46 protein-coding genes and 1 tRNA gene (2 of these 47 only partly in view) are annotated in these 57,671 nt (G+C 59.6%); 21 read left to right on the top strand and 26 right to left on the bottom strand.

Going from position 1 to position 57,671, the window contains the following annotated elements; translation table 11 throughout:
- On the bottom strand, window positions 1–339 hold the 5' end (the start) of the coding sequence (locus tag CLV84_RS05230; protein WP_170067581.1) for a YihY/virulence factor BrkB family protein. 585 nt of this gene lie to the left of the window's left edge; only the first 339 of its 924 coding nucleotides appear in the window; its start codon is at window positions 337–339; its stop codon lies off the left edge, out of view.
- Between the two features lie 86 nt (window positions 340–425).
- On the opposite strand from CLV84_RS05230, the gene scpA reads away from it, so the two are divergent.
- Window positions 426–2,480 (top strand): methylmalonyl-CoA mutase, encoded by a 2,055-nt coding sequence (gene scpA / locus CLV84_RS05235; protein ID WP_104418675.1) that lies wholly within the window; start codon window positions 426–428, stop codon window positions 2,478–2,480.
- A 71-nt stretch (window positions 2,481–2,551) separates the two neighbouring features.
- Here scpA and CLV84_RS05240 read toward each other — a convergent pair whose 3' ends face one another.
- The 3 genes from CLV84_RS05240 to CLV84_RS05250 are packed head-to-tail and all read right to left on the bottom strand — an operon-like array spanning window position 2,552 to window position 4,701.
- Window positions 2,552–2,809 carry a hypothetical protein gene (locus tag CLV84_RS05240; RefSeq protein WP_104418676.1) on the bottom strand — a complete coding sequence of 86 codons (258 nt, stop codon included), beginning with the start codon at window positions 2,807–2,809 and terminating at the stop codon, window positions 2,552–2,554.
- A gap of 14 nt (window positions 2,810–2,823) precedes the next feature.
- Window positions 2,824–3,672 (bottom strand): HAD-IIA family hydrolase, encoded by an 849-nt coding sequence (locus tag CLV84_RS05245; protein ID WP_104418677.1) that lies wholly within the window; start codon window positions 3,670–3,672, stop codon window positions 2,824–2,826.
- A gap of 6 nt (window positions 3,673–3,678) precedes the next feature.
- Window positions 3,679–4,701, bottom strand: coding sequence for a hypothetical protein (locus CLV84_RS05250; protein WP_245911384.1), 1,023 nt, complete (start codon window positions 4,699–4,701; stop codon window positions 3,679–3,681).
- Between the two features lie 84 nt (window positions 4,702–4,785).
- On the opposite strand from CLV84_RS05250, the gene CLV84_RS05255 reads away from it, so the two are divergent.
- Window positions 4,786–5,151 carry a hypothetical protein gene (locus CLV84_RS05255; RefSeq protein ID WP_104418679.1) on the top strand — a complete coding sequence of 122 codons (366 nt, stop codon included), beginning with the start codon at window positions 4,786–4,788 and terminating at the stop codon, window positions 5,149–5,151.
- On the opposite strand, the gene CLV84_RS05260 is transcribed toward CLV84_RS05255, so the two are convergent.
- Window positions 5,152–6,489 carry a glutamine synthetase family protein gene (locus CLV84_RS05260; RefSeq protein ID WP_104418680.1) on the bottom strand — a complete coding sequence of 446 codons (1,338 nt, stop codon included), beginning with the start codon at window positions 6,487–6,489 and terminating at the stop codon, window positions 5,152–5,154.
- A gap of 101 nt (window positions 6,490–6,590) precedes the next feature.
- On the opposite strand from CLV84_RS05260, the gene CLV84_RS05265 reads away from it, so the two are divergent.
- The gene (locus CLV84_RS05265) at window positions 6,591–7,289 is read left to right on the top strand and encodes a TVP38/TMEM64 family protein (protein ID WP_104418681.1); all 699 of its coding nucleotides are present in this window, start codon (window positions 6,591–6,593) and stop codon (window positions 7,287–7,289) included.
- A 195-nt stretch (window positions 7,290–7,484) separates the two neighbouring features.
- Here the strand turns inward: CLV84_RS05265 and dnaX are convergent, their stop codons facing one another.
- The 3 genes from dnaX to CLV84_RS05280 form a co-directional block, all read right to left on the bottom strand.
- Window positions 7,485–9,212 carry a DNA polymerase III subunit gamma/tau gene (gene dnaX, locus CLV84_RS05270; protein ID WP_104418682.1) on the bottom strand — a complete coding sequence of 576 codons (1,728 nt, stop codon included), beginning with the start codon at window positions 9,210–9,212 and terminating at the stop codon, window positions 7,485–7,487.
- Window positions 9,213–9,336: 124 nt separating this feature from the next.
- Window positions 9,337–9,657 carry a hypothetical protein gene (locus CLV84_RS05275; protein WP_104418683.1) on the bottom strand — a complete coding sequence of 107 codons (321 nt, stop codon included), beginning with the start codon at window positions 9,655–9,657 and terminating at the stop codon, window positions 9,337–9,339.
- Window positions 9,654–10,160, bottom strand: coding sequence for a SixA phosphatase family protein (locus tag CLV84_RS05280; RefSeq protein WP_104418684.1), 507 nt, complete (start codon window positions 10,158–10,160; stop codon window positions 9,654–9,656). Before CLV84_RS05280 ends, CLV84_RS05275 begins: the two co-directional genes overlap by 4 nt.
- An 89-nt stretch (window positions 10,161–10,249) precedes the next feature.
- On the opposite strand from CLV84_RS05280, the gene CLV84_RS05285 reads away from it, so the two are divergent.
- From CLV84_RS05285 to CLV84_RS05300, 4 genes are all read left to right on the top strand, one after another.
- On the top strand, window positions 10,250–10,939 hold the full coding sequence (locus CLV84_RS05285) for a response regulator transcription factor (protein WP_104418685.1): 690 nt from the start codon (window positions 10,250–10,252) through the stop codon (window positions 10,937–10,939).
- The gene (locus tag CLV84_RS05290) at window positions 10,929–11,990 is read left to right on the top strand and encodes a sensor histidine kinase (RefSeq protein ID WP_104418686.1); all 1,062 of its coding nucleotides are present in this window, start codon (window positions 10,929–10,931) and stop codon (window positions 11,988–11,990) included. The genes CLV84_RS05285 and CLV84_RS05290 overlap by 11 nt, the downstream gene beginning before the upstream one ends.
- A 138-nt stretch (window positions 11,991–12,128) precedes the next feature.
- Window positions 12,129–12,524 (top strand): BlaI/MecI/CopY family transcriptional regulator, encoded by a 396-nt coding sequence (locus CLV84_RS05295; protein ID WP_104418687.1) that lies wholly within the window; start codon window positions 12,129–12,131, stop codon window positions 12,522–12,524.
- Complete coding sequence (locus tag CLV84_RS05300) at window positions 12,511–14,475, top strand: M56 family metallopeptidase (protein ID WP_104418688.1); 1,965 nt, start codon at window positions 12,511–12,513, stop codon at window positions 14,473–14,475. Before CLV84_RS05295 ends, CLV84_RS05300 begins: the two co-directional genes overlap by 14 nt.
- 9 nt (window positions 14,476–14,484) lie before the next feature.
- Here the strand turns inward: CLV84_RS05300 and CLV84_RS05305 are convergent, their stop codons facing one another.
- The 6 genes from CLV84_RS05305 to CLV84_RS05330 form a co-directional block, all read right to left on the bottom strand.
- Window positions 14,485–15,249: a menaquinone biosynthetic enzyme MqnA/MqnD family protein gene (locus CLV84_RS05305; protein ID WP_104418689.1), complete on the bottom strand. Its 765-nt coding sequence runs from the start codon at window positions 15,247–15,249 to the stop codon at window positions 14,485–14,487.
- A complete protein-coding gene (locus tag CLV84_RS05310) occupies window positions 15,243–15,884 on the bottom strand; it encodes a histidine phosphatase family protein (protein WP_104418690.1) in 642 nt (213 codons plus the stop codon). Before CLV84_RS05310 ends, CLV84_RS05305 begins: the two co-directional genes overlap by 7 nt.
- Before the next feature lie 39 nt (window positions 15,885–15,923).
- Window positions 15,924–17,114, bottom strand: coding sequence for an aminofutalosine synthase MqnE (gene mqnE, locus CLV84_RS05315; protein WP_104418691.1), 1,191 nt, complete (start codon window positions 17,112–17,114; stop codon window positions 15,924–15,926).
- Window positions 17,115–17,185: 71 nt separating this feature from the next.
- Complete coding sequence (locus CLV84_RS05320; RefSeq protein ID WP_104418692.1) at window positions 17,186–17,830, bottom strand: hypothetical protein; 645 nt, start codon at window positions 17,828–17,830, stop codon at window positions 17,186–17,188.
- Between the two features lie 88 nt (window positions 17,831–17,918).
- Window positions 17,919–22,940 (bottom strand): putative type IX secretion system sortase PorU2, encoded by a 5,022-nt coding sequence (gene porU2, locus CLV84_RS05325; protein WP_146088721.1) that lies wholly within the window; start codon window positions 22,938–22,940, stop codon window positions 17,919–17,921.
- Between the two features lie 122 nt (window positions 22,941–23,062).
- A complete protein-coding gene (locus CLV84_RS05330) occupies window positions 23,063–24,727 on the bottom strand; it encodes an ArnT family glycosyltransferase (RefSeq protein WP_104418694.1) in 1,665 nt (554 codons plus the stop codon).
- A gap of 118 nt (window positions 24,728–24,845) precedes the next feature.
- On the opposite strand from CLV84_RS05330, the gene CLV84_RS05335 reads away from it, so the two are divergent.
- Window positions 24,846–25,343, top strand: a complete 498-nt coding sequence (locus tag CLV84_RS05335; protein WP_104418695.1) for a hypothetical protein — start codon at window positions 24,846–24,848, stop codon at window positions 25,341–25,343.
- A 68-nt stretch (window positions 25,344–25,411) separates the two neighbouring features.
- Here CLV84_RS05335 and CLV84_RS05340 read toward each other — a convergent pair whose 3' ends face one another.
- Window positions 25,412–26,143 carry a T9SS type A sorting domain-containing protein gene (locus tag CLV84_RS05340; protein WP_104418696.1) on the bottom strand — a complete coding sequence of 244 codons (732 nt, stop codon included), beginning with the start codon at window positions 26,141–26,143 and terminating at the stop codon, window positions 25,412–25,414.
- Between the two features lie 1,156 nt (window positions 26,144–27,299).
- Complete coding sequence (gene aspS / locus CLV84_RS05345) at window positions 27,300–29,060, bottom strand: aspartate--tRNA ligase (protein ID WP_104418697.1); 1,761 nt, start codon at window positions 29,058–29,060, stop codon at window positions 27,300–27,302.
- A 280-nt stretch (window positions 29,061–29,340) separates the two neighbouring features.
- Between aspS and CLV84_RS05350 the strand changes: the two genes are divergently transcribed.
- Complete coding sequence (locus tag CLV84_RS05350; RefSeq protein WP_104418698.1) at window positions 29,341–32,409, top strand: HYR-like domain-containing protein; 3,069 nt, start codon at window positions 29,341–29,343, stop codon at window positions 32,407–32,409.
- Window positions 32,410–32,422: 13 nt separating this feature from the next.
- Here CLV84_RS05350 and CLV84_RS05355 read toward each other — a convergent pair whose 3' ends face one another.
- A complete protein-coding gene (locus tag CLV84_RS05355; protein WP_104418699.1) occupies window positions 32,423–33,751 on the bottom strand; it encodes a polysaccharide deacetylase family protein in 1,329 nt (442 codons plus the stop codon).
- Window positions 33,752–34,003: 252 nt separating this feature from the next.
- On the opposite strand from CLV84_RS05355, the gene CLV84_RS05360 reads away from it, so the two are divergent.
- The gene (locus CLV84_RS05360; RefSeq protein ID WP_146088723.1) at window positions 34,004–34,918 is read left to right on the top strand and encodes a hypothetical protein; all 915 of its coding nucleotides are present in this window, start codon (window positions 34,004–34,006) and stop codon (window positions 34,916–34,918) included.
- Here the strand turns inward: CLV84_RS05360 and CLV84_RS05365 are convergent.
- The gene (locus CLV84_RS05365; protein WP_104418701.1) at window positions 34,915–36,330 is read right to left on the bottom strand and encodes an ArnT family glycosyltransferase; all 1,416 of its coding nucleotides are present in this window, start codon (window positions 36,328–36,330) and stop codon (window positions 34,915–34,917) included. The genes CLV84_RS05360 and CLV84_RS05365 overlap by 4 nt on opposite strands.
- A 47-nt stretch (window positions 36,331–36,377) precedes the next feature.
- Window positions 36,378–37,841 carry an ArnT family glycosyltransferase gene (locus CLV84_RS05370; protein ID WP_170067582.1) on the bottom strand — a complete coding sequence of 488 codons (1,464 nt, stop codon included), beginning with the start codon at window positions 37,839–37,841 and terminating at the stop codon, window positions 36,378–36,380.
- Between the two features lie 158 nt (window positions 37,842–37,999).
- Here CLV84_RS05370 and proB point away from each other — a divergent pair, with 158 nt between their 5' ends.
- From proB to CLV84_RS05395, 5 genes are all read left to right on the top strand, one after another.
- Window positions 38,000–38,788, top strand: a complete 789-nt coding sequence (gene proB / locus CLV84_RS05375; protein ID WP_104418703.1) for a glutamate 5-kinase — start codon at window positions 38,000–38,002, stop codon at window positions 38,786–38,788.
- 29 nt (window positions 38,789–38,817) lie between these two features.
- Window positions 38,818–40,311, top strand: coding sequence for a right-handed parallel beta-helix repeat-containing protein (locus CLV84_RS05380; protein WP_104418704.1), 1,494 nt, complete (start codon window positions 38,818–38,820; stop codon window positions 40,309–40,311).
- A 71-nt stretch (window positions 40,312–40,382) separates the two neighbouring features.
- Complete coding sequence (locus CLV84_RS05385) at window positions 40,383–41,129, top strand: MlaE family ABC transporter permease (protein ID WP_245911386.1); 747 nt, start codon at window positions 40,383–40,385, stop codon at window positions 41,127–41,129.
- A 10-nt stretch (window positions 41,130–41,139) separates the two neighbouring features.
- Window positions 41,140–41,916: an ABC transporter ATP-binding protein gene (locus tag CLV84_RS05390; protein WP_104418706.1), complete on the top strand. Its 777-nt coding sequence runs from the start codon at window positions 41,140–41,142 to the stop codon at window positions 41,914–41,916.
- A gap of 301 nt (window positions 41,917–42,217) precedes the next feature.
- Window positions 42,218–43,267 carry an isoaspartyl peptidase/L-asparaginase family protein gene (locus tag CLV84_RS05395; protein ID WP_104418707.1) on the top strand — a complete coding sequence of 350 codons (1,050 nt, stop codon included), beginning with the start codon at window positions 42,218–42,220 and terminating at the stop codon, window positions 43,265–43,267.
- 392 nt (window positions 43,268–43,659) lie between these two features.
- On the opposite strand, the gene CLV84_RS05400 is transcribed toward CLV84_RS05395, so the two are convergent.
- Window positions 43,660–44,289 carry an NAD(P)H-dependent oxidoreductase gene (locus CLV84_RS05400; protein WP_104419511.1) on the bottom strand — a complete coding sequence of 210 codons (630 nt, stop codon included), beginning with the start codon at window positions 44,287–44,289 and terminating at the stop codon, window positions 43,660–43,662.
- A 143-nt stretch (window positions 44,290–44,432) separates the two neighbouring features.
- Between CLV84_RS05400 and CLV84_RS05405 the strand changes: the two genes are divergently transcribed.
- From CLV84_RS05405 to CLV84_RS05420, 4 genes are all read left to right on the top strand, one after another.
- A tRNA-Leu gene (locus CLV84_RS05405) sits at window positions 44,433–44,517 on the top strand.
- 75 nt (window positions 44,518–44,592) lie between these two features.
- A complete protein-coding gene (locus CLV84_RS05410) occupies window positions 44,593–45,354 on the top strand; it encodes a geranylgeranylglyceryl/heptaprenylglyceryl phosphate synthase (protein WP_104418708.1) in 762 nt (253 codons plus the stop codon).
- Window positions 45,355–45,668: 314 nt separating this feature from the next.
- Window positions 45,669–46,988: an NAD(P)/FAD-dependent oxidoreductase gene (locus tag CLV84_RS05415; RefSeq protein ID WP_104418709.1), complete on the top strand. Its 1,320-nt coding sequence runs from the start codon at window positions 45,669–45,671 to the stop codon at window positions 46,986–46,988.
- A gap of 176 nt (window positions 46,989–47,164) precedes the next feature.
- Window positions 47,165–48,340, top strand: a complete 1,176-nt coding sequence (locus CLV84_RS05420; RefSeq protein WP_104418710.1) for a fasciclin domain-containing protein — start codon at window positions 47,165–47,167, stop codon at window positions 48,338–48,340.
- Window positions 48,341–48,488: 148 nt separating this feature from the next.
- On the opposite strand, the gene CLV84_RS05425 is transcribed toward CLV84_RS05420, so the two are convergent.
- From CLV84_RS05425 to CLV84_RS05455, 6 genes are all read right to left on the bottom strand, one after another.
- Window positions 48,489–50,135 (bottom strand): M28 family metallopeptidase, encoded by a 1,647-nt coding sequence (locus tag CLV84_RS05425; RefSeq protein ID WP_104418711.1) that lies wholly within the window; start codon window positions 50,133–50,135, stop codon window positions 48,489–48,491.
- A 653-nt stretch (window positions 50,136–50,788) separates the two neighbouring features.
- Window positions 50,789–51,322 carry a GNAT family N-acetyltransferase gene (locus CLV84_RS05435; protein WP_104418713.1) on the bottom strand — a complete coding sequence of 178 codons (534 nt, stop codon included), beginning with the start codon at window positions 51,320–51,322 and terminating at the stop codon, window positions 50,789–50,791.
- The gene (locus CLV84_RS05440) at window positions 51,322–52,077 is read right to left on the bottom strand and encodes a DUF4292 domain-containing protein (RefSeq protein WP_170067583.1); all 756 of its coding nucleotides are present in this window, start codon (window positions 52,075–52,077) and stop codon (window positions 51,322–51,324) included. The genes CLV84_RS05435 and CLV84_RS05440 overlap by 1 nt, the downstream gene beginning before the upstream one ends.
- 19 nt (window positions 52,078–52,096) lie before the next feature.
- Complete coding sequence (locus tag CLV84_RS05445; protein ID WP_104418715.1) at window positions 52,097–53,644, bottom strand: tetratricopeptide repeat protein; 1,548 nt, start codon at window positions 53,642–53,644, stop codon at window positions 52,097–52,099.
- 308 nt (window positions 53,645–53,952) lie between these two features.
- Window positions 53,953–55,383, bottom strand: a complete 1,431-nt coding sequence (gene pyk / locus CLV84_RS05450) for a pyruvate kinase (protein WP_104418716.1) — start codon at window positions 55,381–55,383, stop codon at window positions 53,953–53,955.
- 262 nt (window positions 55,384–55,645) lie between these two features.
- Window positions 55,646–56,470 (bottom strand): hypothetical protein, encoded by an 825-nt coding sequence (locus tag CLV84_RS05455; RefSeq protein ID WP_104418717.1) that lies wholly within the window; start codon window positions 56,468–56,470, stop codon window positions 55,646–55,648.
- A gap of 346 nt (window positions 56,471–56,816) precedes the next feature.
- Between CLV84_RS05455 and CLV84_RS05460 the strand changes: the two genes are divergently transcribed.
- On the top strand, window positions 56,817–57,236 hold the full coding sequence (locus CLV84_RS05460) for a hypothetical protein (RefSeq protein WP_146088724.1): 420 nt from the start codon (window positions 56,817–56,819) through the stop codon (window positions 57,234–57,236).
- A gap of 64 nt (window positions 57,237–57,300) precedes the next feature.
- Window positions 57,301–57,671, top strand: the 5' portion of a protein-coding gene (locus CLV84_RS05465; RefSeq protein ID WP_104418719.1) for an alpha/beta hydrolase-fold protein. Its footprint extends 778 nt past the window's final position; 371 of the gene's 1,149 nt are visible here — the first part of the coding sequence; it begins with the start codon at window positions 57,301–57,303; its stop codon lies beyond the right edge, outside the window.

Consider the following 57,671-nt stretch of genomic DNA (forward strand, 5'->3'; position numbering starts at 1 on the left):
AAACACCGTCGAAGCCGTAAACAGCAGCGTCGCTACACTGAGGACGGTAGCCCACAGGCTGTCTCCCGTGGAATAGGCATTGCTCACGATGTCCTGCAGAGTAGTAGCGGCATCCGGGCCGAGCAGTCCCTCCAGTTCCCCGTACAGCCTTCCGGTGACCGCATCTTCCCCCATGAAATAGCTGGCAATCGCAATGGCCACCACGAGGAGGGGGGCGAAACTGAATACGGTATAGTAAGCCAGGGCCGCGCCCAGGGTGAAGGCGTCGTCCTGGCCGTAATTATTGAAGAGTTCCTGGGTAAAGGAAACGGTACGTTGAAAGAAGTTCTGTTTGGGCACGGATTGCGGCTTTGCTCTTACAATACCGATACCCACAACAGTGTTCGCCCCGGCGATTTACGTATTTTGCCCACCACCCCGACTGTATGCAACGACCTCCTTATTCCGAGCGGCCCGACCACGGCCTGGGCCGGACCGCGGATTTACCCGCCGATCATCGGCCATTGACCTCCGTAGCCGGTTACCCGCCTTACCTGCGTGGTCCTTACGCCAGCATGTACGTGGGCCGACCGTGGACCATCCGTCAGTACGCCGGCTTTAGCACCGCCGCGGAATCCAACGCCTTCTACCGCCGTAACCTGGCTGCCGGGCAGCGCGGCTTGTCGGTTGCCTTCGATCTGGCTACCCACCGGGGGTACGACAGCGACCACGAACGCGTCCGGGGCGACGTAGGTAAGGCCGGCGTTGCGATCGATACGGTGGCGGATATGGAGCGGCTGTTCGACCAAATTCCCCTGGATAAAATGTCGGTCAGCATGACCATGAACGGGGCCGTCCTCCCGGTTATGGCCTTCTTTATCGTGGCGGCGGAGCGGCAGGAGGTAGCCCCCGAAAAACTGAGTGGTACGATCCAGAACGACATTCTCAAGGAGTTCATGGTGCGGAATACGTACATCTACCCGCCGGAGCCGAGTATGCGCATCGTTTCGGACATTTTCGCTTACACCGCCGCTCACATGCCACGCTTCAACAGCATCAGCATCAGCGGCTACCACATGCACGAAGCGGGCGCAACCGCCGCGGTGGAACTGGCCTATACCCTGGCTGACGGGCTGGCATACGTAAGAGCCGGTGTAGCGGCGGGGCTGGATGTCGACGATTTTGCCCCCCGGCTGAGCTTCTTCTGGGGCATCGGCATGAAGCATTTTACCGAGATCGCGAAGCTCCGGGCGGGCCGCCAGCTATGGGCGGAACTGATGGCGGAGTTCAAGCCGAAAAATCCGAAGAGTTCGATGTTGCGCACTCACTGCCAGACCAGTGGCTACAGTCTCACGGAGCAGGATCCCTACAACAACGTTGCTCGTACCTGCATCGAAGCGATGGCGGCGGTCTTCGGTGGCACCCAGAGTCTGCACACCAATGCCCTGGACGAGGCGATCGCCCTCCCCACCGATTACAGCGCCAAGATCGCGCGGGACACCCAGCTGTACCTGCAGCACGAGTTGGGAATTACCCAGGCGGTAGACCCCTGGGGCGGTAGTTTCGACGTGGAGCGGGAGACCCGGCGGCTGGTAAAGGAAGCAAGGGAACTCATGCAAGAGGTCGCGGAAGCCGGCGGAATGGTTCGGGCCATTGAAACGGGCTTGCCGAAATTGCGTATTGAAGAAGCCTCCGCCCGCAAGCAGGCTGCCATCGACTCCGGCAAGGAACAGATCGTGGCGGTCAACATCTTCCGCAACGACGAGGCGGCTGATTTCGAACTCCTGGAAGTCGATAACGACCGCGTTCGTCAGGAGCAACTGGACACCATCGCACGAACGAAACGGGAGCGCGATGCGACGGAAGTACAGGCTGCCATCACCTCCCTAACGGAAGCGGCGAAGGGAGATGGGAACCTGTTATCGGCCGCCGTGGTCGCCGCCCGCGCCGGCGCCACGCTCGGGGAGATCAGCACGGCGCTCGAAGAAGTGTTCGGGCGCTACCGGGCCAGCCACCAACTCATCAGCGGGGTATATGCCGGGCATTCGGCTCCGGATCGATTGCGCCAGGTCCGGGAGCTTTCCGACCGATTCTCCCGGGCCAACGGCCGCCGCCCGCGAATCCTGATTGCCAAACTCGGTCAGGACGGCCACGACCGGGGGGCCAAGGTGATCGCCTCCGGCTTCGCGGATTTGGGTTTCGACGTAGACGTCGGTCCGCTCTTCCAGACACCGGACGAGGCGGTACGGCAGGCGGTGGAGAACGACGTCCACTTACTGGGTATCAGCTCGCTGGCGGCGGGGCACAAAACCCTGGTTCCGGAAGTGGTCCGGCAACTGGCCGCGGCGGACGCGGCGGACATCAAGGTGATCGTTGGTGGGGTCATTCCTCCTGCCGATTACCAATATCTCTACGACCACGGCGTGGTGGGGATATTCGGACCGGGCACGAATATCACCGTGGCGGCGGAGGAGATTTTGGAGATGATGCTGGCCGAGTAGACATCGGATGTGTCAGGTGCCAAAAAGTGTGCCAAAATGGCAAAAAACCTGACACATCCGATGTCTCCCCGCTACTCCAAGCTCCGGATCCGATAAAATTCCAACAACCGCTTGGAATCCCGGTGCGGATAAAACCGGGGCTCTACGCCCCATTCGTTTACGTAGATTCCCGGTTCCTCCCGCTCATCCACGAATTTCCCTATCAGCTCGGGATCCACCCCGGCCGGCAGCCGTTCGAGAATCCGTGCCTTCGCCGCGGGCCATTCCGCTCCCAATTCACTGCGGATCAGCCGAATCAGCTCGCGATCTTCTTCCGTATAGTTTGCCATGATCAATTTGCTTTTTACTCCCCGATGGATTTACACACGAAATCCGGGATGATGCCCGACGCGTTGATTTCCGTTTCCGCGCTCTCGGGGCGGGTATTCCCGCTCAGTACCAACGCCGTGGACACCCCATAGGTGTTGCCGCCCAGGATATCCGTGTGTAACGTATCGCCAACCATTAAAATATCCCGCGGGCACACGGACGGGAATTCCTGCGCCACGCTGTCCAATGCCATCTGAAACATCTGGCTCGCCGGCTTACCAAACTTGACGAATTTCCGCCCCAGTACGTACTCCGCCAGCCGGGCGATGCTCCCCGTCGCCAGGGCTACATCGTTGGCCGTGGTAGGGTAGAGGAGGTCGGTGTTGGCCACCACTACGGGCACCTGGCACTTCCGCAAAATATTGATCAGTAAATTGATGTCGACGTTCATGTCGTAGCCTTCGTCGTCGAGAAAGGCTACCGCTCCGATTTCATCCAACCGCATAATATCGACCGCCGAAATAGGTATAGCCTCCAGCCCCGCACCGATGATGTATTCGGCCGAAGCCGCCGTGCCGAGGTAAGCAACTTTTCCCCGCTTCACTTTCTGCTCCAGAAAGTGCCGGGTGGTAGCTCCGCTGGTGATGATCTTATCCTCGCCGATGCAGTGGAGTCCATATTCGGCCATGCGGTCGGCGGCGGCCTGCGGACTTCTGGCGGCATTGTTGGTCAACACCCGTACGTGTTTTCCCGCCTCCATCAGCCGTTCGACGGTCTGAATCGCATTCGGGATCGGGCCGCGGTGGTTGCGTAATACACCGTAGCTGTCAAAGAAGATAACCGGAAATTTAGCGGCCACTTCGTCAAAGGGGATAATCTTCATGTCCAATCAGAGTCTAAGCGTATGTAAAATCTTTTCCACGGAAAACTTTTCGTCCAGCGTCGGAAGGTGCGTCGTTAGCACGTCCCGAGAGAGCTGCTCGGCAAACGAGGGGAGGAAGAAGTAGCGCCCCAGCCGCAACACGTAGTTCAGGAGAAAGAAGCGGTAAGCCTCCTTGATGAAGAGCACTTCGGGGCGCGTAAGCGGGAAAATCTCGTGGTACGACCGCAGAAACAGCATAAACCGGTCTTCGAGCAGTCGGTCGACCTCGTAGGTGAAGGCACTTTTGTCGCCAACCTCGCTCACCACCCGGCTCAGGAAGTAGAAATCCACTACGCGGGTAGATACCCGGAACCAGTCGTAATCCCACCGGCTGGCCAGCCGCCCGTTCCGGTCCACGCTGAAGTTGCCGATGTTCCAGTCCACGAAGACCGGGATTTTCTGAAAGCCGTACACGTTAATTCGGAAGGTATTTTCCAGGAAGCGCCGGCACTGTTCCTCGATGAGTTCGTAATGGTCGGGATAATCGGTGCGGGCCGTCGTCACCAGGGCAGTGACATCCGTCGTCATGTCCCGGTCACTGCGTGGCAGGGTGTTGGTTACCAGGGTGCAATCGCGGTGAAAGTAGGCCATCTCCCGTCCGAGTTGACTCACCTGGTCTTCGGTCAGCTTCCGCGGCGGATTTTCCTGAATCTGGATCGGTCGGTAGAAAATGATCCAGGCATCCTGCTCCGCGTCGATGTGGCGGTGAAAGAAAAGCTGGTTTCCCTTCATCAGTCCCCGGCTCAGGAAGTTGGCGTAGCGGACGGGAAGGTTATTAGCCAGTACGTTGATGATCGTATGGTCCTCGGCAAAGCCCTCGAAGGAGCCGAAGTAGGTAACCTTGGCAATCAGTACGTTGCCGTCTTCCATCACCAGCTTGAACACGTGGTTGGTGGATACGCGGGCGCTGATATCCTCGATGCTCCGAATCGATCGGGTGTGGTCGTAGGCGCGCCAAGCGTAGCGCAGTATGTTTTGGTGATTGATCATGATCTGGGGTGAAGGTAGGTTTTAAGCCCTGCGTTTTGCAAACCTGAGAATCGGCTACCGGTTTGCTAAGGTAAAGTCGACACCATGAGAGAAAACCCACTACCCCTTCTGCTCCTGTTCGTGGTCATCGGCGTCCTCCCGATTATGGTACGGGGCCAGGACGGTGGCGAGCCCCCCACGGAAGCCGAGCTTCGCCGGTCGGAACTGCTACGGATCAAAAAGCTGACCGCCCGCGGCCCCCACCGGAAGAACCCCCTGGCCGCTGGCCGCCTACTGGTCCTCAATGCCGCCAGTTCCCAAGCCGAGCGGATCCTGCGCCGCCGTATCCCGAACGCCGAACGCCGTTCCCGCAGATCGACCTTTACCTCGCTCGGTTACCGCGAACCCGTCGGCCCGCCACCCCGCCAACGGAAAGAAAGGGGAACCAACGCCGACGCTGCAGATAACTGATCAGATCTGCTCGAAGTAGCGACGCGTTTCCCAGTCGGTGACCACCTCCAGAAAACGATTCCACTCTAGTTGGCGCGATCGCACGAAGTGGCCGCAAAACGACTCGCCCAATAGTTCCGACACCCGCTCGCTCCGGCGCATCGCCTCCGTCGCCTCCCCGAGGTGCTTCGGCAGCGGTTGGCCGACTGCCTGCTCGTAGGAGCTGCCCCGCACCATGGGGAGTTCCAATTCTAGCTCGTGTTCGATGCCGTAAAGCCCCGCCGCCAGCGCCGCGGCGATCGCCAGGTAAGGGTTCGCATCCGCCCCAGGTACCCGCGTCTCCAGTCGGGTGGCGGTCGCGTCCCCGGGAATGTACCGCAGGGCCACCGTACGGTTTTCCGTCCCCCAGTTCGCGCGGGTAGCGGCCCAGGACCCTTCGATGTAGCGCTTGTAACTGTTTACGGTGGGAGCGAACAGCGGCATGATTTCGGGTAGGAATAGTAGCTGTCCGGCGACATACTGTTTGAGGGTCGTACTCATCCCGTCCGCCGCCCCGGAATCGTGAAAGGCGTTTGTGCCGTCGCGCCACAGCGATTGATGCAGGTGGCCCCCGCAGCCCGGCAGCGTGACGGATGGCTTGGCCATGAAACTGCTCACCAGGCCGTGGCGGTAGCTGATTTCCTTCACGCCGAGTTTGAGCAGGACGGCCCGGTCGGCCGCCTCGAGGGTTTCCCGATGACTGACGGCCGCCTCCAGTACCCCCGGCCCCGTCTCCGTATGCAGCCCCTCGAGCTGAACGTCAAAGCTTCGCAACTGGTCATAGAGGTCCCGGTGGAATGCTGCATACTGGCTGGTCCGCAGTCCGGAATAGCCAAACATCCCCGGCGTGAGGGGGCGGGGCGACCGGTGGTCCTTTTCCGCCAGGGATTCCGGGGTTTCCCGGTACGTAAACCACTCGTACTCCGGACCGAAACGGGCGGTGAAGCCTAATGCACTGGCTTGGTCTATCACGCGGAGCAGCAAAGACCGCGGGCAGGCAGTGCCGGCCAGGCCGTTATCGTCGCGGAAATCTCCCAAGAAAAACGGAATCCCCTCTTCCCAGGGTACGCTGCGAAGCGTATGGGTATCGATGCGGGCGGAAGCATCGGCGAAGCCGGGGTCGGGTAATGGCTCGGGGTACACCGCGTCGGCAATGTCCCACCCGAAGATGACATTGCAAAAACCGAAGCCTTTGTCCACCGCGTTCAATAATTTCTCAGCCGACAGGTATTTAGCGCGTAGCACCCCGTCCAGGTCGGTCACCCCAACCTTCACGCGTTGGGTAGGATCTTGACGGAGTTGGTCCAGGCTGAGCTTCATCCGGGCAAAGATAGGTAACCCGACCGGCGAACAATCGACCTCGCCCACCGGCTTTCTTCACCAAAAGACGGCCCGAACGTGGCCCCCACTATATTTCTATTATGAGCAAGGAAAAAACGAGCAAACTTCAGATCATTATCTATTCGGTTTCCGCTTTGGTCCTGGTCGGATCAGTAGCTTCCTATTTCATCTTTCCGGGCTTCCAATCGGGCGTGCAGGAAGCTTACGACGTTGTGAGCAGTGGCAACAACCAGCGCATCACCGAATACGTAATGCAGTTCGGATTTTGGGGCCCCCTGGTTGTAATCCTGATCATGACCGTGCAAATGTTCCTTATCGTAGTGCCCAGCTGGTTGCTGATGATCATCGCGGTACTGGCCTACGGCCCGTGGTGGGGCGGCCTCCTTTCCGTAGTCGCGGTCACGGTAGCCAGTACCATCGGCTATTCCATCGGTATGGGGCTCAGCGAAGCAAGCCTCTCCAAGCTCGTCGGCAACAAATCCCAGGCGAAACTCTCGGAAACCGTTACCAAATATGGGAGCGGCGCCGTCGTGCTGTTCCGCTTAGCCCCGTTCCTCAGTAACGACGCCATCAGTTTCGTAGCCGGCATGCTAAAAATGGGCTATGTCCGGTTCATTCTGGCCACGCTGGCCGGCATCATCCCCCTCACCGTCCTCATCGCCTTCTTCAGCCAGGATATCGAGCAGCTCAAAAATATCCTAGTCTGGGTAGGCGGTATCGGGCTCGGACTGTATCTCATCTACCTGGCCTACCAGTACTTTACCAACAAAAGAGACTAATCGCCGCAAGCGACTAAAGGGCGAAGCCCACTAAAAGACTAAAGAACTAAAAGACTATCAAACTACCCGCCGCAGGCGACTAAATGACTAACCGCCGCAGGCGACTAAAACGGCGAAGCCGACTAACAGACTAACCCCCAAAGGCGACTAACAGACTAACAGACTAACGAACTAACAGACTAACGAACCAACAGACTATTCCTCCGGTCGCAAATCAAACCGCCGCCGCAGCTCATCCAATGCCGGATTTTTCTCCCGCATTTGCAGGTATTTATCCTTTGCCGAAAGCCGTTTCTTAACCTTGGCCTGTACGGGTTTCAAACTCTCGTCGTGCTCGAGGATCATCACCAGGTTCGGCCGTTCGAAGGTCTTGCGCAGGTGGGTGATGAGGCTGTCGTCGTCTCGCAGCGAGGCGATGGCCCGGGCCGATCCCACTTTCACGACGACTTCCTCTTCGCCGTGTAGCACGGGTAGGGCCTGCTTCAGGAAGACGGCCAGGGGGGTGCCCTGTTGCTCGGCCAGGAATACGTCCCAGGCGCCCCGCAGGTGCTCGGCATCCAGTTCGGGCAGTTCCTCGGGGGCTGCCGCGTGGTCGATTTCCTCCTCGGCCTCGGCAATCAGGCTGCTCATATCGACGCTGGCGAAGGAAGCGGATCCCAGTACCGGCGCGGGTGCCTTGAGGGGGGGACTTTCGGGAGTTAGCTCGCGGGGCTCGCTCGCGTCAGGACTTTTTTTTTCGGCGGCGGGCGCGGGTGCAATGGGCTCGGAAACCGGTAAAGCCGACGCGGTAGGGGCCCCAGCGCTCACCACCAGGGCCTCGTTGCGGAAGGCCCGACGAATGCTCACCATGCGGAGCAGGGACATTTCGACGTGCAGTCGCTTGTTGCGGGCCAGCTTATAGTTCAGGTCGCAGTCGTTGGCCAGGTCCAGTACGGTCAGCAACAGGTCGGCGGGGGCAAGACCGGCTTGCTGCCGGTATCGCTCCCGTAGCCGATCGCCTACCTCGAGCAGTTGCAGCGTAGCCGCATCCTTGCAAACGAGGAGGTCGCGGACGTGGGCCGCGAGTCCGTTGAGGAAAAGATCCTCGTCGAAGCCCCCCTTCAGCACCTCGTCGAAAAGCAACAGCATTCCCGAGCGATCCTCAGTGAGGATGTAGTCAACCGCCCGGAAGAAGTAGTCGTAATCGAGTACGTTCAGGTTCTCGATGACGGCCTCGTACGTAATGGTTTTTCCACTGAAACTCACGATCCGGTCGAAAATGGACAACGCGTCCCGCAGTGCCCCGTCGGCCTTCTGCGCGATGATGTGCAGGGCGTCTTCGTCCGCTACGATGCCCTCCTGCGCGCAAATCCCCTGCAGGTGCTCGATGATATCGTTGGGCTGAATGCGCTTGAAGTCGAAGATCTGGCAGCGGGACAGGATCGTCGGGATAATCTTGTGCTTCTCCGTCGTGGCCAGGATGAAGATGGCGTAGGGGGGAGGCTCCTCCAGCGTTTTTAGGAAGGCGTTGAAGGCCTGCTGCGACAGCATGTGGACCTCATCGATGATAAACACCTTGTATTCGCCATGCTGCGGCTGAAAGCGTACCTGCTCCGTCAGCGCCCGAATGTGGTCCACCGAGTTGTTACTCGCCGCGTCCAGCTCGGTGATGTTCAGGCTGGCGTTGTTGTTGAAGGCTACGCAGCTCGGACAAACGTTGCAAGGCTCGTAGTCCGCCGTGCGGTTTTCACAGTTCAGCACCTTGGCGAGAATGCGCGCGGAGGTCGTCTTACCTACCCCCCGCGGCCCGCAGAAGAGAAAAGCGTGGGCCAGATGGTCGGTCTGCAGGGCATTCTTCAGCGTCTGGGAAACGTGCCGTTGCCCTACCACCTCATCGAAGCGGACGGGACGGTATTTCCGGGCGGAGACTACGAAGTTGCTCATCGGGGCGAAGATACGATTTTGCCCCGGGTGGACCCCATTATACCCACCACAAAAGCAGGGTGCCCTACCGCGAAAGCGATGCGCTCTACCGCCCGCCAAGCGCGTCTCTATTTACGTGTAGCCGCTACTCCACCATTTCCCGGGAAACGATCACCCCGGCCTTGGTATAAACCGAGTCAATCCAGATGGGCTCGGAACGGATAATCCACATCACGCTATCAAATTCCTCCGGAGTGAAGCCGTGATCGGCCAGTATGGACTCATAATAGACCGTCTGCATCGAATCGCGTATGATCACCGGCACCTCGGTCACCAAGGATTCGGCGAGCTGCAATTCAGCGATCGTCTGCGCAAGTCGATCGACGTCGACGGGCGGGGGACCGGGGATGACATTCGCGCAGCCCGCAGTTAATACTAAAGGGAGCAGGAGGGTCCGCAGCCTCATTGGTCGTCTTTAGGGTAGTAATACGCCGTTCGCCGGGTATCCGCCAGGGTCCACTTCGACCACTTTTTCGTTTTAAGCTCGCAGCCTATAATCCCCGCCGTGGGTACGTTGCCGATAAAGTCATTGTTTTGCATGGCGTTGGCCGCTTCCGTGAATCCCGGGTTGTGACCGAAAACGAGTACGGTATCCCAGCCTTTCGGTAAGTCCTGGACCACTTTCTGGATGGTTTTCGGGCCGGCGTGGTACAGCTTTTTTTCCTTGATGACCTGCGACTTGCTTAGCCCGAAGGCCTCGATGAAGGCCTTGGCGGTGTGGCGGGCACGCTTGGCGCTGGAGGTGACGACGCCATCGACTTTGAGTCCGGACTTTGCCAGTCGAGCGGCCATGTACGGAGCATCTTTTTTACCCCTGGAATTCAGCGGGCGGTCGTGATCGGTCAGGCTGGGGTCCGCCCAACTGCTTTTCGCGTGGCGCACGAGGTATATTGTCTTTACTTTACTCATTCATCTATCGCTTTACCTGCTGTTAACACGGACTTAAAGTGGAAGCCACACGCTTAGCCTAATTTTGCAGCTTATATAATAACGTTCCAATGACTGCAACAGCGGCGAAGATACTCCTGGTCGACGATGAACCCGATATTCTGGAAATTCTGGAATTCAATCTCCTGAAGGAAGGATTTGAGGTCGCCACGGCCGGTAACGGAGAGGAAGGATTAGCCGTAGCCCGCAAATTTCAGCCGGATTTGATCGTGCTCGACATTATGATGCCGATCATGGATGGCGTCGAGGTATGCCGCCAGCTCCGCGCGGATTCCAAATTCGATAATACCATCATCACCTTTTTGACGGCCCGGGAGGAAGATTATAGTCAGATCGCCGCCCTGGATACGGGAGGCGACGATTACATCACCAAGCCTATCCGGCCGCGGGTCCTGATCAGCCGGGTGAAGGCGCTGCTCCGTCGCAACGCCCGCCAGGAAGACGAAGCGGACAGCAGTTCCATTTCGATCGGCGACCTGGAGATCGACCTCGAACAGATCGTCGTCCGCCGCGGCGAGGAACGCATCGATCTGGCGAAGAAGGAATTCGATCTGCTGACCCTTCTGGCCGGCAAACCGGGCAAAGTCTTCAGCCGCGAGGAAATATTTAACAAAGTCTGGGGCACCGATGTCATCGTGGGCAACCGCACCATCGACGTTCACATTCGAAAACTAAGGGAAAAACTTGGCGACCACTATATCAAAACCATCAAGGGTATCGGCTACAAGTTTGAGTTCTAAGAGCTTAAAGAATAGCACCCCCCGGGAAATCGCCATCCGTACGGCCTTCTTTATCGCCGTTGCCTTCGAAGGCGCGCTCCTGCTTTTTCTCGCACTGCCCTTCGTCCCCTTCAGTTGGTGGCTGATCCTGCTGTGCGGTCCGGCGATCTTCGTGATCAGTTACCTCATCGTACTCGCTACCCTCGACCGCTACATCTACCGCAAGATCAAGCTAATCTACAAGACGATCCACAGCCAGAAGGTCAGTACCGACATCAAAAAGGAAGGGGTCGACCTCGACCAGCCCATCATCGACGACGTCGAGCAGGAAGTAGCCGACTGGGCGGAAAGCCAACAGGAGCAGCTCGATCAGTACGAGCGCTTCGCCGAGTATCGCCGCCGCTACGTGGGCGATATCAGCCACGAGCTTAAAACCCCCATTTTTAATATCCAGGGGTATCTCCATACCCTTATGGACCACGGCTACGACGATAATAAGATCACCCGCTCCTTCATTAAGAAGGCGGCCAAAAACGTGGAACGGCTGCAAACCATCGTCGAAGACCTCAGCGCCATCAGCCGCCTGGAAAGTGGTGACCTCATGTTCGACCCCGAGCCGTTCAATATCAAGGAGCTCGCCCAGGAAGTCATCGAAGAGCTCGACCTCAAAAGCCGCCAGTCCGGTATCACCCTCGGCTTCAAGAGCGGTGCCGACATCGGCTTCATGGTGAGTGCCGACCGGGAAAGCATCCGCCAGGTACTCGTCAACCTTGTTTCCAACTCCATTAAGTACGGCAATCAGGGCGGCGCCACCCGCTTCGGATTCTACGACATGGAATCCTACATCCTCTGCGAAGTGGCGGATAACGGCATCGGTATCCCCGAAAAGCACCTCCCCCACGTCTTCGATCGCTTTTACCGGGTGGACAAAAGCCGCAGCCGCCAGAAGGGGGGCAGCGGTCTTGGTCTCTCCATCGTCAAGCACATCATGGAAGCCCACCAGCAAACCATCAACGTACGCAGTACGCCCGGAATGGGTTCCACTTTCGGAATCACCCTGGCAAAAGCGTAACCATCACGGATCCCGCCGGTATGCCCCGCCGCGATCCCTCCCGTAGTTTACTTCCCGCTCGGCCGCACGCACATAAAGTCGACGGAGAAGTTGCAACTACGAAGCAGTTCGTATATATTTGTACGAAACAGTTCGTACATGATCGCGCCTACCGAATCCGAATTAAGCATCCTGGGTGTCCTCTGGGAAGCCGGCCCCCTCACCGTCCGGGAGGTCAACGACGTCCTCAACCGCCAATCCTCCGGTAACGGGGAGAAGCCCATCGGCTACACGACCACCCTGAAGATCATGCAGCTCATGGCGGAAAAGGGCCTGGTCGACCGCGACGTGAGCAATCGAAGTCACGTATACAGCGCGGCGGTGGCGCAGGAGCGAACGCAGCGGAACCTGCTGAGTCGTTTCGTCGACCGGGCCTTCGGCGGTTCGCGTAGCGAGCTCATTCTGCGGGCACTCGGCGATGGAAATGCGACTACCGACGAGCTGCAAGAGATAAAAAAGCTGATCGAAAAACTGGAGCAAGATGGTACTGAGTGATATCGCCGCGCTCGGCACCACCATCCTGCACTCCCTCTGGCAGGCCACCCTGCTCGCCGGGCTTCTTTGGCTGGTTAGTCGGAACCAACGGCTGACCGCCCGTGCCCGTTACGGTCTGGCCTACGCGACGCTGCTGGTTCAGTGTAGTTTATCCGTCATTACCTTACTGTATTACCGCGCTCCGAACCCCCACCTCGAAGCAACGGTGAAACAAGCGGTGATCGATTTCGTAGCTGCCGCTCCGCCCGGAGCCGTCACCCGGCACCTGTTGTATACCCCTGATTTCTGGATGGGTGCCCTGGTTTCCTGTTGGTTGCTCGGTATGCTGGTCGGTACCCTGCGGCTATCCGTTTCACTCTGGCAGAGCAGGCGCATGCAGTCTCGGGCGGTGACGCCGGTCACCGAAGGTTTCGCCTGCCAGGTGCGCACGCTCGCGCTGCGAATGGGCTATTCCGGCCGCTTACGCCTGTGGGCGAGCCGCCTGGTCGATACCCCGATGCTGGTCGGACACCTAAAACCCGTGCTGCTGTTTCCGGTCGCGATGGTCAACCGGCTCTCCACCGAGGAAAGCGAAACCGTTATCCTGCACGAGCTGGCCCACCTTTACCGCTACGATCACTGGTTCAATCTGTTGCAGTGCCTCATCGAGGTGGTTTTCTACTACCACCCCGCCGTACACTGGATCGGCGCCCGCATCCGGGAAGAACGGGAACACTGCTGTGACGATCTGGTGCTCGAACACGGGCCGGGGCGGCTGCCGTACGCCCGCGCGCTGCTCTATTTCAGCGCCGCCCATTCCGAGTCTCCGGCCACGCTCTCCCTTACCGACGGCGGAGGCCTGCTGTCCCGGGTCCGCCGCTTTGTCAATCACCAAGAAATAAGTTATAAAATGAAAAGCCGACTCCTCCTTCTGCCGCTGTTAGCCGTAATCGTCCTGGTGGCCACCGCGGCCTATGTACCCGCTGAAACCCCTGCCAGTGCGGAATCCCTTTCCGGAAATTTCTCCGCACCCGCGCCCGGCGCCCAACACGCGGCAACCGCCGTGGATACGCTCCCCCAAGGCACCCACCAGGTGACGAAGATTTCCGACGGTAAAACCACCCGGCTACGCGTCGAAGACGGAAAAATCACGGAACTGGAACTGGACGGAGAACGCATCCCCGAGCAAGCGTTTCCACAGTACGAGGAACAGGCCGAGGAACTGCTCGGTATTCAGCGGCCGTACCGGATGTCGCGCAATGACACGGTAATCCTATACGAGCCCCTGCATCATCGATTTTCCGATTCCGTCCTGATTTACCGAAGCCTCTCCGCGCTCGACGGGATCGACCTGAATTTCGATTTTGATTTTCCCACGGAAGCCCTACAGGACCGGTTTTTAAAGCTGCAACTCAACCTCGATTCGCTCGGAAAGCACTTTGAATCCCTACAGTTTGACGGCCTGGACGGGGAGATCTTCCTTGATAAGGATCTGGAGCTCATGGACAGCGTCTACACCCGCTCGCTGGACGGGCTGCACATCTTCCGACACCGCCTCGAGAACATCGACCGGATAGACGATCTGGACGAGCTACGGGAACGGGAAAAAGTACTGCAAAAAGCCCTTGAGCAGCTGGAAGAACGGAAGCAGCAGCTCCGTGATCGACAAGATGTTCGCGGGGAAGCCATGCTGGACCAGGTTCGTGCCGCCCGCAACCAGGTACTGGCGCACGCCCGACACACCCGGGAGGCTTTACAACAGCGGCGGCACGCCCCTCTTGGCCTGCAAGTCCATTCCGATGACGGAGCCATTGCCTGGCGACCGCTCGAAGGAGGAGCATCGATCGACGCTTCCGCCGTTCCGCTACCCAACTCTCGTATGCTTCCCTGTCCGCCAACCGCTCCCTCCGCAACTAGCAGTCCGGCGAGGATTTACACCTACGAATACGGCCCCGGTAGCTCCCTCGAGTGAGCCGGAGCACTAGACCGATACGCTGGCGGTAATGTAGCTGAGAAACCGCCGCAGCGCCTGCCGCTTACCCACATCCAAATGATAATCGATATGGTGGGTGTAGTAGTGGGTCAGGTCAAAATCGGGGGTAGGGGAAGGCAGCAGCAGCTGCAGTTGGGGTAAATGATCCAGCCCCTCCCGGAGGGCGGCGTTGAACTCCGCTATGAATTTCGGGGATAGGTCCGGCGAGGTAGTCACCCAGGCAGCAAACACGAAGGGCAGCCCGGTATGCTCTTTCCAGGCCGAGCCGAGGTCGTAAACGTAGCGGAACCGTTTGTCCAGTCCGATTGTCCGGTCGCCGATCACCAGCCCTCCGATCGTACCGTTGATGTGCTCGATGTACCCTTCGCGGGCATCCAGCAAGGTCACGGGGTGCCGCCAGTATTCCTCGAGCAACAGCCGGGCGAGCAGCACGGAGGTGCGGCTGTGGTGGTCGAGGTAAACGTGGGTCATTTCCCGCAGGGGAACGTCGCCGTAAATGCAAACGGTGGCCACCGCGCCGTCCGCGCCGATACAGTAATCGCTGATGATCTCGTACTCGGGAAGCTCCGGTAGCACGGCCACCGGCACCAGGCCGATCTCGGCTTCACCGGCCACCAGGCGGCGGGCGCATTCGCTCGGAATGGCGAGGTCCATGTCCATACGGTCGCTGATCGGACTACGCAGCAGCCCGTACAACAAGGGTTTGGTGTTGAGGTAGCTGACGGCCACCATGCGGGGTTTGGTTCCTACCATCGCTCTTTATTCACTGGCTCGGGCAGGTGATCTCGATCGTTCTGGAGATGAAACTCGAAGGTGCCGTCTTCCCGTTGTTCCGCCACCCAGAGGCCGAGGTTGTTGTGCCGCAATTCGTTCATGCGTCCCAGGGGGCGTCCCATCATGAGGGTGACCAGTCCGCACATGGCCCGGCCGTGGCTGCAGATCAGCACCTTGGATTCGGGGCGTTGGCGGAGGTGATCGATGAAGGACTGGAGGCGTTCCCCCATTTCCCGGGCGCTTTCCCCGCCGCCGATTCGTCCGTCGAGCTCGCCGGTAGCCCAGCCATCCTTGATTTGTTGGTACTCGGCGATGCTTTCGGGGGTGCCAAGCTTGCCCTCGTGGCTGCCCCAGCACATCTCGTTGATCGTTACGTGCTTTTCCCAGGGTAAGCCCCCGTCGATAAAGTGGGATACGGTTTCCCAGGTACGCTTCAGGCCGCTAGTGATAACCAGTTCGAAGGGCTCCGCACGGTAGCGCTCGTAAAAGTGACGGGCCTGGGCGCGGCCCGTATCGTTAAGACTGGAATCTACCCCGCTACCCTGTACGATGCCGCGAAGGTTAAAGTCGGTTTCTCCGTGACGGACGATGTAAATGGTTTTGGGATTTTTCATGGCAGTAGCTGCTTGTACGGTGAGAAAGTTCGGGGGAGCTTACACTACGGGTAGGGAAGTATAGCCCCGGTACGCCTTATCGTCGGCAAACTCCGCGTCCGTATAATCTTTAATGACGCCGTATAGCGTATCGCGTTCGATGGGCCGGCGACCGACGGAGCGGATCATTTTTACCAGGTCCTCGGTACTCATGGCCGGGTGTTTTTCTCCCCCGGCCATGGAATAGATCCGGGTGGTGTCGTCGATCGTACCATCGATGTCATTGACCCCGAAGGCGAGGCTCAGTTGGGCGGTGGTGCGACCGATCATGGGCCAGTAGGCTTTCACGTGGTCGAAGTTGTCGAGGTAAATGCGGCCGATCGCGTAGTTGCGCAGGTCTTCGATCACGCTGACCTCCGGGAGGTGGCTCAGCTCGTTGTTCTCGTTGCGGAACTTGAGCGGGATGTAGGTCTGGAAGCCACCGGTTTTATCCTGCAGCGCCCGCAGTTTTTCCAGGTGATCGACCCGGTGGTGGTATTCCTCGATGTGGCCGTAGAGCATGGTGGCGTTGGAGCGACCGCCCAGTTCGTGCCAGATTTCATGGATGCGCAGCCACTCCTCGCCGCTACATTTCCCTCCGGCGATCTGGTCACGGATCTCCGGAGCGAATATTTCGGCACCGCCGCCGGGCATACTTTGCAGGCCGGCCTCCTGCATCAGCCGCATGCCCTCTTCGTAGCTGATCTTGGCTTTCTTGAAGATGTAGTGGTACTCCACCGGCGTCAGGGCCTTGATGTGGAGGTCGGGCCGGTGGGCGTGGATCCGCTGGAAAAGCTCGGTGTAGAAGGGCACGTCGTACTGCGGCAGCACCCCCCCGACGATGTGTACTTCGGTCACGGGCTGGCCGTCGTACTTGCGTACGATGTCCAGCATGTCCTCGATGGTGTACTCCCAGCCGTCTTCCCGCTTTTTGATCCGGCGACTGTAGCTACAGAACGTACAGGTGTAGAGGCAGACGTTGGTCGGCTCGATGTGAAAATTGCGGTTGAAGTAGGTGTTGTCGCCGTGCTTCTGCTCGCGGACGTGATTCGCCAGCGTACCGAGAAAACCCAGGGGGGCTTCCTCGTAAAGCAACAGCCCTTCTGCCTCCGTAATGCGCTCGCCCTGCGCTACTTTTTGGGCGACGGCGCGCAGGTGCGGAGCCAATCGGGAATCACGAAGCAGGGTCTGGAGGGGGGCGGGAGAAATCATCCGGTGGGGTTAGCGATTCTAGGTACAACAACCGCAACAACTTTCAGTTTTTTCTGAAAGAAATAATTCGGCTATTTAACGTCCTCCAGTATGCGGACCACGGCACCGGGGTCGATTTGCCAGTGGAGGCGATAGACGACTGTGCGGTGCTTCCCCGTCTCCAGGTCGAGGCGCCGTCGTTGGTGGCGGTCCGTAATTTGTAGAACGTACGTGCGGTTGTCATCGGTCCGCAGTTCCAATTGCTCCCCGGAAAGTGCCAGGATAACGCCCGAGATGCTGAACAGCTCCGGGGCCTCCGCAGTGATCGTCGACCGGGGATCGGCCGGAGGATGCTTTTCCGCCGGCGAGCGGTTGCTGCGGGCCAGCGGGATATCGGTGTAGCGGAGTTTCCGGTCCTGCTTGTCGGCCGATAGCGCCTTAAGCGCCTCGCAGCTATCGGCAAGGGGGTCGATCAGCAACGCTACCAGTTGGCGGCGATCGTCTTCCTTCCGTACGGACAACTGGAGTTCGGCACGGATTTGCCGAGGGTGGGCATTAACCACCGTTTCCACGCAGCGGTCGGCTTGAATGCCGGGATAGACCAGTTCTTCGGCACTGATGCAGTTGCAGACTTCCCGAGCTAGTTGTTGGATAAAGGACTGGCCGGTTGTTCGCTGTCCCAGTCCGGTAAGGACGAGGAGCAGCATAGAAGACCGAACCGAGCGGGAGAGTCGCATATGGTCTAAGGTAGGGAGATCCTGATTTTTCGATGGTTGGGAATACGGGTATGGAGAAAATGGTCCGCCCTTGGGGATCGCTATTGAATTAGCGCAGGATGACCACCTTCCCTAAGCCATTCTTGAAGTACTGATCGGTGACAGCGTGAGTGGCCCGGAATTCCTGGTTGCCGGAGTCCTGGTGGGATTGAAGCGGACTACCGGTTTCATCCGCGGTGATCACCCGGTAGAGGTAGACACCGTTGGCTAGTTGGTCGCCGTATTCATCGGTGCCGTCCCAGCTGTAAGCGGTCTGGTGGGTGCCGATCTTGATGGTTTCGTGGGCTAGCAGGTCGATATCCCGTACTACCCGGCCGGAGACCGTCATGATCTGGATGCGAAAAACCTCCGGTGCTTCGCTGCCCGTGAGGGTATACACGAAGCGGGTCTGGGTCGTAAACGGATTCGGGTAGGTGAGTACGTTGGTAATCAGTTGTTCGTTGAGCACTTCGAATTCTTGCTCGTAGTCGAACAGGCCGGATTTGTTATTCGAGCGGTCCTTGGCCTGTACCTTGATGCGGTAGGTGCCATCCACCGGCAGTTCGGGGCGGAAGTAAATTTCGGCCATATTATCGCCGGTACCGGGGGCGGGGACGTACTCGACGCGCTCGTCCGACATGCGGATTCTTTCACCGCTGTTGCCCTGTCCGGGGTAGACCAGTTCGATTTCGTAGGCGGAGGAGTCGTCTAGGCGGCGGAAGGTGTTTTCGTCCCGCAGCTGAATAAGTATTTCGGGTTTGGAGCTCACCAATTCCCCGTTGTTGATCCTGCGCCCGTCGAAATAGACCTTGAGATCCGGATCCACCAGGTCGGTACTGATGCCTAGATCGGTAGTGAGGAAATTATTAAAGAGAATTTCCTCGGGTTGATCCGCACTGGGGTTGAGCAGCAGCTGTACCCGCAAGCCGGAATTAATCGAGGTGGTGGGCAGGGAAAACTGTACCGTGTCCCGTCCGTTACCGGCCAGCGGGGGGCGCCTCCGGAAAATGCGCGTTACCCGGTTGGTTTCATCCAGCACGCTCAGTTCGATGAGCAGGCTATCCATCGGAATGGGAGAGAGGTTTTCGTAGCCGATTTCCATCTTCGCCACTTCACCCTGAGCGAGGGTGTCGGGTACGGAGTAGGCGACTGCGGGGCTGATCGCTACGTCACCGGGGCGTTGGTAATCGATGTACAGTTCATCCAGGGTAGCGGAAGTCCGCAGCACCTCGTCGAAAAAGGACAGTTCAGCTTTTAGGTGCTGGTAGGTCGTTGCATCGTAGTCGGACAGACTTAGGGTGAATTCCAATTGGTCACGAATGGAAAGCGGTTGATCCTGAAGGAGGTCCCATTCGCCGGTGGCTAACTGGCCAAAAAGTTTAAGGTGGCAGCTGTCCTGTTGTTGTATGTTATCCGGTCGAAATTGCAGGCGCATCTCCTTCCAGCTTAGGGCGGGGCCTACTTCCGGCGTGGTGTAGGTTCCGTTGTCCCAGTTCTCACGGATCGCTACGCGCACGTGGGTCTCTGCGTCCTGACTGTCGCCGACCGCTTCGCCGAGCGCGCCTATTCCTTTTTGAAACATGAAGGTGTAGGGCACGGAACCCAGGGTTTCGAGCAGGCGGATTTGCTCGGCACCTTCCGCTTCCAGCACGCCGTAGATGGTACGACCGAAAGCTGTTGAATCGGCTAGCCAGTCGGACGTATGATATTCGATATCCTCGCCCCGTTGCGCACTGTAGACGAAGACGTACTGGCCATCCTGTACGTACTCTTCCAAAAACTGCATCATGCCGGAACGACCTGCGGCGGTTCGGGTATCGAAAGACCAGGGATCTGCTACTCCGCGGGCTGAATTGTAGGAGCCGTCACCTGGCGAACTAAACCATTTCCTGTTATTCGTACTGTCAACTACAATTATCTGTATTCCGGCCCGGATCTTCCATGGAAATGGAGATACAAATCGATTGTCATTTTTTCTAAACTCAGGCATACTTCCGGATTTATAGATGCCGTTGGAGATCTCTATATAATTTACATTTTGTTTGAAAGCCCATACCGGATTTTTTTCAAATACCTGAATGTTTTGCGCTTCGCCCTGACTGAGCTGCCCCGGGTGTTGGAGTGCATACCCGATATCGTCGGACACTCGCGCAGCGAGATAGGTAAAGCTACTTTCGCTCCAGAGGTACCCCTGTCCGACTGTTAGACTACTGTCTGGACTGATGCGCCAGTAGTAGGTCGTGCTATCCTGGAAAGAAAGGGAAGGGGCATACCGGATAATGCCACCCGCAGCGGTGATCTCTTCATTGACCAAGGGGATAGAAAAATCAGCCTCGAGTGATACTTGTACGGCGTACTTTCTTTCCGGCGCCAGCGGATCGGAGGTGCCCGCCACCAGCTGCACCCCAGGCCCCACCACTGCAAAGGGCGGGGGGAAAGCTACTTTCGCCGTATTGGCGATGATGGTAAACGGTACACCGGGTCGCCCGCCAATGACGACGTCGTTGTTGCTTTCCGCGCTGCCGGTGGGCAGTTCGGCGATGGCACCCGCCGCATCGATGGTCAGGAGCAGTCGGTTGTTTCCTACGGCCTCGATACCCAGGTTGGGTACTTCAAGCGCTACGAACTCCTCGTAAAACGGGACCGGAACCGGTAACCGTGCCAAATCACGGATTTCACCGGTGGGCAATTCTTGCCGAACGTTGATCAGCACGCTGTCGGGAAGACCTTCCGCGTGGGTTCCTAAATTAATCACCTTCAGGTTGACGGTAAACGTGCTGTCCTGAGCGGGGATCACTTCCGGCACGAATTTAACCGTAGCAGGATCGATGACCAGGTCCGGGCCCGGGCGGGGATGGAGCCGGAATGCGGGATCACCACTGAGCGTGAACTGTTCCATTAATATACCCAAGGTGAAATTACTCGTCCCGGCGAATTCATCGATCGTTGCCCGCAGCACGTCACCAACACCGTCTCCATAGTAAGGCCCGGAAAGGTTCGTAAAGATGCTACGACCGTAAGTTCCCAGGGCGCTGATGTACCCCAGGCCCTTTGAGGCGGCGTAGGTAATCGCTCCCCCCTCCGGTAGGAATATAAATCGTTCGCTAATGCTCCTGGCTTCGGTGAACGCGTCGCCGCTGTAGCATCCTAGGCTGAGCATGAAGGGATACTTATTCTGATTATTATAGTTTTCGGGGTTATCGATATTGAAATCAAATCCCTGGCTGCTGGAATGTCCGTAAAAGGTGAGTAAGGATACTCCCTGGTTGATCCGGTTGAAGATGATGTCCTGGCGGGCCTCTTCGATGGGTTCACTGTTCGTTTTAAATACGCTCGTTACGCTCCCTCCCAGAAAGCTGTTTTCGAAGATGTTCTCCATCGTGGCCAGATTGTACCGGATCGCGCTCTGTTCGCCGGCGGTGGTGCCGCCGCCCAGGAACAGGGCCTGCTTCATCCAAGCTGCGTCGTCGATGGTTTGGTCGACCTCGTAGATCTGACGTTCGACTTCCTGAAGCTTGCGGACGTAAATGCCGATTTCTTCCCGGTTGATGGCAGCCAGGCGGCCCGTCGCCAGCTTGGGCAGGGGATTGCCCAGGTCGGCCGACATCAAATTATCCGAAGCGGGAAATCCAAATCCCGGCACGAAGAAGGTACTCCATGCCGCTTCGAGGTCGGCGCGGTCCCGCAGGGCCGTGTACTCTCTGCCTTTACCCACCAGAAATAAGTAATTCAGCTGCGGAGCTACCTGCTGCGCGGCGTAGAGGTAGTTGCGAATGGCCTGGGGGTGGCGCCGTAAGCCGTAACCGAAGGCATCGTAGAGGTCTTCCACGTAGACCGTATGTACAGTGTAATTGCCTCCCACCGAGCTTTCGCGGTAGTCGGCCATTGCGTCCAGTTCGGGGCCCGCCAACCGGCGACTCGTTATAATCAGGTAATCGGTTTGCGGCGGAGGCAGTAAATCCGTAAGCGTCACCAGTTGGCTTGCCGCTGGCGACCAGGCTTCGTTGAGTAAAACAAACCGGCGTTCTGCAACAGCGGCGGACAACTGAAACTGACCGCCCAAGATGGGGTACACCGTCGCGGAAGCCGGGTCGTAGAGCCGGCTTCCTGCGTTGACACCACTAGTAAACTCCAGCGTTTGGGACGGCCCGGCCGGCAGGGTGAACGAAAGAAAATTCGCCGTACCCACCGCCCGGGCCGGATAGGTAACCGAAACGAAGGCTAAATTGGCTTTGTCCTGCGGGCCGGCCTGCCCCGCGATCGAAAACGACGCCTGGTTGGTAGTGAGCGCGAACGATAGGGTGGTATCGTGCAAACTCCATTCATCCCCCGCGTTGATGGTAGCTAGTGCTTGGTTGTTGACCGTGATGAGTTGGGAGTGAGCGTCTCCGAAGGCAAGTCCGAACCGAAGCGACAGCGCAGCCTGGCCACTCACCGCTTCCGGAAGCGCCAGTTTTTCGCCGGTAACTGTGCTGCCATTACTAGAGAGCAGATCGTTGCTGCGCAGGGAACCGTACCCCTCATTCCACTCGTAATGCGAAAAATAGACGCTCAGGCCGGCCGTGCGTCGGAAAAATTTACTCTGCGACTTTCCGTATACCTTCTCCGTGGTCCGGTAAATGGTCGAATTGGTAGGACCGCCCGTCGGATCCGTGGCCGGGCGGTACCGCAATACCTCATCTGGAGATGCAGCCAAACCAAGGTAGTACGCCGACGTATCGGTATACATCCCATACTCGGTGTTGAGGAGCATATCTTCCCCGAACTCGAAAAGGTATTTGTCCATTTCGCTGCGAGCACGCTCTCCATAGAAAAGGACCTCCCCGTCAATTACGTCGATCGGGACGGGCTCCCCCCGGTGGTAGAGCTGCAGGCGCTCCAAATCCGCCGTCGACTCGATTAGTCCCGACCCGGCGATCAGTTCCGCGGTCACCCGGTAAAAGCCGTCCTGGGCTACGTCCAAACGGAGGTGACTGCTTCCCGCACCGTACCATTCGTTGCCGTAGCGCACGCCGGATTCGGTGGCCATTTGCGCTACTATAGCCAGGGGACAAGCAAGGGTGAAAAGGAAAATCGTAAAGGTGCGAGACATAGGCAGTGGTTGTTCCGACACAAGCCGGAAGGGGGTTCGCGAAAACCAACTTTAAAGGTAACGCCCCCGTCTCGGTCCGATGTACAACTACCTACGTGAAATTGTCCGGTTCCGGACGCACCTTATTCCGGCAGGTAGGTCAGTTGCTGATCGCGAAGGGGGGGCATGCCCCGATAGCCCAGCCCGATTGTGGGGAGAACGGAGGTGCCGGTAGGCGCAAAACCAGCGGGGATGCGGCCAGCGTAGAGAAGGGTGCGCTTTCCGGAGAGCAAGCGGTCCACGGACAAATTATATAATCGTTGGTAGCGGTAGGCGCCATCCTCCTCCTGGTCGATGAGGTAGAGGTCGATCGGCAGGTCGCCATCCAGGCGGACCTCCCGCGGCGCGGTAACGTAAACCCGTAGCGAGTCGTCGCTTCCGGTTGGGAACCCGGCTTCCAGGGCCACGTCGTCGATGACCTGGAAGTTTTCGATCCGGCGCAGGCGGAGTTCTCCCTTCTGCGGCCGGAAGGTCTCCTGACCGGAAAATTTCCAGTTCCCTTGCCCAAGTAGCCATACCGGCTGGTTGTGATACACGGTGTCGCGTTGCCAGATATCGTACTGGCTTGGTCGGTAGGCTACGTCGGTGAACGTCCAACTCGGGTTGCCGCCGCTGTAGAATTCGTAGAGCGAAGCATACCGGTAGCTGTTCTCTACGATTACCGGTTCCGACCCGGCGATAGTTTGTAAGCGCTCCACCCAGGGCTGGTGGTCGAAGGGTTTCTCGAAGGGCAACCACTCCCGGGGTGCCATCAATAATAATCGGGCGACCACGAGAATCCCTCCCGTCAGCCAGCAGAGTCTAAGCAAATTTTTCCGCCATTCGGGGAAGCCCTCCACCGCCCGGAAGGTGATGTACACTAGGGGAATGGATAATAATGCCGTCCACTGGGCCTCCGTCCGGCCCTTCGTCGTGGAGTAGAGAAAGAAGAGGAGCATCCCCCCCACCAGCCACCGGAGTGAGCGTCCGAAACGATCCTGCGGGCGGACCCGGGTGAAGGACAGCCAGTAGTGGTAGAGGAGGAAGGGGCTGAAGATGAGCAGCTGATTGAGGAGGTACTGGGTGGTGAACTTGAACTGGTAGGGGTCGTCCCGCCCACTGAGGTGGTAGCGGAAGGAGGGGAAATCGTGGGCGTACTGCCAGTAGAGGTGGGGCAGGAACAAACAAGCTCCCGTTAGTGCCGCTACCCAGGCCGAAGGTTTTTGGATCAGGTACACCAGACTCGGTAAAACGGTAAAGAAGATCAGCATCAGGCCGTGGTACTTGCTATAGAGCAAGCCGGCCATCGTCACCCCCCAGATGAGGGCGGACGGCAAATCCAGTCGCTGCAGGTAATTCCGGAACGCCAGCAAATACAGCGCCGTGAAGAGCAGCAACGGACCGTCCGGCGTAGCGATAAAGCCGTACACCTGTAGCATCGGTTGGGCGAACGCGAGGGCGGCGAGGGTCCAAAGCGCAACTCCCCGCGGTCGCCCGACCAGGTAGTAGATCGCGGTCAGGGTAGCTCCGCCCGCCAGCACGTGGCCGAACCGGAGGCCCAGGCTACCCGGCAGCCAGTCTTTACCCAGTGCGATCAGCAAGGCCACGGCCGGGGGGTGGTCGAAGTAGCCCCAGTCCAGCCGGCCGGCGTACATCCAGTAGTAGGTTTCGTCCGGGTCGAGGGGGGTGAACGCCGCCTGTAGCATGTTCAGCAACAGCCAGGCGAGCAACAAGTGATAGGGCCGGACACGGACACTTTGGGATAACATCCAACGAAGGTAGGCAGCTCACACCGTCCCGTACCACCCTTCTGCCGCCTTCCGGTACGGAGCTGACGTAAGCCGGAACGCGAATTTTTTCTTCCGGGTTTCGCATCTTTGCGGGTCCATGAAGTACCTCACCCCACCCGTGCTGTTTTTTTTCTTGCTTTTCTGGTCCGCCTGCGGCGGTACGGAACACGAACCGGCCACCGCGGCCGATGACCGTAATTTGGCGGAACGGCTGCCCGGTACCTGGGAAACCGTTGAGCTGGAAGTCGACTACGCTACGTACATGGGTGCGGATACGGCCTACCAAGAACACATCCGGGAGGCGGACTGGGGGCAGGTTTACGGCGTCAGGCCCCCCAGTACCGAATTCACCCCGAACGGAAAGCTCCGGCGAACTTACCGGCTGCGTTCCGGAGAGGTAGCTAACATCACGAACGGGATCTGGAAAGTGACCGGCGATAGCCTGCTGGTCATCGAGCCGAACATCACCTATACCTACGCCTACGAACTCGAAAACGACCGCCTCGAGCTCACCGGCAGGGTGGATCAGGACCAGGACGGCCAGGCAGATGACGATTTTCGGGCGGTCTACCGAATGACGAGCCGGACCCGGTAAATAAAAGACGGCCCCGCGAGTGTTCGCAGGGCCGTCGGCAATTCATTATTACGGTAGTCGTCCTTTTCCTAACGAGCTACGACAAAGCGGGCCGCGCGGTCGTTCAGGCGAAGGGTATAGACGCCGGGAGCCAGCTGGGGTACACGGAAAGTCCCGCCCTGTACCTGGAAGGTGCCCACCCGGCTGCCATTAGGGGCGTAGATTTCTACATCCAGATCCTCACCGAGCGCCCGGTCAAGGGTCAGTTGCTGACCGGAAGCGACGGGATTGGGGCTCAGGCTGAGGGGCGCCGTCTCCGTCTGACGGTACGCCACGTACTGCACGCCGAGTTCGGTGCGGGTGCCGTCGAAATCGTACTGCTCGAGGCGGTAGTAGTTGGTGCCCACCGACGGCTTCTCATGCCGGTAGCGGTAAGTGCTGGCGAGACCGGTAGTACCCTGCCCGCCGATCGTGGCCACGGGGGAAAATTCCTTACCGTCGGTACTGTGGGCGATGACGAAGTGGCTATTGTCCTCTTCGTCGGCCGTTTCCCAGTTCAATTCTACCCGGTCGTCGTAGGCCTCGGTCGTCCAGGACATGAGGGTCACGGGCGCTGCTGATGACATTTTCGGGTCGCCGAGGGTGCAGGTGCCGCTGCACTGGGCCAGCAGATAGTTCAGGTAATCCACACTATTGTTGGGCCATTGTTCTGGATCTGTGCCAAAGTTCTTGTTATCAAACAGGTGGTAGCTTTTGGTTCGTGGGCCTTTATCGTACTTGCCTTTATCGTACTCGATGTGTAGGTTATTACTAGTTTTCATCAGAGTAAACCTTGTCAGTCTATCGGTAAGCGTGGATGCTGAAAATGTTGGATTGACATTGCCGTATACGGTAACGGTGATCCCACGGAGGTCCTCGAATCGTTCTAGGTTGATGCTATTAAGCCCTTCATTCAAAGTCAGGGAGCAAATTTCATCAGGCGTATCGCACGCACTGCTGTAGAAATCTGTATTTTCCTTTGTGCGGGAAATTTGACAGTCGCAACTATCTTCTTGTGCCATTATAGCAACGGGAGCGAACAGCGCTGCGAGGAGCAGCACCCTAAGGTTAATAAATTTCATCGTCGTGTTGTGTTGTTATTGGAAGACCGAATAAAACTGCCTATCAGTTTATCCGTCGCAATAGTGTTTGAAAGAATGGTGTCGTTCGTAAGTGTCGAAAAAAGGTGTTATCAAGTGTCGTTTAAATAAAATAGTGTTGTTCAACGTGTCAATACCGAAGTGTCCGATAGCATACCGCCAGACATTACAGGGCATTCGGTTTCCTTCCCCTCCTGGGGGCAAAAGCCGGAGGAATGAAAATGTCTAGCGGTATGTTCGTTTAATGTAAAATAGTGTTGTTCAACGTGTCAATATCGAAGTGTCCAATAGTGTTATGTAGCCAAAATAGTGTGTCGAAGTGTCGTGTCGGAATACGTAAAAAAAGTCAGCGCTGACATAAACGGTAAATAGGCGATAAAACACAGGCATCCCATATGGGGCACTTGCATCCATCACCGAACAGTAGACAATCCCTGTGTTGAGGGGGAAAATTTGTGTTGTTCAGTGTCGTAAAATCTTGGCAACAGGTATATACACGCGGATATAGGTTCGGATAAACCGAATGGCATTAAAACCGGAATATCAGCGATGTAAAACTGTTGATATGGTAGAAGCTAATAACAAAAGTCATTTAACTCGTGGATCTACGCGATCAAGGCGTGTGATCTGATTACAATACAATATTACGGCTTCGATGTTCACCCATCCTAAATTTTACCCGCTTTATTTTCCCCATTGGGGCTTTTTAACATATTCGTTTTTTACCGGGGGCGAATAGTCGGTCCGGTTCATATCGGCCATCGTTGACTCCCGGGCAGCGCGACCCTTTGGAAGGAAGCGCCCCACATTCCCCGACAACCTTCGGAAGGGAGCTATCCTACTCCAGCGTAACGTTCAGATGCAGTTCCCGCAGTTGCTTCGCGTCGATGGCGGCCGGCGCGTCGATCATCACGTCCCGCCCCTGGTTGTTCTTGGGGAAGGCGATGAAGTCGCGGATCGAGCTCTTGCCGTTCATCACCGCGCAGAGGCGGTCGAAACCGAAAGCGATGCCCGCATGGGGCGGCGCACCGTACTCGAAGGCCCCCATCAGGAAGCCGAACTGCTCCTCCGCTTCCTCCGGCGTAAAGCCGAGGAGCTGGAAATTCTTTTCCTGCAGCGCGCGGTCGTAGATCCGTACGGAACCACCTCCGATCTCCGCTCCGTTGATGACGAGGTCGTAGGCATCGGCCTTCAGCGACTTCATGGTATCGTGGTCGCCGGTCAGCATGCGGTCGATCTCCTCCCGCTTGGGGCTGGTGAAGGGGTGGTGCATGGCGTGGAAGCGCTCCGACTCCTCGTCCCACTCCAGCAGGGGGAAGTCGACCACCCAGAGCGGTTGGAAGGCACCGGCGGGGATCATGTCGTATTCCTGGGCTACGTGGAGCCGCAGGGTACCCAGCTGGGTGCGGGTTTTCTCGTCGTCGCCGGAAAGGACCAGGAGCAAGTCACCGGGCGTTGCACCTGCGCTCGCCGCCCACGCCTGTAACGCCTCCTGATCGAAGAATTTATCTACGCTGCTCTTGAAGCTGCCGTCCTCGTTGCATTTGACGTACACTAGTCCTTTGGCGCCGATCTGCGGGCGCTTCACCCAGTCGGTAAGGGCGTCGAGTTGCTTGCGGCTCAGATCGGCCTTGCCGGGTACGCAGATGCCGGCCACCAGCTCCGCGCCGTCGAACACCTGGAAGCCTTTACCCTGGGCCACGGCGTTCAGGTCAACGAGCTCCATACCGAAGCGGAGGTCGGGCTTGTCGGAGCCAAAGCGGCGCACGGCCTCGTCGTAGGGCATGCGGGGGAATTCGCCGAGATCGATGCCCTTGACTTCCTGGAACAGGTGGCGGGTGAGGCCCTCGAAGGTATTCAGTACTTCTTCCTGGGTGACGAAGGCCATCTCGCAGTCGATCTGGGTGAATTCGGGCTGGCGGTCGGCGCGCAGGTCTTCATCGCGGAAGCACTTGACGATCTGGAAGTACCGGTCGTACCCGGCCACCATCAGGAGTTGCTTGAAGGTCTGGGGACTCTGGGGCAGGGCGTAGAATTGCCCCTCGTTGAGGCGGCTGGGAACGACGAAGTCGCGGGCGCCCTCCGGCGTGCTTTTGATGAGGTTGGGGGTTTCGACTTCCAGGAAGCCCTGGGCGGACAGGTAGGCACGGACGGCCAGGGCCAGCTTGCTGCGGAAGATGAGGTTCTGCTGGAGAGGATTACGGCGCAGATCGAGGTAGCGGTACTTCATGCGCAGGTCGTCGCCGCCGTCGGTCTCGTCCTCGATGGTGAAGGGCGGCACCTTCGATTTATTGAGCACCATGAGTTCGCGGGCCAGGATCTCCACGTCGCCGGTGGGGCGGTTCGGGTTCTTATTGGTGCGTTCGCGGACTGATCCCTTTACCTGAATGACCCACTCGCGGCCGAGTTTCCGGGCCCGTTCGGCGAGGGGGGCGTCGTCATCGCTGTCGAAGACCACCTGGGTGATGCCGTAGCGGTCGCGCAGATCCACGAAGGTGAGCCCGCCGAAGTCGCGGCCGGCCTGGACCCATCCGCTGAGGGTTACTTCGGTGCCGGCGTCGGTGAGGCGGAGCTCGCCGCAGTTGTGGGTACGGAACATGGTCGCTGTCTTTTGGGGCGGCAAAGGTACATCAGTCTGGTAGTTCTTTCCCCGACTCCACGTTGAGCGTACTGGCGCTGGCTGTGGCGATTAGTGAATCGTGGTTGGCTCCCCGCAAGATCACCGACTTCGTTTCGGCTTCTAAATAATAGTGGGCGCATTTCGTTTAAGTAGCAAGACACCCCCGCCCAATACGGCCCTACTGGATCGTTATTGATCATTTGCAGATACCAATGGCTGTTTATCAACCATTTGTATCTGTGGAACGACCTTGCAACAAATGCTATTTTTTAAAACCAGCCGGTGGATGCCGCTCTTCGTATGGATGGGCGTCCTGTTACTCTCGAGCACCGTATTCGCGTACCCCGGTTTCACCGGCGAAGACTTCAGTTGTAGCTCCGATAATCAGCCCCCCGTACCGGATGGAGCAGCCGCCGGAGGCTGGCGACAGCTCGAACGCCTCACCGCACCCGACGGCGTCGCTTCGGCTTCCTTAGGGAGTAGTGCGGACATTGACGGCAACTACGCCGTGGTCGGTGCACCCCAGGACATCAACGGTGGAAAAGTGACCGGCGCCGCCTACGTATATCACCGCGCGCCTACGGGGTGGCAGCTAGTCGGCAAGGTAGTGCCGGGCGACGCCAAGGACGGGGATCGCTTCGGTACGAGCGTCATCATTCGCGGGCAGTACGTCGTAGTGGGGGCACCGGACCACGATGCCGGAGGTAAGAATGCCGGGGCGGTGTACGGCTTCGCGCTATCGGGAAAAAATTTGTTTCAAGTCGCAAAGGTCGTAGCCGCCGATCGCGCTGCCGGGGATCAGTTCGGGGAGAGTCTGGCGGCCACCTACGACCGGCTTTTCGTAGGGGCGAGTGGGGTAGACGGTGCCTACAGTAACACCGGAGCGTGTTATGCTTACCGCCTGGTGGGCACGAATTTCTACCTGGAGCAAAAACTGGAAAGCTCGGACGCGGTAACCGGACAACAGTTTGGAAGCAGCGTAGACGTCAGCGGCGGAACCCTCATCGTGGGGGCATACCGCGATAATACCCTGGCCAGCGCCGCCGGGGCCGCCTACATCTGGAAGTATTCCGGTTCGGATTGGGTAGAAACGGCAAAATTGTACGGCGGCAGCCTCGGGGGGACGGACCAGTTCGGTTTTGCCGTTAGCATCGATGGGGGCAGGGCGCTGGTCTGTGCCAACCGCGACGACGACGGGGGCACCAATGCCGGTGCCGTGTACGCCTTTGAAGAGCAGGCCGGAAGCTGGAACCAGAGCCAGAAGATCGTGGGCGGCGGATCCTACGGCGGTAGTTTCGGAAGCACCCTGAAACTCCGTGGGGACTCCGCCGTGATTGGTGCCGCGAAGGGCACGCAGGGCCTTAACCAATCGGGGCAGGCCCACCTCTTCGTGTTCAATGGGTCTTCCTGGGCGGCGGAGTCGGACTTTCCCATCGACGACGGCACCGTGGAAGCAAAGGGCTACTTTGGGTCCTGTATCGCCTTTGACGGCAAATCCGTCATCATTGGTGCCAACGGGCAGACCGGCGCGGCCAGTAAGGCCGGCGCCCTCTATGCCTTCGAACCGCGGTATACGCTGGCGGCGACCCGCTTGGTCGCCTGTGATGGTCCGGTGATCCTGCCGACGCCCGGCGCAACGGACAATTGTACGGGAGCGATCACCGTCCGGAGTACGGACGCGATTACCTTCTCCGCTGCCGGTACCTTCTCCGTCGAATGGCACTTCGCCGATGCTGCGGGCAATTATTCGTCCGCTACGCAAACCGTAGACGTAGTCGTTCCCGGTTTAACGTTACCCTTCACCGAGGACGTAGAAGTAAGCACCGCCAGCCGCGCGTGCTGGACGGTCGTCAATGGGGGGTCGGCCAGTGGCTGGTCCACCCACGAGGATTCCGCCCTGTCCTTTTCCGGCAGCGGCGCTTTTCTGCTCGGGCCCGCGGTATCCGCCGACCACGACGATCAGCTGCTCAGCCCCGCTTTCCCACTGACTACCGGCACGGAGTATCTGATGTCCTTTTACCACCGTCAATTGCCCGGTAGCCAAGATGAAAAGCTACGGATCTACCTGGTTGACGCTGCCGATGATTCGGAGGTAAAACAATTATTTGCCGACGTCGCCCTAACGGCGAACTACGAACAGGTGAATTTGATCTGGACCGTACCTACCGAGGGGGATTACCGCATTGTGCTGGAAGCGACCGGGCCGGTCGGGGGGGCGGGGGTGCTCATCGACGACATCGGGGTCGAGGAATTTGACCCCGGGAAGAACTGGAAGGGACTCGTAGGGAAATCCAGTGACGAATGTACTACCGTCGTAGCCAGAGGGCTGCACGGATTCGCCCGCCACCGGGTGCTCGACCCCGCCGGCAACCTCGTCGTCGAAATCGACCCGAACGGGAATGAGCTGGGCGATGTGAACGTCAGCGTCACCGACTACGCGGACGTGCGCCGCGCCCCCTTCACCCGCCGCGAGGTACTGGGCCGGTACATGGACATCTCGCCCCAAAACGGCTCCGGGCCGTATGCTAACAACGGGGGGGTGAAAGTCCGCATCTATTACCGGCCGCAGGAGCTAAGTCAGTTCAATGCCGCCCGCTCGGAAAGCAACGGCTGGTCCGACCTGGTGATCACGCATTATTCCGACATCAATCAGGATTGTGACCTGGACAATAGTACGGGGACCGATTATTCCCTGGAAATTCCCTCGGCTACCGGCGGAGTCAACGCTAACGCCCAGTATCTCGAATTTACCACGACGACCTTTTCCGAGTTCGGGGCCACTTCGCTGACCGCGATGCCGGCTACGCTGGTGGATTTCACGGCGGTGAGCAACGGAGGAGGTGTATCCTTGCAGTGGTGGGTGGACGGCGAAGAGAGCGTATCCCACTACCTCATCGAGAGATCGACCGACGGCCGAACGTATGCAGCTTTTATCGGCGTGCCCGCGCAGCGGGCGGGGGTCTACGAGGCGCGGGACGCGGCTCCCGACGTCCTCACTTACTATCGTCTGCGGATGGTAGATGCGGATGGCACGGTAAACTTCAGCAATGTCGTAAGCATTCGCGGTCGTCAGCTGCTCTCCCGGTCAACGGTCTTCCCGGTACCGACCGAAGACGTAGCCTACGTTCGCTACCGGCAGGATGCGGCCGGCGCCGTACGCTTTCGGGTCACCGACCTGCAGGGCCGGGTGCTGACCGATCGCCTGCTGGAAAAAGCGGCCGGCGAGTACCGTGAGGAGATCGATCTGAGCGGCTTCCCCGCCGGCACCTACGTACTGGTACTCAGCGGGGTGGTCCCTACCGAAAATTTCAAACTGGTAAAGCGGTAGGCGCTACCTGCGGTCATTCGGACTTACGGATGAGCCAACCCGGCGTGTCCGGGGGCAGATGGTAGCGGACGAAGCTGCCGTTTTCGTCCGTTTCGACCGACAGGATGCGTTCCGAAGACGGGCCGCTGACGTTGCGCAGGGTGGCGGCCTGCCAGCCGTCCGGTACGTAGGTTTTAAAGGTGAGGGGTACGTTGTAAACGGCGGGGTCGAGCTTGCCGGAGAGGGTGGCCTTGATCGTACCCTCGCTGTACTGGCTGCTCACGGTCGTGGCTTCCCGCTCGCGCATGTACTTCGTTACGGTGGCGAAGGGAGCGATCCACAACCGGTCTTCCCGCTCCTTGATGTAGGTGAAGTATTCCCGCAGCTCCGCTCCGGGGCGGGCCGCCCAGCCGTAGGCATCGACGCCGTGGAAGACTTCCACCAGCCAGACGTTATCGTGGGCCAGGGTGGTGTCGATCCAGCTTTTCATGGTTTGCAGGCTGGTGCCGTCGGTCGGGCCGCGCTGCCACTGGACGTATTCCCGTTCCTGCGCTCCCGGCGCCAACCGGCTTGCCCGATTCAGTTCGGCCAGGTAGGGGGCCGGCATCCGGTTGCGCAGGGCGGGATAGACGCGGTGGGCGTATTCCATGACGCGCTCGTCCTCGGTTCCGTAGGGGCCTTCGGCGGAGAAGGTGGCCGCGGGCCCGAGAAAGCGCTTGATGTCGTCGCGGCTTTGCTCCAGTTCGTACAGTAGGTTGGCTTCGTCCAGTACGGCCAGCTTGGGGTGGGTGACGGTGTGGCTGGCGATCTCGTGGCCGTCGGACTGGTACTGGCGCAAGTCGGCCCAGGTGGTGGTGTCGACCGCGTTGTCGTGGAAGACCACGGCATCGGTGTCGCGGAGCTTTCCCTTCAGCAGCTTTTGGTAGGCCTCGTCCATGAGGGCGTAGGCCTGCTTTTTCCCTCCGCCTTCGTAGGCTTCCCCGGCCCGGGTGTGGTAGTCGACCGCCTCGCTCGTACCGGTGAAGGCGATGAGGGAGGCCCGCTCGAAGAAGGTAGTCGAATCGGTCGGTACTGCCGCGGCTTCCCGGAGGATGTCTTCCCGGTTGCGCCCGATGAAGCGACCGCCGAAGGAGCCGGGGATCTTGCCGGTGATGACGTAGAAGGTGGCTTGCATATCCAGGCTATCCAGAATGGGCCGGGCCACCGTGAACTGGGTAATGATGCCGTCGTCGAAGGTGAGGGAGACGGCACCGGTTTTGTCGCCTTGCCAGCGGGTGATGTCGGTGTGGCCGGGGGCCTGGGCGGCGAACGTGGATGGCACACTGACGGCCAGCAGGAGGCAAAGGGAGAGACGAAGCGGCATGATGCGTAGAACTTGAAACCTGGGGCGATACGACCCTCTTGAAAGCAATTATTGCGCCGGAGCGCGGGAGAAAGCGGGAACGGGCAAAAGGTAGCCAAATTACACCGACCGCCGTCGGGCCGGTGTGACCTTTTCCCCCGCTTGTCCGGCGATGAACAGTTGGCAACCGCCCCGCCCGGAAAAGGCCGTACCGACCCGCTAAGCCTATCTTTACGGCGCTTTGCCACCTATCCCTCCGTAGAGTCAATTTCCGTGGTTACCCTATACCTCACCTTCGGCACCGATCTTACGGTCCACCAGCAGGCTGTTTTTTCCGCCATGACCCTGTTGGCGCACCGGCCGGGAGAAATCGTCGTGTGGACCGATGCTCCCCATTTCTATCAGTTCCTCGGCGACCGGGTGTCTACCCGGTACCTGGAGCCGGATACACTCGCCGAATGGAAAGGGGCCCACGACTTCTTCTGGCGTATCAAGATCGCCGCACTGCGACAACTGTCCACGGAATACCCCGGGGAACACCTTTTGTATTTGGACGCCGACACCTTTTGTTTCGCCCCGCCGGCTAAAATGGTTGGCATACTGGACAACGGGGTACACTTGATGCACGCGCTGGAAGGGCTCCCCTCCGCCTTACCAACCTCCACCGAGCGGCGAATGGGCCGGCAGACCCAGGGGAAAACTTTCGGCGGGGTTTCCCTCACCGACCACCACTTCATGTACAATGCCGGGGTGGTGGGCCTTTCCGCGCACTTGGCGGGGGAAGCGGTCGACCTGGCGCTCCGCATTTGTGACGAAATGTGCGCCGCGGGGGTTACCCGACGCCTGGTAGAGCAGTACGCTCTGTCCATCGCCCTGGCGGAGGCCGGGGGACTTACGGTCGCTAACTCGGTCATCGGCCATTACTGGGGAAACAAACGGGAATGGACCGACCGGATCGGAACCTTCTTTTTAGGCCATCACCTGCTCGGTACGTCAGCGGAAGAACAGATCACGGCAACGCAGGGCGTGGATTTCCGGGCGTTTCCGCTGTACCGTAAATCGAGCTCCACCCTGAGAAAGCTGCAGGCCTGGCTGGCGGCGAAGACCGTCGGCTACCCTAGCACCTACGCTCCTCCGGAAGGAATGGACGCGAGCGAACGGTCGGAGCGGTGGATGGCAAGCCGTTAGTCCGGTTTTTTACGGTTCCAGGCCCTTAGGTCCTCGTTGATGTCGCCGACGGGCTCGAAAGCCTCGATGAGCGTGCGCCCCAGGAGCGTAGTCGCTTCCGAATCATCTTTACGGCCCACCAGGTAGGTGACGGTAGTATCCGCGAGAATACGTTGGGCCTCCGCCGCCTCGTCGATGCGAAAGGCGCGGGCGTGGTGGTCGTAAAAGAGCAGCGAGGAGTGAATGTAGGGGGTCGGCACGGGACGGTCCAGCAAGTGGTAGGAGATCTGAAATCCGTTGATCGCAAAAAAGGTTTCTCCCGGCGGCAGGCGGTCCCGCAGGTAGTCGGCAATGATCCGCGGCTCGTCATCCTTGCCGGCGTAGTAGAAGGCGTGCCCGATGCCGAGGCCGATGCTCACGACGGCCACCGCCCAGGGTACCCAGCGCCGGCGGAGAACCTCGCTCCAGACCAGCCCCACGCAGGTGCCCGTATAGAGGGCCATTACCGGATGGAGCTGGACCTGATAATGGCCGAACCGCTTCCCGGTCAGCAGTACGACGACGCTTACCAGGAGGGCTTGCAGGGCTAGGTACGTGAGCCAGACCGGCAGTTGCTTTCCGACTTGGCCCCGTACCTGCGCTACGACGCCCAGCAAAAAGAAGGGGCTGTACCGCAGCAAATAGTCGCCCATATACTTCAGCCGCAGGTACCACGGCAGATCGATGGGGTAGGCCGAGCCGACCTCGAAGGTGTAGAACCAGAGCTCGGGGAGCATGCCTAGTTGAGCGAAATAGGCCACCACGCCGGCTACCGGCAGGAGAAAAGCTCCAACCAGTACCAGGCCATGCCCGACCATGCGGGCCGGTTGGCGGCGGTACCACCATACCAAAAACAGGCCGATCGCCAGGGCCTCGGCGGCCACGAAAGGTTTGATGACGAAACCTACCCCCAGCAGCAAACCGGCCAGCCACCAGCGCTTACGGGGGGCTACCACGGTAGCGGCTACCGCGCCGATGGTGAAGACGTTGAAGAAGATCTCCGTATTCGGCGACACGCCGTAAAACTTGTACACGCTGCACATAATGATGTACACCGTGCCGGCCACGTAGCCCGCCCCGGGCTTTCCGGTAGCGCGTTCGGCGACCACCGCGAGCAGCCATGCGCCAAGGGCTACGAAGGCCGTGGCGGCCAGCCGCAGCAGCCAAATGCTGCCGCCGGTCAGCTTGATGAGCAGGGCATACAGCCAGAAGATGCCGATCGGCTTGGTGTCGATCACGTCCCGCAGGTAAATCTCCCCCCGCAGCAGCTCGTCGGCCCCCACGATGTAGGTGCTTTCGTCGTGGTTGATCACGGAAACGGAAAAGCTGCCCCAGCGGATCGCTACGGCGAGGATAAAGAAGAGTACGGGAACGATCCAGGGGCGGTGGCGCATGGGTAATCAGCGGGCGTTAGCCATCAAAGGTAATGCCGCCCGGGCCCTCAATCCTGCCGCTCGTAAATGTATAGCTGGGCATCCAGGCTGTCGACCAGCGTAAAATCTTCCAGCAAGCGGTCGGTCAGGGGAGTGAAGAAGGCCGGATCCCCGGGGTGGCGCACCACGTAGCGCAGCTTGGAGTTGGCCAACAGTTTTTCGGCTTCCGCCCGCTCGTCCAGTTGGTAGGTGCGTACGTACTCGGGATAAAACATAAGGGCGGTGTGTACGAAGGGCGTAGGCACGTCCCGGTCGAGTAAGTAATAGCTGATCTGATGGCTGGTCACGCTAAAGAATTGCTCTTCGGGGGCCAGCCGTTCCCGGAAATAATCGGCGATCATTTCCGGACGGTCCGTCTTGCCGGTGTAGCGCACGTAGTGAATTACCCCAAGCAGGGCGGCTAGGCCGGTCAACCCGTAAACCACCACACGCCGTGACAGCCACCGGCGGACTCCCCCCCAGGCCTGCACTCGCTCGTCAAGAAAGGCGGCCGCCAGGAGGCACAGGGCCGGGTGCAACTGAACCTGGTAGTAGCCGAAGCGCCTGCCCGGACTCAGGATCATGATGGCTACCAGCGCGAAATACACCAGTAGGTAGTACAGCCATACCCGATTGGTACCCCGACGGTACGCCGCGTGGACGGCTACGGCAGCCGGAATCACCAGGATGGCGTACCGGAGCAGGTATTCGCCCAGGAATTGGAGGCGCAGGTACCAGGCGAGTTCCGCCGGGTACCTGCTATTGACGGTGAAGGTGTAATACAGCAGTTCATCCACCATACCCAGACGTAGGTAATGGGCATAGACCACGAGTAGCGGCACGCAAAAGCCCGCCACCAGCCAGGCGGCGGATAGCAGGCCCACCACCACTTGCCGACGTCGCCACCAGTAATACCACAGGGCGAACAGTCCGGTAGCCAGGCTCTCCGCGGCGGCGAAGGGCTTGATGATTACCGCCGTTCCGAGTAGCAGGCCCATCGCCGGCCAGTGCCAGCGGGGCGGGTCGGCGGTGGGCGCCGGGGCGCGGGGAGCAATGCCCAACGCGAGGGCGGCGGCCGTCAGGCAATTGAAGAACAACTCGCTGTTGGGGCCCAACCCGTAATCGGAAAAGAGGGAGCAGGCGAAAACGTAAGCCATCCCGGCGGCCGACCCCACGCGGTCGCTACCGGTGGCACGGCGGCCGGCCCAGTACAGCGCCCAGGCCGTCAGCGCCACGAAGAGGTGGGTTGCCAGACGTATCCCCGGTATGCTGCCCCCGGTCAATTTGATCAGGCCGGCGTACAACCAAAAAACACCGATGGGTTTGGTGTCGAAGATGTCGCGCAGGTAGACTTTCCCGTTGAGCATCTCCCGGGCGATGACCAGGTAAGTGCTTTCGTCGTGGTTGATCACGGAAATGAAGGAACTGCCCCAGCGGAGCAGGAGCGACAGCCCGATGAAGAGAAACAAGGTGGGCCAGGGGCGGAGCGACATGGGACCAAATTTAGTATAAGTCCCGGCTGCCAGGAGGTCCATTTGTGCGCCTACCATCCCGGGGTCGGGTTCCGACGGTGATCCGTTCCCGCGCCCCGGCGCCCGACTATCTCTCTACCGAAGTACCCGCTATCCGACTACCGTACTACCTTTGCCCCATGTACCAACGCCTAGTCATCAAGGTAGGAACCAACGTGCTCACCCGTGCCGACGGCCGGCTCGACATCACCAGCATCAGCAACCTCGTAGACCAGATCGCGGACCTGAAGCAGCGGGGGGTGGAGCTCGTGCTCGTCTCGTCCGGGGCGGTGGGGGCCGGGAAGGAATTGCTGCCCGGCCGTGCCAACGACGAGGCGGTAGCGCAGCGCCAGGTTTACTCCGCCATCGGGCAGGTCCGGCTCATGGAGTTGTACCGCAATCTCTTTGCCGGCCACCGGCTGCTCTGTGCCCAGGTGCTGGCTACGAAGGGTGATTTCCGCGACGACCTCCACTACGACAATATGCTCAACTGCTTCCGGGCGCTGTTGCAGGACGAGATCGTGCCCGTGGTAAACGAGAACGACGTGGTGGCCGTGACGGAGCTGATGTTTACTGACAACGACGAACTAGCCGGGCTGGTGGCACGGATGGTGAGCGCCGATGCCCTCGTGATCCTGAGCAGCGTAGAGGGACTCTACGACGGCCCGCCCGACCGGCACGAAAGCCGGCTCATTCCCCGGGTAGCCGCCCACGATACCGGTGTCGACGGCGTGGTACAGGCCCGACGCACCAGCGGCGGTCGCGGAGGAATGGCCACGAAACTCCGCATCGCCCGCGAAACCGCCACGGGGGGGATTCCCGTACTGATCGGTAACGGTCGCCGGCCGAACATCCTCTCCCATTTGTCGACCAACGACTGGCCCGGTACGGTAGTGGCGGCTACGGACAATAGCGCGGCTGCCGACTGAGTTCTTACCCTTTATCCGCCATTCTCCGTATGCGTATCCCCATTCTACTGGTTGTCCTGTTGACGCTGTGCTTTGCCTGCGAGGTGGACCGCGATTACCTCACCGGTGATAGCGTCGAATTACGCTTCAGCCTGGATACCCTCACCTTCGATACCGTGTTTACGGCCCGGGGCAGCGCCACGCGGGTCTTTACCGTATACAACGACGGCAGCGATCCGGTACTGATCGACCGCATCACGGTGGCCGGGGAAACCGGGGTCACCTTCACCTTCAACGCAGATGGCACCATGGGGCCGGAAGTGGAAGACGTGGTGATCTTCGCCCAAGACAGCATCTTCGTCTTCGTGGAAGTGGAGGTGGACCCGACCGAACCGGAGGAGGTCAGTCCGTTCATTGCCACGGATCGCCTCCTTTTCGAAACCGGTGATTTTCAGCACGAGGTTACGCTAGAGGCCTACGGCCAGAACGCCCTTTACCTCAACGGATTTAACCGGGGCACCCTGGTCCAGCCCATTTGCCAGGACGGCACCTTTACCCTGCCAACGGAGCTGCCTACGGTGATCTATGGCTCGTTGGTCGTGGATTCCTGCGTGCTGCGGGCGTTGGCGGGCACCCGCATCTACTTTCACGGCGGCCTGCAGCGCGACGAACAACCCGGTGGCCTGGGCATTTTCGAAGATGGATTCATCTATACCCTGCCGGCCGGCCGGATCGAGCTGCTGGGGACGCTGGAAGACCCGATTATCCTGGCAACGGACCGGTTGGAAGAGGATTTTGCCGAAAGCACCGGTGGCTACCGTGGGCTGGTACTCGGCCCGTTAAGCCGGGGCAACCGCATCGAGCATACCGAGATCCGCAACGCCATTATCGGGGTGACGGTCGACAGCCTCGCGGAAGTCACCCTGGCGAACAGCCGCATCACCAACAGCAGCGGCGCGGCGGTGGTGAGCTACCAGGGAGACGTGACGGCACGCAACGCGTTGTTTCATTCCAATCAGACCAACTCCATCCAGGTTATCAAAGGGGGGAACCTCCTGCTGGAACACTGTACGGTCGCCAACTACGGCTCCACCCAGCCCGCGCTCAGCCTAAGTAATTGTGCCCCGGTGCCGGACGAAGATTACTGCCTCCAGGCCCCCCTCTACGCGCGTATCGCGAACAGCATCGTGGTGGGGGGCAGTCCGGTGGAAATCAACCTGATCGACGTCGACGCACGGGAGGACCCGCAAACCTTCGACCTCCGGATCACCAACAGCGTGGTACGTACGGACCAGCGCTTTCTGAACGATGCTGGAGGCTTGTACGAAAACTTTTATTCCACGATCTGTGAAGGGTGCTATAACCTGGAGAGCGGGAATTTGCTGTTCGCGTCGATTAGCGACGATGACTACCGCCCGGACAGCCTCAGCGTAGCGCGCAACCTGGGGGTCTATCTGCCTTCACTGCCCCGCGACCTGGAGGGTAACGAAAGAGATACGGAAAGTCCGGACGCCGGAGCGCTGGAGTGGCAGCCGGCCGGCTAGGCAAACCAATCCGGTGGACCCGGCGTTACACCTCGAACCCCGTAACCCCAACCCCGCACCCCCCCAAGTTCATGGTCGTTACCAATATGCTTTTCCATCTGGGCCGTTACGTGACCTTGTTGCGTGACTCCATTTCCCGCCCGGAGAAATTCTCGATGTACTATAAGGAGACGATGCGGCAGATGGACGCCATCGGCGTAGGGTCGGTGTTCATCGTGCTCCTCATTTCGGTCTTCATTGGGATGGTTACGGCGGTACAGTTTGCCGACCAGCTCGGCGACAGCTTCGTGCCATCGTACTACATCGGCTACATCGTCCGCGACATCACCATCATCGAGATGGCACCTACCATCACCTGCTTGGTGCTCGCCGGTAAGGTGGGCTCCAATTTGGCCGCGGAAATCGGTGGCATGCGGCAGAAAGAACACATCGATGCTATGGAGATCATGGGGGTAAACACGGCTGCCTACCTGATTCTCCCGAAGATCATCGCGGCCGTGGTCGTCATCCCCATGCTGGTGGCGATATCCGCCTTCGTGAGCATCATCGGGGGCTACCTCAGTACGGTGGTGCCGGGAACGATCTCCCATACGGAATACGTGTTGGGGCTGCGCTCCTTTTTCGTGCCCCGTTACGTATTCATGATGTTCGTGAAAGCGGCGGTCTTTGCCTTTCTCCTTACTTCCATCAGCTGCTACATGGGCTACCACGTGAAGGGGGGCAGTATCGAACTGGGAGAGGCCAGCACCAGCGCCGTGGTGGTCAGCGACGTACTAATCCTGGTTTTCGACTTTTTAATCGCCCTCGTCCTCACCTAATCCGCCAACCATGATCCGCACGGAAAACTTAGAAAAATCGTTTGGCGAGAACCACGTCCTAAAGGGCGTCTCCACGGAGTTTTACTCCGGTAAGCCCAATTTGATCATCGGTAGCTCGGGCGCTGGAAAAACGGTATTGCTCAAGTTGCTCATCGGTCTTTTCGAACCCACCGATGGTAAGGTGTACTACGACGATACGGACCTGTTCTCCCTGAGCGACGAGGCCTTGCGGCAGATCCGGATGAAGGTCGGTATGCTCTTCCAGGGTAACGCGCTTTTCGACTCCATGTCGGTAGGGGAGAACATTCGCTTTCCCATGGATATGTTCACCAACAAGACCGCGGCCGAGAAGGAAAAGCGGGTCGATGAATGCCTCGAAATGGTTAACATGGAAGGCATCAACGAACGCTTTCCCTCGGAGGTCTCCGGAGGCATGCAGAAGCGGGTCGGCATCGCCCGCGCCATGGTGCTGGAGCCGAAGTACCTCTTTTGCGACGAGCCAAACTCCGGCCTGGATCCCCAAACCAGTATCCTGATCGACGAGCTGATCTGCGACCTGACCAATCGGAACAACATCACCACCGTCATCAATACCCACGATATGAACTCGGTGATGGGCATCGGCGACAACATCGTTTTGCTCAAGGACGGCCAGCTCGCCTGGCAGGGCGACAAGACTCAGGTGCTTGAAAGCGACAGCGAGGTACTACAGGACTTCATTTTTGCCAGCCCGTTTCTCCGGCGGTTGCGGGAAGATGCTCTCAAGACCCGGCACGCTCAGGAGTAGGAAAAGGGCTTCGCCGTTTTGTTAGTCGGCTTTGCCGGGTAGACGTTTAGCAAGCTGGCTTCGCCAGCTGGTTAGTGCGGCTCCGCACCCTCGGAGGAACCTGCATTGGCCTTCGGACGCTCGCAAGTCCCCGGCTATCGCCCGGTGACGCTCCGAGGTCCTTTGTTCGTCGATGCCGGAAAAGCACCAGGACCTCGGCGTGTGCTTGCACCTCCGAGCGTCCGGACCGCAGGAGCCTGCCTTGCCTTCGGAGCGTCCGGGCAAATCCATTACCTTGCTACGGTAACCAAGCCCCACCACCATGCGTCACCTTCTGCATTCCTCGCTTCTCCTCATTATGGCCGTGCTGCTTTACGCCTGCCAGGAAACCGGCGAACCCGCCGTGGATACGCCGCCCGAACTGGAGGAGATCGGGGAGGCCCCCGAATACGCCATGGTGATTCACGGCGGGGCGGGCACCATCCTGAAGGAGAATATGACCGACGAGCGGGCGACCGCCATCCGGGAGGCGATGAATGCCGCCCTCGATGCGGGCGAAGCCGTACTCCGCGACGGTGGCAGCGCGGCCGACGCCGTGGAGGCGACCATCTGGGTGATGGAAGACAGCCCCTACTTCAACTCCGGTAAGGGGGCCGTATTCACCAACGCCGGCATTAACGAACTGGACGCCAGCTTCATGACCGGCGAGAACCAGGAAGCCGGCGCGGTAGGTGGCATCACCAATCTCAAGCACCCCATCAGCGCCGCCCGGGCCGTGATGGAGCAATCCGAGCACGTATTGCTGACCGGTAAGGGGGCCGAGGAGTTCGCGGCGGGCGTGGGTCTCGAGGTCGTGGACCCATCCTACTTTTATACGGAGGAGCGCTTCCAGAGCCTGCAACGCGCCCTGGAGGGGGAAAAAGTAGAACAGGAAAAGATCGACGTCGATCAGAAACACGGTACGGTGGGGTGCGTGGCCCTCGACAAGAACGGCAACATCGCCGCCGGGACCAGTACGGGCGGCATGACCAACAAGCGCTTCAACCGCCTAGGGGACAGCCCCATCATCGGCGCCGGCACCTACGCCAATAATGCCACCTGCGGCGTCAGCTGTACGGGATGGGGGGAATTCTTTATCCGCTACGCCGTGGCTTACGACGTCCACGCCCGCATGGCCTACGGCGGTGCCACCCTGCAGGAAGCCGCCGATGCCGTCATTCACAAAACCCTGGTCGAGAAAGGCGGCACCGGCGGCCTGATCGCGCTGGATGCGCGGGGTAACGTGGTCATGCCGTTCAATACGCCGGGGATGTACCGCGGGTACCTGAAGGCCGGGGGGGAGCGGGAAATCCTGTTTTACGAGGCTAAGTGACGCTGATCCGCCGAGCTACCGCGAACAGCACCACCGGTTATGGGGCTGTTCACTGCTCGTAGGCCCAGCTACCGCGATAAGCCCCTTTCCAACCGACCCGTCGGCCGACCAGCAAGCTGTGCGGACGACTGTTGCTGGTCCGCCGAGCTACCGCGAAAAGGATCATCGGTCTCGGGACTGCTAGCTACTCGTCGGCCCAGCTACCGCGCGATAGGGCTTTTCCAACCGACCCGTCGGCCGACCAGCAAGCTGTGCGGACGACTGTTGCTGGTCCGCCGAGCTACCGCGAACAGCATCACCGGTTATGGGGCTGTTCACTGCTCGTCGGCCCAGCTACCGCGATAGGGCTTTTCCAACCGACCCGTCGGCCGACCAGCAAGCTGTGCGGACGACTAGCGCGCGGTAAACATCTCCTCCAAAGGCACCCGCACTTTTTCCTTGTGCTGGGTAGCGTCTTCCTCCGAGCGGTAACCCACCGGAGCGATGACGGTGGCGGTCAGTCCTTTCTCCGTCAGGCCCAGAAGCCGGTCGTATTCACCGGCGTCGAAGCCTTCCATGGGGCAGGTGTCGATGCGCAGTTCGGCGGCGGCGGCCAGCAGCGTACCCAGGCCGATGTACGCCTGTCGCTTATTCCAGGCTTCGATCGATTCCACGGATTTACCGGCCACCGAGCCCTTCATGTAGTTGGCGTAGTCATCAAGTTGGTCGCGGGGCACGCCGCGCACTTCGGCCGTACGGTCCATATAGCGGTCGATCTGCTCGGCCGGCATCTTTTTCATGGCGGCGAATACAAAGACGTGGGAGCACTCGGTCAGTTGGGGTTGGTTGTAACTGGCGGTGCGGAGCTGCTCCTTTAATTCGGGGTCACTCACGACCACTACCCGGAAGGGCTGGAGTCCGAAACTGGTTGCGGCCAGGTTCACGGCTTCTTCCAGGCTTTTCAGGTCCGCATCACTTACCCTGCGGTTCTCGTCAAATCGTTTGGTAGCATAGCGCCACCGTAGGCTTTCAATCAGTTGCATAGGATACATTGTTGTATATACATTAATTTGCGAGGCAAGCAATAGTTTTGCGCCGGAGCGCGGGTGCAATGAATTTTTAAACCCCAGGCATTGTAAAATCCCTTAGGACTTACTACTTTTGCGTCCGCTTCGCGCTACACCCCGCCCAGGTGGTGAAATTGGTAGACACGCCAGCTTGAGGGGCTGGTGTCCATTACGGACGTGCAGGTTCGACTCCTGTCCTGGGCACTCCTGATAAACGGCTCCGCTGCTTCGGCAACGGGGCCGTTTTTAGTTGCCGCCCGCCGGTCATACCTTTGAAGCATGATCCTTAGCGCACTGACCCGGGCCCGCGAATCTGGCCGCAAGTTACTGGCCGTCCTCATCGACCCGGATAAGGCCACCCGGGCCAAATTGAAGACGCTAGGGGAACACAGCCACTCCGGCTTCGTGGATTTCTTCCTCTGGGGCGGCAGTCTGGTCAACCAACCCCAATCGGAGTACTATCTCCGCTTGCTGAAGGCACACGCCGAGGTGCCCGTTTTGCTCTTCCCGGGTTCGGTTTACCAGCTCGACGACCAGGCGGACGGCCTCCTCCTGCTCTCGCTCATCTCCGGCCGGAACCCGGAACTGCTCATCGGCCACCACGTGACCGTGGCCGGCCGCATCAAGCAAATGAAGCTGGCCACGTTTCCCACGGGGTACATGCTCGTCGACGGGGGGCGGCCGACTTCCGTATCCTACATGAGCGGTACCACGCCCATTCCCGGGGATAAACCGGCCATTGCCGCGGCGACCGCCCTGGCGGGAGAGCAGCTGGGTTTACGCATGATCTACCTGGACGCCGGCAGCGGGGCCCTGCGCCCGGTTTCTCCCGAGATGATCGCCGCCGTCCGCAAGGAAGTCGATCTTCCCCTCGTGGTCGGCGGGGGGATCCGAAGCCCCGAGCGGGCCCGGCAGGCCCTGCAGGCCGGGGCCGACATGATCGTGGTGGGTAACGGACTGGAGGGTAACCTGGACTGGCTCCCCCGCCTCTCCGCCGAGGTCAGTTCGTTCGGGCGGGAATCGGTCGGCCTGAAACGCTAAGGCCGTGCCCGGGGCAGCACCCGGTCGTAATCGGCCCGCTCCAGCTTGTTCGTGGCTCGCCTGATCAGGCCATGGGGGCCGGGGTATTGCGTCATGTCTACTAGGATGGTTGTGTTGTTTTTCGGTAGGCGCGGACCAAAGGTAGGTATCCCGATGCCGCCGTTTTCCATCGCGGCAGGATTCCGGTGCGCAATCCGGTAACGGGAGCACATTGCGGAATGGACGGACCTCGCGGGGCGGAAGGCAACGCACCCGCGCCCCGCCGCCCAAATGAATTTCCGCGAACGAAAACCGCCAAATTTTGTACCCCATCCATGGATGCAGTAAACCTCCCCGCCCCCGGGAGCAAAACTCGGATCGTAGTTGTCGGAGGCGGTTTCGCCGGCCTCAATTTCGTCAGCAAACTGGATACCCGGGCGTACCAGGTCGTCCTGCTCGACCGCCACAACTACCATACGTTCGCCCCGCTGCTGTACCAAGTGGCGACCGCGGGCATCGAGGCCCCCGACGTCTGCGGGCCGCTGCGTAAGTCCTTCCGCGGGAAGCAGGATTTCCACTTCCGTATGCTGGAAGCGCGGGGCATCGACCCGGACCGGCGGGTAATCCGCACCGGGGCCGGCACCATCCGCTACGACCACCTCGTATTGGCTACCGGTACCCGGGCCAACTTCTTCGGCAACGCCAACGTGGCCGCGCACGCCCTGCCGCTGAAGACGGTGCCCGACGCGCGGCGGCTGCGCAACCATATTTTTCAGACCCTGGAGCAGGTGGATATGACCGACGACCCCCGGGAGCGGGAACGGCTGATGACCTTCGTGATCGTAGGCGGCGGGCCCTCGGGGGTGGAACTCGCGGGGGCCCTCTCCGAGTTACGGCGGCACGTACTTGATCGGGACTATCCGGACACCCCCATGGGCGGATTGCGGTTCGTGCTGGTGGAAGGCAGCGATCAGTTGCTCGGCGGCTTCAGCGAGAAGAGTAGCGCCGATGCCCGCCGTAACCTGGAGGAGATGGGAGTCGAGCTCCGGTTCGGCACCCTGCTATCCGATTACGACGGTCGTACCGCTACCCTCAAAGACGGGAGTACCATCGAAACCGCCACGGTGATCTGGGGCGCCGGGGTGACGGGGGAGATCATACGGGGCCTGGGGGAGGGGAGTGTTACCAAGGCCCGCTACGTAATTGACGATCGCCTGCGGGTACGGGCCTACGACAACGTTTACGCCCTGGGCGATATCGCTTTCCTCACGAACGACTCCTGGCCGAAGGGACACCCCGGCGTGGCACAGGTGGCGATCCAGATGGGGCAGCGGCTGGCCCGCAATTTCAACGCCCTGGCGAAGGGGGAACCGACCCGGCCCTTCGTGTACTTCGACAAAGGGAACCTGGCCATTATCGGTCGCAACCGCGCGGTGGCGGATCTGCCGAAGAATGTGCATTTGAATGGCTTTCCCGCCTGGTTCATCTGGGCGTTCGTGCACATCTTTTACTTGATCGGGTGGCGTAACCGCCTATTTACTTTCCTAACCTGGGCGAGCAATTACGTCACCTATAACCGGGCGGTAAGGCTGGTTCTGGAACCATCGTTGGAAAACCAATTCGACCCGGAACGGGTCGGGGAAATCGAAGAGTAATACCGACGGTCGCACAATCCAACAATGCGTGCACGTAACAAATGTGAACACCCTCGGGCAAAATGATCTATTTCCCCCACAAACTTGTGATTTCTTTAAACCTAAAGTGAATAATTCGTGATAGTATTGTCGACGCTTAACGGGTACGTGTTACCCACCCTGAAATTCAACTTGATATGAAACGAATTCTACCTTTTTTCCTTACTAGCTGCCTGGCGCTCTTTGCCGGGGTACTTACGGCGCAGACCCAAACCGTGGTCGAAATCATCACCGGAAGTGAAAATCACGAAGAGTTGGTTGGCCTCTTGACGGATGCCGGACTGGTCGCTCCGCTTTCTTCCGCCGAAGGCACCTTCACGGTGTTCGCCCCAACGGATGCCGCTTTCGCCATGCTTTCCGAGGATGACCTCGCGTATTTTGAGGATGATACGGATAGCCTAGCTTCCGTCCTTACCTACCACGTAATTGGTGATTCGCTGGGCATTGACACCTTCGATACCGGTATGATGTACGGAACGCTGAATGCGGGTGACAGCATCTACATCAGCGGATACGCCAGCGATGGTGATAGCGATACCCTGATGATCAACGGAATGATGGTTGGCGTCACGGAAATTGCCGCCACGAACGGCGTGGTTTACTCCATCGATGTTATCCTCATGCAGCCGGTGGCTACCGTGGTTGACATCGTAGTGAACACCGATACGCTATCTATCCTCGAACAAGCCGTTATCGGTGCCGAACTGGACGACGACCTAATGGCGGCCGGTCCCTTCACCGTTTTCGCTCCCTCCAACGATGCCTTTGCCGGCATCAGTGCCGATAGCTTGATGGCGCTGGTAGACGATGAAGATGAATCGGGCACGCTGGCTACGATTCTTACCTATCACGTGGTAAGTGGACGCTACACCTCGGCTGACCTTATGGACGGAATGATGCTCACCACCCTCCAGGGCGAGCAACTCGAAGTGACCATCAGTGGTGATTCGGTAATGATTGACACTGTGTTGGTCACCATGACCGACATGATTGCCGACAACGGTGTTGTTCATATAATCAATGGCATTCTTCTGCCCGAAGCACTGACCAGCACCCAGGAGCCGGCCTTCGCCCGGGAGGTAAGCATTTTCCCCAATCCGGCTACCAGCCAGGTTTACGTGGATCTGCCCACCAGCATCCTGAATAACGCTACGTTGACGCTGCGTGACTTCACCGGCCGCACCCTTCTGAGCCGTCGGGCTACCAGCGACCGCGAACCAATCGAGGTCGGCGCGCTACCCACCGGTACCTACCTGTTGGAGATCCGCGCCGATGGCGGCGCCATCCAGCGTAAGGTGATGGTACAGCGGTAAGCTGCGCTTCATAAGCTGCTATGAAAGGCCATCCTTGACTGCTGTCGGGGGTGGCCTTTTTCTTTGCGCAGCCGGAGGCTGCTTTTTACTGGCGCGGTCGGAGACCGCTTTCTACTTCGTCCCGATAGCTATCGGGAGTGACCGCATCTTACTGGCGGTCGACGTAAAATTCGGAGGTGCGGCGCCATGCGGGCCAACGTTCGGAATTGGCCAGTTGCAGCCCCACGTCCATCATCAACTCCGCGTCCTGTACGGCGCCACCGAGGGGCCAGGCACCTGAGCTATATTCATCGGCCGGCTGGTGGTAGCGCTGGGCGACAAAAGCGTCCTTCTGCTGCCGGGCGTATTCCTTACCGAGGGTCGCGTGCTCGTAACCCCCGTCGGCGTACAGCACGGGTACTCCCTTTTTGGCAAAGTTGAAGTGATCCGAGCGGTAGAAGTAGCCCTTTTCGGGTTCTTGCCCGCCCTGTACGTACCGACCCTGTCGTTCGGCCGCCGTAGCGGCTAGGTCGTCCATCTCGCTGTGGCCCATACCGGTGATGGTGAGGTCCGCGGCCGGGCCGATGGGGTTCACCCCGTCGATGTTGATGTTGGCCACCGTCTTGTCTATCGGGACCAGCGGGTTATTTACGTAGTAGGCACTTCCCCACAATCCCTGCTCTTCGGCGGTGACGAAGAGAAAGTCGACGGACCGCTCCGGTCCCTTCGGAAGTTTGGTGAATGCCTCCGCCATCGCCAGCAACTGCGCCACTCCGCTGGCGTTGTCGAGGGCACCGTTGTAGATGCTGTCGCCGTTGACCGCCGGACCGACGCCGATGTGGTCCCAGTGGGCGGTATAAATGAGGTGCTCCTCGGGGCGATCGGCGCCCGGGAGCGTAGCCATGATGTTGTAGCTCTTATCGAAGCGCAGGTCGTTGCGCACGGTGGTCGTCAATTGGGTTCGGAGGGGGATTGGCTCGAAGTCAGGGCTGGCGGCCTCCTCGAACCACCGAATCCCGGTCAACCCCGAGGCCTGAAAGAGCTGACGGGCGGCATCGAGGGTAATCCACCCCGCCACGTCCAGCTTCGGTTGGCCGTCGTCTTCGAGGTTTAGTCGCTCGCCGGTCCAGCTACTCTGCACGACAAACCAGGGGTAGCCCGCCGCACCCTGCTCGTGGATGACCAGGCAGGCCGCGGCCCCCTGTCGGGCGGCTTCCTCGTACTTGTAGGTGTAGCGACCGTAGTAGGTCATCGCGTTGCCCTTGAACAGGGTCGTGTCTTCGAGGTAGTATCCGGGGTCGTTGACCATCACGACGACGGTTTTTCCCTTTACGTCCAACCCATCGTAATCGTTCCAGCCGTATTCCGGGGCGACGATACCGAAGCCCGCGAAGATTACTTCGGAGTCGGTTACGCTGACCCTTTCGACGGGCTTATCGGTGAAGGTTATGTAGTCTGCCCCCAGCCGCCAGGTCAGGTCGCCGTTGGGTAGCGTCAGGTCGATCCGCTCGGCCGGGTGGCCGGTGATCTCCACCATAGGCACTTCCTGGCGGTAGCTGTCGCCGTTACCGGGTTGCAGGCCGAGGGCCTTCAGTTCCTTTTCCAGGTAGGCCAGGGTAAGCCCTTCCCCCTCGCTGAAGGGCAGGCGGCCGCCGTATCTATCGCTGGCCAGCTCGGTGAGGTGGCGGTCGATGGTGGCGGAGTCTACGGGCGCGGAAGTGGTTACCGGGGACTCCGCGGAGGGATTATCCTGCCGGCAGGCGAAGAACAACCATCCGGAAAACAGGCAGAGCAGAGCGGGGAAAAACTTCGTCATGGGGCGGGGCGGAGAGAACGGGAAAGGGAGTAAGCTAAAGTACCGCTCCTTTCCCGAAGCCACGCCGATCGTATACGCTGCAAAGGTTGGTTTATGGCGGCGGAGCGCAGGTGTAGCGATGGATAACCATTGTCTAGCCATGCCGCAAAAGCAGCCGGACTTCCGCACCCGAACGGCCAGCGAAAATCAATAATCGTCAATGAACAGGCTTACCCCACTGCGCTGTCAGGGTAGAATCTAAAGCGTATCTGCGGTCTCATTTGACGCGATGCTTTGTTACAAGTAAAATTCTGGAGGGTTGCGCGCCCTACATTAGGGGACCAAAGGGTCGGGAGCTTTTACCCCCCGTGCCCCGCCTCCCACCAACCACCAAACTACGAACTACAAGCCCCAGGGTTTAAAGCCATTCAGGCCCCGAGCGCGGTCCAACCCACCTTGCCCGGAGTACAACTCCGGGTAGGTGGAGGTAAGGAGCCATTGACTGCAGCGCAGTCGAACCCCAACGCCCGAACTAGAGGATATGCTGTTTAGTAGTGGTTTTGGTAGACTTGAATGGAAAGACCGTCTGCGGCAACTTTTGGCGGAAAGGACCAATCTTAAACTTAACAAGCGCAAAAGGCGCTTCGGAACGGGAGGCGCCTGGGGTACTGCCATTAACAGGGCTTCCCTTCTGGTTGGGCCATTCCCGCCCAGCGAAAGCGCAGCATCGGCTTGCCCGGTTCGATTTCCGCTTCCCCCTCCAGTACAAATCCCAGCCGCCCGAGCAGTCGGATGCTACGCCCGTTTTCCGGTAAGGAGATGGCCAGTAGTTCCGGTAAGCTTAGGATGCCGGGGGTGGCCAGTAGATATTGGGAAGCTTCGTAGGCAAAGCCGCGTCCCTGGCCGTCGGCTAAAAACGCAAATCCGAAATCCGGTGCGGGCAGCCCATCCCGGCGAAATACACCGACAAACCCGACGGGAGATGGGAGATCTTTCGGTACCACCAAGTAACTACCGTGCCCCGGCTGGTCGTATCCCGGAATTACGCGATCCCGAATATAGGCCGCCGCCGCCACTTCGGTCCGGACGTTCCGGTCGCCGATGTACCGTAACCAACCGGGGGAATTCAGCAAGGCCAGGAAGAAGGGGGCATCGCTTTCGCGGGCCCGGCGCAGGATGAGCCGGGGCGTACGGATCCATTCATCCATTACCGGAAAATGAACGGCATTTCCAAAGGCCCCGAAAACGACAGATCCGTAAATTCGAAGTCCAACCGGGCGGTCCCTTCGCTGCCTCCGTCGACGGCGATGCGGCGGGTACGGGGGAAGCTGGCGGACAGGCCATCGACGGCGGCGTAGTCGCCGTTCACGACCGAGAGCATGCGCTGCTGCCCCAGCTCCTGGAGCTCCATGCTGCCAAGCTGGTAGGTGACGGGGTCATAGCGGTAGTCGGCGGCGAACTCCCGGCTGCTGCCGGTGAGGCGGATGTCCTGGCCGTCGCGGCTGACCTCCAGGTTGTCCGTCAGAAAAACGGCGTTACCGAAGAAGATCTCCTGCAGCAGGTCGAAGCGCGCCGGAATTTTGTACTTCGCTTCCAGGTAGCTCAGGGGCTCGGCCGTATACTCGCTTTCGAGGCGGTTGTAGAGGAAAAAGCTGTCGGGACGGATAAGTGCGCGCGCTCCTTCGATGCCGAATTTTTTAACACTCATCCAGATGGCCTCGTCGCGGTGCAGCCGTAGGTAGGCCGTTCCCCCGATACTCAGGTCGTCGGTTTCCACGTCGACGCGGGCCTTTGCGTCCATCCACTCCGCGCTCGTCCGGTTGGCCTCGATGCCCCGAAGTACCTGATTAAGGCGCAGTTTGCCGGCGGGCAAGGCGATGCCGTCGTCCGTCGGACCGGCTACCTTACGGTTGCAGTTGGCAAATAGAAGAAGGGCGCTGAGCGCCAGAAAGAATAGTCGCATAGGAGGGGGGGCTAAGGAGCTACGAGTTCTTGCCGGCGAGACTGGCTGATTTACTGCCCGCGGCCTTTGCCCGCCGGTAGTAGTCGGTGGCGGCATCTTTGTCGCCGGCGTCGCCGCTAACGTCGCCCATCAGTTCGAGGAGGAGGGCATTGGTGTTACCGGGATGATCGAGGGGGAAGAGGGCGGCGGGGCGGGGTTCGGCCAGCTGTTCCAGGTACACCGCCATGGGTGCCTTGGGCCCGCCCGGCAGCTTGGCGGTTTCTATCTGGCCGATACCGGATCGGGTTTCCATCGCCGACAAGGCGGCGGTGACTACCGTCAGGGCTTCGGCCGCATCCGGGTTGGCGGACACCATTAGTTGGGCCTGCTGCAGCAGATTGCGGGCTTCCGAATAATCGCCGCGGAAGGCTTCTCCCAGGGCATAATAGAGGTAGACGGACGGACGGTTCGGAAAGATATCGAGCGCTTCCTCTCCGTATTCGCGCAGATCGGCGGACTGGTTGTCCAGGTAAAGGGTAGCGAGGAGTTGTTCCCAGACGGGATAAACCGTATCGTCGAGCTCCAGGGTAGCCCGGTAGGCGTCGGCCGCTTCGGTGAGCCGGCCGCTGTGGTAGTAGAGGTCACCGACGATCGCGGCCGCTTTGGCATCGTCCGGGTGCACGCGGCGCAGTTCCCGGGCGAGGTCCAGCGCCCGGTCGGCGAGTGCCCGGTCATTAGTGCTGGCCACCTCGTTGATGAGGGGCAGGAGCTTGCCGATCTTGAGATCGAGATCCACGTCGGTACGGGCCAGCAGGTCCATTAGTTCGGCGTCGCTTCCCGCACCGGCCTTTCCCGCGGAGCGACCGGCGTCCTGTAGCGCGAGTTGGGCCCTCACGTCCGCGGGCTGGATGCGGAGAATCTCCTGGTACACCTCCCGGGCTGCTTTTTCGTCTTCCTGGGCGCGATAAAAGCCCGCGAGTAGGTGGCGATATTCCACTTGGTCGGGATAAGCTTCGATGAGGGCCTCCAGCTCCCGTTGCGCCCGCTTGAGATCGCCGGTGCCGACGTACAGGGCATGCTTGCGTCGCGATAGCTCGGCGTTCACCCCGATCCGATCTTCGAGCGTTTCGTACACCTTGATCGCGCCCTTAATATCCTGGGCCCGAACCAAAAAGGCCGCTTGTTCGAGGTAATTCTCCGGTTCCGTGGGGTTGCGTTGGATGAGGCTGGCGTAGAGATCGGCACCGTCCTGGTAGCGACCGGCCGTTTGGTAGAGTTCGGCGAGGAAGGCGGCGTACACGTCGTTCGGCCGGATGGCGTAGGCGCGCCGGAGGGCCTCGATGGCCGGTGGGGTATTGCCCGCGGCGTACTGCAGCCGGGCCAGCTCGAATAGAGCCGGATCGTTCTCGGGGTCGGTTTCGAGGATCCCCTCAAACAGCTGAATGGCTTCGTCCGTTTTGCCCAGCAGGGCTTCCTGTTTCGCTTCGATGAATGCCTTCTGCATATTCACCGCTTTCTCCGTCATTTCCGCCTGGGCGGTAAGGAAAGCGGTAAATAACAGGATAGGCAGGAGCAGGGAGGTACGCATAGCAGTCGAAAGTTAACTAGCTAACGTTTTGAGGGCCGGACTAGTGCTGGCGGGTGGCCGACGGTTTTCGTTAGCTTGGGTACGAAACGTTGCCCGGCCAGGGTTGACCGGCATCGTGGTCCGCCCGGCGCAGCTGGTTTGCCCGGGATGCTGTGAGTAAGTACTATTCAGCTGTTCAGGGCTATCCGTCGGCGGACCAGCATTGCCCGGCATCCTTTTCCGCCCGGGGCAGCTGGTCTGCCCGGGATATTATGAGTAAGCACCAACAACCGTCGGCGGAATAGCGAAGCTCGGCAGACGACAGTACCTTATTCCACCACCGTGATCTTCATCATATTCATCCGGCCGCGCTTTTCCAGCGGCATACTGGCCGTATTGACGATCATGTCGCCGGCCTGGACGTGGTTGTTTTCCTTCAGGATATTGACGATGTCGTCGACGGTGTCGTCGGTAGTCTGGAACTCGTCGTAGTAGTAGCAGCGCACGCCCCAGCACAGGTTCAGCGTCGAGAGCATGCTCGGAATGTCGCTGAAGATGTAGATCTTCGAGTTGGGTCGGAAACTGGAGAGCTTGAAGGCCGTGTAGCCCGACCGGGTCATACCGGTGATGGCGCGAGCGCCGACACCCTGGGCAGCCCAGCAGGCGGCGGAGCTTACGATGTCGCTGACGAAGGTGCCGCTCTTGTCGTTGGCCTTCGGCCGGCGGACGCCGATCTCGTAGATCTTTTCGGCCTCCTCGATGATGCTGTTCATCCACTTCACCACCAGGGCGGGGTGCTTTCCTACGCTCGTTTCGCCACTGAGCATCACGGCATCGGTACCGTCGAGCACGGCGTTGGCCACGTCGGTAACTTCAGCGCGGGTAGGGCCGGGGTTGGTGATCATGGAGTCCATCATCTGGGTGGCGACGATGACCGGCCGGGCACGCTGGATACACTTCCGGATGATCTCCTTCTGAATGATCGGGAGGCGTTCCATCGGCATTTCGATGCCGAGGTCGCCGCGGGCCACCATGATGGCGTTCGAGTGCTTGATGATCTTATCGATGTTCTCGATGGCCTCGGGCTTCTCGATCTTGGAGATGATCTTGGCCTGGTGGCCGGCCCGGTCGATGTGGGCGCGCAGTTCCTTACAGTCGGAAGGATGGCGGACGAAGCTGAGCGCGATCCAGTTGATCTCGGGGATGGTCAGGATGTACTGGAGGTCCTCCATATCCTTCTCGGTCAGGCTGGGTAGGCTGATCTTGGTATTGGGGAGGTTGACGCCCTTGTTCGATTTCAGCTTGCCGGCGTATAGGGCCTTTAGTTTGACGGTGTCGCGGCCGTTAGTGTCGACGACCTCGAAAACGAGGGTACCGTCATCCACGAGTACCCGCTCGCCGACGCGGACGTCCTGGGCGAACTGGGGGTAGCTCATGTAGATCTTTTCGGCGTTGCCGATGCATTCTTCGTTGACGAAGGTGACGGTGTCGCCGGCCGCCAGCTCCAGTCCGTCGCCCTCCATCTTGCCGACGCGCAGCTTCGGCCCCTGAAGGTCGGCGAGGATGCTGACGTGGGTTTTCATCTCTTCGTTCAGCTTCACCAGGTGGTCGACGACCTGTTTGTGATCCTGGTGGGTGCCATGGCTGAAGTTCAGCCGAAATACATCCACCCCGGCCTCGATGAGGCCCTTCAGCCCTTCGTAGCTGTTGCAGGCCGGGCCTACGGTGGCAACGATTTTGGTATTCTGGTGGTCAGTCATAGCAGGGAAGTAATTTTAGGATAGTGTAAAGTATACAATAATGGGCTAAGGTAACGGCTAGCTGGCGATAAAGGAATAGAAAGGCTCAGCGGGGCGCTGGTTCGCGTTTTTGGGTGGTATTCAGGCAGGTCGCCCGATTTCCCGCACCCGCGCTCCGGCGCCCCGCCACCTTAGCGGACAAATGTCCGATCCGGAAACGATGCGATATAGGTTATTATGCGGCCCCCTGCCCCGACACGGTCATGGGTGATTCGTACTCGGTTCATTCCGTCACAAACTCCGCAAACCGCTCGATCTTCAAGCTCCGGCCGGCGTGGCTGCGCAGCAAGGTATCGTACAGCAGCGTCATGGCCCCCGCGGCTTCTCCCGCCTTGCTCACCGCCCGGAAGAGGGGGAAGATGCGCCCGTGGCTGTAGGCATTGAAGGATACCGCAAGCAGCTCCCCGTCCCGCGTCTGGATGCCGGCGGCGTTGCCCCAGCTGCGGTGTAGGATCTGGTACATGATGCGCTGCATGGCATGGAACTTCCAGTCGTTCTCGGGGCTCTCACCGTGGACGCTTAACCAAAATTCGGCGAACGCTTCCGGCTTCAGATTAGGAACCGGGAGGAGGTCGGCGGCCTCGGACCGCGCCATGCGGGAGTAGTAATCGGGCGGAAAACCGTCGGTGATCGACTCGTATGCCTGATTGAGGAAAAGTGCCGATCCCTCCGCCTGGGTGACGGTGAAACGGCCACTGTCTTTCGGAACGGAGGCGGGCTCCACGGTGAGTTCGCCGCCGCGGTACGCCTCCGGGATGGCGTCCCAGAAGGCCTGGATCCGCTTCGGGCTCAGGGGCTTCACACTGTACACCGCCAGGTCCGGTACCAGGGTAGGCTGGGTCAGGTAGGTGCGGCCGAGCCAGTTGCGCCGCTTCGGCAGGGGCATGGCCGACACGTAGTTGTCGCCTTCGACCAGCAGGTCCCATTCCTTGGCCGTCGCGTTGAGGTACCAGTCGTAACCGTAGAGACTGCCGTTGGTGGCAAAGTGAACGCAGCTATTATAAAGCTGCTTGTCGATGTCTTCCTGGGGGATAAAGCGGATGTCCATTCACCTTAAAGGCAAGAGGGGCGTGGCGGTTTAAATAAAGGCCCCCGCCCGCGACGATTTCTGTTCCCCCGGCGCCCGTGTAACAAGGTACCCGCTCGGGGCATCATGCAATATGATCGATATACCACGCCACCCACGCCGCCCGGGAAACCCCGGTTGGCTGCCCCTTTTGCTCCTCTTTATCTCCGCTTCCCTCTTTGCCCAAAAACCTGACCGGAGACCTCTGGACCGGGAGGTAAGCCCCGATGGTGTACGGGCCATCGGGGTGGGGGATTCAGTCTTTCTTCCCTCGGTAGACTCGCTTAGGCTGGCAGTGAGGCCGCCGTCCTGGACGCTGCGACCAACTTTGTCGCAGGGCCCGGTGGCGGTGGTGGGTCGGACCACCCTGATCCTACCCGGCGGGACAAATTCCCCGTTCTTTGCACCCTGGACCGGCGGTACCAGCTTTACCAATATACCGCAGGATAAGTTTTTGCTGGTCACCTTCGCCCAGGCGATCGAATCCTCCGGATCACCCGATGGGATCGAACGGCGGATTCTGGTCCGGCTGAATACCGCGCCGCCCAACAGCGGAAGCCTGGCCATCACCCAGATGATGCTGGTCGGAACGAATTTCACCTCGGTTCCGGTGGTCGGCAGTCTCGATAACCCCCTGCTCATCGTCCGTCCCGGCGGAAAGATCGACGCGTACAGCCTGAATAATTCGGAAGCCAACATCGAGGTCTGTCTGCGGGGTTTCCTGGTGGACCGCCTGGATTTCGAATAGAGCGGCACGTGGCCGTCAAGCGGAGCGTAGCTTACCTTGCCGAACCTAACAAGCCCACCCGCCCATGCTTGCTCGACGCGCGCTCTTTTTACTGTTTGCCGGAATGCTTTTCTCCTGCGTCCGCGCCCAAACTTTCCCGGACCCCGTAACCGTTAACGCCCACCCGCTGGTGGAGACGGTCACGCTGGAAAGCGAGGCGCTGAGCGCCTTCTGGGACCGACCCGTGAAGCTCATCTTCACCGTATTGTTGCCGAGCGACTACGCCAACGCTCCCAACGCCCGCTACCCGGTCCGCTACAACGTGGCCGGCTACGCCGGGCGCTACGACCGGGTGAATCGCCTGCTCGGTGACGCGGAATTCGCCGATTGGTGGACCTCCGACGCCGCCCCCGGCGTCATCACCGTCTTCCTCGACGGTAGCGGCCCTTTCGGGGA

The organism is Neolewinella xylanilytica (genome assembly GCF_002934605.1).
GTDB classification, from domain to species: Bacteria; Bacteroidota; Bacteroidia; order Chitinophagales; family Saprospiraceae; genus Neolewinella; species Neolewinella xylanilytica.

Excerpts from the sequence above, each read along its gene's own strand:
- CLV84_RS05255 (WP_104418679.1), top strand. The coding sequence starts at position 4,786 with ATGAGAGAAAACCCACTACCCCTTCTGCTCCTGTTCGTGGTCATCGGC.
- CLV84_RS05280 (WP_104418684.1), bottom strand. The coding sequence starts at position 10,160 with ATGAGTAAAGTAAAGACAATATACCTCGTGCGCCACGCGAAAAGCAGT.
- CLV84_RS05380 (WP_104418704.1), top strand. The coding sequence starts at position 38,818 with ATGCGTATCCCCATTCTACTGGTTGTCCTGTTGACGCTGTGCTTTGCC.
- CLV84_RS05370 (WP_170067582.1), bottom strand. The coding sequence starts at position 37,841 with ATGTCGCTCCGCCCCTGGCCCACCTTGTTTCTCTTCATCGGGCTGTCG.
- pyk (WP_104418716.1), bottom strand. The coding sequence starts at position 55,383 with ATGACTGACCACCAGAATACCAAAATCGTTGCCACCGTAGGCCCGGCC.
- CLV84_RS05455 (WP_104418717.1), bottom strand. The coding sequence starts at position 56,470 with ATGGACATCCGCTTTATCCCCCAGGAAGACATCGACAAGCAGCTTTAT.
- CLV84_RS05330 (WP_104418694.1), bottom strand. The coding sequence starts at position 24,727 with ATGTTATCCCAAAGTGTCCGTGTCCGGCCCTATCACTTGTTGCTCGCC.
- CLV84_RS05435 (WP_104418713.1), bottom strand. The coding sequence starts at position 51,322 with ATGGATGAATGGATCCGTACGCCCCGGCTCATCCTGCGCCGGGCCCGC.
- CLV84_RS05340 (WP_104418696.1), bottom strand. The coding sequence starts at position 26,143 with ATGAAAACTAGTAATAACCTACACATCGAGTACGATAAAGGCAAGTAC.
- scpA (WP_104418675.1), top strand. The coding sequence starts at position 426 with ATGCAACGACCTCCTTATTCCGAGCGGCCCGACCACGGCCTGGGCCGG.
- CLV84_RS05420 (WP_104418710.1), top strand. The coding sequence starts at position 47,165 with ATGAAACGAATTCTACCTTTTTTCCTTACTAGCTGCCTGGCGCTCTTT.
- CLV84_RS05415 (WP_104418709.1), top strand. The coding sequence starts at position 45,669 with ATGGATGCAGTAAACCTCCCCGCCCCCGGGAGCAAAACTCGGATCGTA.
- CLV84_RS05390 (WP_104418706.1), top strand. The coding sequence starts at position 41,140 with ATGATCCGCACGGAAAACTTAGAAAAATCGTTTGGCGAGAACCACGTC.
- CLV84_RS05445 (WP_104418715.1), bottom strand. The coding sequence starts at position 53,644 with ATGCGTACCTCCCTGCTCCTGCCTATCCTGTTATTTACCGCTTTCCTT.
- CLV84_RS05300 (WP_104418688.1), top strand. The coding sequence starts at position 12,511 with ATGGTACTGAGTGATATCGCCGCGCTCGGCACCACCATCCTGCACTCC.
- proB (WP_104418703.1), top strand. The coding sequence starts at position 38,000 with ATGTACCAACGCCTAGTCATCAAGGTAGGAACCAACGTGCTCACCCGT.
- CLV84_RS05265 (WP_104418681.1), top strand. The coding sequence starts at position 6,591 with ATGAGCAAGGAAAAAACGAGCAAACTTCAGATCATTATCTATTCGGTT.
- CLV84_RS05250 (WP_245911384.1), bottom strand. The coding sequence starts at position 4,701 with ATGATCAATCACCAAAACATACTGCGCTACGCTTGGCGCGCCTACGAC.
- CLV84_RS05295 (WP_104418687.1), top strand. The coding sequence starts at position 12,129 with ATGATCGCGCCTACCGAATCCGAATTAAGCATCCTGGGTGTCCTCTGG.
- CLV84_RS05335 (WP_104418695.1), top strand. The coding sequence starts at position 24,846 with ATGAAGTACCTCACCCCACCCGTGCTGTTTTTTTTCTTGCTTTTCTGG.
- CLV84_RS05425 (WP_104418711.1), bottom strand. The coding sequence starts at position 50,135 with ATGACGAAGTTTTTCCCCGCTCTGCTCTGCCTGTTTTCCGGATGGTTG.
- mqnE (WP_104418691.1), bottom strand. The coding sequence starts at position 17,114 with ATGATTTCTCCCGCCCCCCTCCAGACCCTGCTTCGTGATTCCCGATTG.
- CLV84_RS05320 (WP_104418692.1), bottom strand. The coding sequence starts at position 17,830 with ATGCGACTCTCCCGCTCGGTTCGGTCTTCTATGCTGCTCCTCGTCCTT.
- porU2 (WP_146088721.1), bottom strand. The coding sequence starts at position 22,940 with ATGTCTCGCACCTTTACGATTTTCCTTTTCACCCTTGCTTGTCCCCTG.
- dnaX (WP_104418682.1), bottom strand. The coding sequence starts at position 9,212 with ATGAGCAACTTCGTAGTCTCCGCCCGGAAATACCGTCCCGTCCGCTTC.
- CLV84_RS05365 (WP_104418701.1), bottom strand. The coding sequence starts at position 36,330 with ATGCGCCACCGCCCCTGGATCGTTCCCGTACTCTTCTTTATCCTCGCC.
- CLV84_RS05260 (WP_104418680.1), bottom strand. The coding sequence starts at position 6,489 with ATGAAGCTCAGCCTGGACCAACTCCGTCAAGATCCTACCCAACGCGTG.
- aspS (WP_104418697.1), bottom strand. The coding sequence starts at position 29,060 with ATGTTCCGTACCCACAACTGCGGCGAGCTCCGCCTCACCGACGCCGGC.
- CLV84_RS05410 (WP_104418708.1), top strand. The coding sequence starts at position 44,593 with ATGATCCTTAGCGCACTGACCCGGGCCCGCGAATCTGGCCGCAAGTTA.
- CLV84_RS05350 (WP_104418698.1), top strand. The coding sequence starts at position 29,341 with ATGCTATTTTTTAAAACCAGCCGGTGGATGCCGCTCTTCGTATGGATG.
- CLV84_RS05285 (WP_104418685.1), top strand. The coding sequence starts at position 10,250 with ATGACTGCAACAGCGGCGAAGATACTCCTGGTCGACGATGAACCCGAT.
- CLV84_RS05275 (WP_104418683.1), bottom strand. The coding sequence starts at position 9,657 with ATGAGGCTGCGGACCCTCCTGCTCCCTTTAGTATTAACTGCGGGCTGC.
- CLV84_RS05245 (WP_104418677.1), bottom strand. The coding sequence starts at position 3,672 with ATGAAGATTATCCCCTTTGACGAAGTGGCCGCTAAATTTCCGGTTATC.
- CLV84_RS05310 (WP_104418690.1), bottom strand. The coding sequence starts at position 15,884 with ATGAAAAATCCCAAAACCATTTACATCGTCCGTCACGGAGAAACCGAC.
- CLV84_RS05385 (WP_245911386.1), top strand. The coding sequence starts at position 40,383 with ATGGTCGTTACCAATATGCTTTTCCATCTGGGCCGTTACGTGACCTTG.
- CLV84_RS05440 (WP_170067583.1), bottom strand. The coding sequence starts at position 52,077 with ATGCGACTATTCTTTCTGGCGCTCAGCGCCCTTCTTCTATTTGCCAAC.
- CLV84_RS05240 (WP_104418676.1), bottom strand. The coding sequence starts at position 2,809 with ATGGCAAACTATACGGAAGAAGATCGCGAGCTGATTCGGCTGATCCGC.
- CLV84_RS05400 (WP_104419511.1), bottom strand. The coding sequence starts at position 44,289 with ATGCAACTGATTGAAAGCCTACGGTGGCGCTATGCTACCAAACGATTT.
- CLV84_RS05305 (WP_104418689.1), bottom strand. The coding sequence starts at position 15,249 with ATGGTAGGAACCAAACCCCGCATGGTGGCCGTCAGCTACCTCAACACC.
- CLV84_RS05355 (WP_104418699.1), bottom strand. The coding sequence starts at position 33,751 with ATGCCGCTTCGTCTCTCCCTTTGCCTCCTGCTGGCCGTCAGTGTGCCA.
- CLV84_RS05395 (WP_104418707.1), top strand. The coding sequence starts at position 42,218 with ATGCGTCACCTTCTGCATTCCTCGCTTCTCCTCATTATGGCCGTGCTG.